Source organism: Streptomyces sp. NPDC051109, from assembly GCF_044455885.1.
Taxonomy (GTDB): domain Bacteria; phylum Actinomycetota; class Actinomycetes; order Streptomycetales; family Streptomycetaceae; genus Streptomyces.
The window spans coordinates 9,780-67,450 of sequence record NZ_JBITFF010000001.1 but is presented as its reverse complement, the minus strand read 5'-3'; the positions used below and the strand labels follow the sequence as shown (position 1 = coordinate 67,450).

45 protein-coding genes and 1 pseudogene (1 of these 46 only partly in view) are annotated in these 57,671 nt (G+C 72.9%); 22 read left to right on the top strand and 24 right to left on the bottom strand.

Translation table 11 applies throughout. From position 1 onward, the window contains the following. The 6 genes from kdpB to ACIBAD_RS00255 all read right to left on the bottom strand — a co-directional run. A protein-coding gene (gene kdpB, locus ACIBAD_RS00280) for a potassium-transporting ATPase subunit KdpB (protein WP_398903304.1) crosses the window boundary here: on the bottom strand, positions 1 to 406 show its 5' portion. 1,694 nt of this gene lie to the left of the window's left edge; 406 of the gene's 2,100 nt are visible here — the first part of the coding sequence; its start codon is at positions 404 to 406; the stop codon falls past the left edge of the window. Continuing rightward, complete coding sequence (gene kdpA / locus ACIBAD_RS00275) at positions 403 to 2,067, bottom strand: potassium-transporting ATPase subunit KdpA (RefSeq protein ID WP_134067948.1); 1,665 nt, start codon at positions 2,065 to 2,067, stop codon at positions 403 to 405. The genes kdpB and kdpA overlap by 4 nt, the downstream gene beginning before the upstream one ends. A gap of 8 nt (positions 2,068 to 2,075) precedes the next feature. Beyond that, positions 2,076 to 2,165, bottom strand: coding sequence for a K(+)-transporting ATPase subunit F (gene kdpF, locus ACIBAD_RS00270; RefSeq protein WP_134067947.1), 90 nt, complete (start codon positions 2,163 to 2,165; stop codon positions 2,076 to 2,078). Between the two features lie 244 nt (positions 2,166 to 2,409). Then, positions 2,410 to 3,171: a DUF4118 domain-containing protein gene (locus tag ACIBAD_RS00265; RefSeq protein WP_398903300.1), complete on the bottom strand. Its 762-nt coding sequence runs from the start codon at positions 3,169 to 3,171 to the stop codon at positions 2,410 to 2,412. 109 nt (positions 3,172 to 3,280) lie between these two features. Next, positions 3,281 to 3,370 carry a K(+)-transporting ATPase subunit F gene (kdpF, locus tag ACIBAD_RS00260; RefSeq protein WP_134067944.1) on the bottom strand — a complete coding sequence of 30 codons (90 nt, stop codon included), beginning with the start codon at positions 3,368 to 3,370 and terminating at the stop codon, positions 3,281 to 3,283. A gap of 163 nt (positions 3,371 to 3,533) precedes the next feature. Then, a complete protein-coding gene (locus ACIBAD_RS00255; protein ID WP_398903297.1) occupies positions 3,534 to 4,334 on the bottom strand; it encodes an aminotransferase class IV in 801 nt (266 codons plus the stop codon). A 215-nt stretch (positions 4,335 to 4,549) separates the two neighbouring features. Between ACIBAD_RS00255 and ACIBAD_RS00250 the strand changes: the two are divergent. Next, a pseudogene (locus ACIBAD_RS00250) lies at positions 4,550 to 5,513 on the top strand (DUF4118 domain-containing protein); the annotation flags it as partial. An 81-nt stretch (positions 5,514 to 5,594) separates the two neighbouring features. Here the strand turns inward: ACIBAD_RS00250 and ACIBAD_RS00245 are convergent. Next, positions 5,595 to 6,992, bottom strand: a complete 1,398-nt coding sequence (locus ACIBAD_RS00245) for a chloride channel protein (RefSeq protein WP_398903295.1) — start codon at positions 6,990 to 6,992, stop codon at positions 5,595 to 5,597. 192 nt (positions 6,993 to 7,184) lie between these two features. Between ACIBAD_RS00245 and ACIBAD_RS00240 the strand changes: the two genes are divergently transcribed. The 5 genes from ACIBAD_RS00240 (at position 7,185) to ACIBAD_RS00220 (ending at position 15,032) form a co-directional block, all read left to right on the top strand. Beyond that, complete coding sequence (locus tag ACIBAD_RS00240; RefSeq protein WP_398903293.1) at positions 7,185 to 8,156, top strand: YhjD/YihY/BrkB family envelope integrity protein; 972 nt, start codon at positions 7,185 to 7,187, stop codon at positions 8,154 to 8,156. Between the two features lie 134 nt (positions 8,157 to 8,290). Further along, entirely contained in the window at positions 8,291 to 9,712 is a 1,422-nt protein-coding gene (locus tag ACIBAD_RS00235; protein WP_398903291.1) for a DUF2252 domain-containing protein, read from the top strand. Positions 9,713 to 9,971: 259 nt separating this feature from the next. Next, positions 9,972 to 10,370, top strand: coding sequence for an SHOCT domain-containing protein (locus ACIBAD_RS00230; protein WP_134067941.1), 399 nt, complete (start codon positions 9,972 to 9,974; stop codon positions 10,368 to 10,370). A 256-nt stretch (positions 10,371 to 10,626) separates the two neighbouring features. After that, positions 10,627 to 10,956, top strand: a complete 330-nt coding sequence (locus tag ACIBAD_RS00225; RefSeq protein ID WP_398903289.1) for a trypco2 family protein — start codon at positions 10,627 to 10,629, stop codon at positions 10,954 to 10,956. Positions 10,957 to 11,000: 44 nt separating this feature from the next. After that, positions 11,001 to 15,032 (top strand): tetratricopeptide repeat protein, encoded by a 4,032-nt coding sequence (locus tag ACIBAD_RS00220; RefSeq protein ID WP_398903287.1) that lies wholly within the window; start codon positions 11,001 to 11,003, stop codon positions 15,030 to 15,032. Here ACIBAD_RS00220 and ACIBAD_RS00215 read toward each other — a convergent pair. Further along, positions 15,025 to 15,843, bottom strand: coding sequence for a hypothetical protein (locus ACIBAD_RS00215; RefSeq protein ID WP_398903285.1), 819 nt, complete (start codon positions 15,841 to 15,843; stop codon positions 15,025 to 15,027). The two genes, ACIBAD_RS00220 and ACIBAD_RS00215, sit on opposite strands and share 8 nt — an antisense overlap. 140 nt (positions 15,844 to 15,983) lie before the next feature. Between ACIBAD_RS00215 and ACIBAD_RS00210 the strand changes: the two genes are divergently transcribed. Beyond that, positions 15,984 to 16,157, top strand: a complete 174-nt coding sequence (locus ACIBAD_RS00210; RefSeq protein ID WP_398903283.1) for a hypothetical protein — start codon at positions 15,984 to 15,986, stop codon at positions 16,155 to 16,157. A 33-nt stretch (positions 16,158 to 16,190) separates the two neighbouring features. Here the strand turns inward: ACIBAD_RS00210 and ACIBAD_RS00205 are convergent, their stop codons facing one another. The 3 genes from ACIBAD_RS00205 to ACIBAD_RS00195 all read right to left on the bottom strand — a co-directional run bounded on the left by ACIBAD_RS00205 (position 16,191) and on the right by ACIBAD_RS00195 (position 19,527). Further along, a complete protein-coding gene (locus ACIBAD_RS00205; protein WP_398903281.1) occupies positions 16,191 to 17,204 on the bottom strand; it encodes a TolB-like translocation protein in 1,014 nt (337 codons plus the stop codon). Further along, positions 17,201 to 18,541: an MFS transporter gene (locus tag ACIBAD_RS00200; RefSeq protein ID WP_398903279.1), complete on the bottom strand. Its 1,341-nt coding sequence runs from the start codon at positions 18,539 to 18,541 to the stop codon at positions 17,201 to 17,203. The genes ACIBAD_RS00205 and ACIBAD_RS00200 overlap by 4 nt, the downstream gene beginning before the upstream one ends. A 110-nt stretch (positions 18,542 to 18,651) precedes the next feature. Then, a complete protein-coding gene (locus tag ACIBAD_RS00195) occupies positions 18,652 to 19,527 on the bottom strand; it encodes a glycosyltransferase (protein ID WP_134067935.1) in 876 nt (291 codons plus the stop codon). A gap of 406 nt (positions 19,528 to 19,933) precedes the next feature. Here ACIBAD_RS00195 and ACIBAD_RS00190 point away from each other — a divergent pair, with 406 nt between their 5' ends. The 7 genes from ACIBAD_RS00190 to ACIBAD_RS00160 all read left to right on the top strand — a co-directional run bounded on the left by ACIBAD_RS00190 (position 19,934) and on the right by ACIBAD_RS00160 (position 29,671). Beyond that, positions 19,934 to 21,058, top strand: a complete 1,125-nt coding sequence (locus ACIBAD_RS00190; protein ID WP_398903277.1) for a Gfo/Idh/MocA family protein — start codon at positions 19,934 to 19,936, stop codon at positions 21,056 to 21,058. 137 nt (positions 21,059 to 21,195) lie between these two features. Further along, positions 21,196 to 22,203, top strand: coding sequence for an SDR family NAD(P)-dependent oxidoreductase (locus ACIBAD_RS00185; protein ID WP_134067934.1), 1,008 nt, complete (start codon positions 21,196 to 21,198; stop codon positions 22,201 to 22,203). Beyond that, positions 22,200 to 23,378 (top strand): DegT/DnrJ/EryC1/StrS family aminotransferase, encoded by a 1,179-nt coding sequence (locus ACIBAD_RS00180; RefSeq protein WP_134067933.1) that lies wholly within the window; start codon positions 22,200 to 22,202, stop codon positions 23,376 to 23,378. Before ACIBAD_RS00185 ends, ACIBAD_RS00180 begins: the two co-directional genes overlap by 4 nt. Then, entirely contained in the window at positions 23,375 to 24,178 is an 804-nt protein-coding gene (locus ACIBAD_RS00175) for a NeuD/PglB/VioB family sugar acetyltransferase (RefSeq protein ID WP_134067932.1), read from the top strand. The genes ACIBAD_RS00180 and ACIBAD_RS00175 overlap by 4 nt, the downstream gene beginning before the upstream one ends. Next, positions 24,175 to 25,290, top strand: coding sequence for a DegT/DnrJ/EryC1/StrS family aminotransferase (locus ACIBAD_RS00170; protein WP_398903273.1), 1,116 nt, complete (start codon positions 24,175 to 24,177; stop codon positions 25,288 to 25,290). Before ACIBAD_RS00175 ends, ACIBAD_RS00170 begins: the two co-directional genes overlap by 4 nt. A 38-nt stretch (positions 25,291 to 25,328) precedes the next feature. Continuing rightward, a complete protein-coding gene (locus ACIBAD_RS00165; RefSeq protein ID WP_398903271.1) occupies positions 25,329 to 28,628 on the top strand; it encodes a DUF4082 domain-containing protein in 3,300 nt (1,099 codons plus the stop codon). Beyond that, positions 28,625 to 29,671, top strand: coding sequence for a glycosyltransferase (locus ACIBAD_RS00160; protein ID WP_398903269.1), 1,047 nt, complete (start codon positions 28,625 to 28,627; stop codon positions 29,669 to 29,671). Before ACIBAD_RS00165 ends, ACIBAD_RS00160 begins: the two co-directional genes overlap by 4 nt. A 113-nt stretch (positions 29,672 to 29,784) precedes the next feature. On the opposite strand, the gene ACIBAD_RS00155 is transcribed toward ACIBAD_RS00160, so the two are convergent. Then, the gene (locus ACIBAD_RS00155) at positions 29,785 to 30,474 is read right to left on the bottom strand and encodes a hypothetical protein (RefSeq protein WP_208328879.1); all 690 of its coding nucleotides are present in this window, start codon (positions 30,472 to 30,474) and stop codon (positions 29,785 to 29,787) included. Between the two features lie 95 nt (positions 30,475 to 30,569). On the opposite strand from ACIBAD_RS00155, the gene ACIBAD_RS00150 reads away from it, so the two are divergent. Next, positions 30,570 to 32,588, top strand: a complete 2,019-nt coding sequence (locus tag ACIBAD_RS00150; RefSeq protein ID WP_398903267.1) for an O-antigen ligase family protein — start codon at positions 30,570 to 30,572, stop codon at positions 32,586 to 32,588. Continuing rightward, positions 32,540 to 33,502: a glycosyltransferase gene (locus tag ACIBAD_RS00145; RefSeq protein ID WP_398903265.1), complete on the top strand. Its 963-nt coding sequence runs from the start codon at positions 32,540 to 32,542 to the stop codon at positions 33,500 to 33,502. Before ACIBAD_RS00150 ends, ACIBAD_RS00145 begins: the two co-directional genes overlap by 49 nt. A 13-nt stretch (positions 33,503 to 33,515) precedes the next feature. Here the strand turns inward: ACIBAD_RS00145 and ACIBAD_RS00140 are convergent, their stop codons facing one another. The 10 genes from ACIBAD_RS00140 to ACIBAD_RS00095 all read right to left on the bottom strand — a co-directional run bounded on the left by ACIBAD_RS00140 (position 33,516) and on the right by ACIBAD_RS00095 (position 44,910). Then, the gene (locus tag ACIBAD_RS00140; protein ID WP_134067926.1) at positions 33,516 to 34,322 is read right to left on the bottom strand and encodes a glycosyltransferase family A protein; all 807 of its coding nucleotides are present in this window, start codon (positions 34,320 to 34,322) and stop codon (positions 33,516 to 33,518) included. Positions 34,323 to 34,383: 61 nt separating this feature from the next. Beyond that, positions 34,384 to 35,502, bottom strand: coding sequence for a hypothetical protein (locus ACIBAD_RS00135; protein ID WP_134067925.1), 1,119 nt, complete (start codon positions 35,500 to 35,502; stop codon positions 34,384 to 34,386). Positions 35,503 to 35,507: 5 nt separating this feature from the next. Next, positions 35,508 to 37,019 (bottom strand): oligosaccharide flippase family protein, encoded by a 1,512-nt coding sequence (locus ACIBAD_RS00130; protein ID WP_134067924.1) that lies wholly within the window; start codon positions 37,017 to 37,019, stop codon positions 35,508 to 35,510. Further along, positions 37,016 to 37,786, bottom strand: coding sequence for a chain length determinant protein (locus ACIBAD_RS00125; RefSeq protein WP_398903262.1), 771 nt, complete (start codon positions 37,784 to 37,786; stop codon positions 37,016 to 37,018). Before ACIBAD_RS00125 ends, ACIBAD_RS00130 begins: the two co-directional genes overlap by 4 nt. Positions 37,787 to 37,934: 148 nt before the next feature. After that, positions 37,935 to 39,044: a non-hydrolyzing UDP-N-acetylglucosamine 2-epimerase gene (gene wecB / locus ACIBAD_RS00120; RefSeq protein WP_398903260.1), complete on the bottom strand. Its 1,110-nt coding sequence runs from the start codon at positions 39,042 to 39,044 to the stop codon at positions 37,935 to 37,937. A 4-nt stretch (positions 39,045 to 39,048) separates the two neighbouring features. Next, positions 39,049 to 40,305, bottom strand: a complete 1,257-nt coding sequence (locus ACIBAD_RS00115; protein WP_134067922.1) for a nucleotide sugar dehydrogenase — start codon at positions 40,303 to 40,305, stop codon at positions 39,049 to 39,051. Beyond that, entirely contained in the window at positions 40,305 to 41,126 is an 822-nt protein-coding gene (locus tag ACIBAD_RS00110) for a WecB/TagA/CpsF family glycosyltransferase (protein WP_134067921.1), read from the bottom strand. Before ACIBAD_RS00110 ends, ACIBAD_RS00115 begins: the two co-directional genes overlap by 1 nt. Further along, positions 41,123 to 42,301 (bottom strand): hypothetical protein, encoded by a 1,179-nt coding sequence (locus ACIBAD_RS00105; protein WP_398903257.1) that lies wholly within the window; start codon positions 42,299 to 42,301, stop codon positions 41,123 to 41,125. The genes ACIBAD_RS00110 and ACIBAD_RS00105 overlap by 4 nt, the downstream gene beginning before the upstream one ends. Before the next feature lie 431 nt (positions 42,302 to 42,732). Beyond that, the gene (locus tag ACIBAD_RS00100) at positions 42,733 to 43,332 is read right to left on the bottom strand and encodes a DapH/DapD/GlmU-related protein (RefSeq protein ID WP_134067919.1); all 600 of its coding nucleotides are present in this window, start codon (positions 43,330 to 43,332) and stop codon (positions 42,733 to 42,735) included. A gap of 117 nt (positions 43,333 to 43,449) precedes the next feature. Further along, positions 43,450 to 44,910: an alpha/beta hydrolase family protein gene (locus ACIBAD_RS00095; protein ID WP_398903254.1), complete on the bottom strand. Its 1,461-nt coding sequence runs from the start codon at positions 44,908 to 44,910 to the stop codon at positions 43,450 to 43,452. Positions 44,911 to 45,118: 208 nt separating this feature from the next. Between ACIBAD_RS00095 and ACIBAD_RS00090 the strand changes: the two genes are divergently transcribed. The 4 genes from ACIBAD_RS00090 to ACIBAD_RS00075 all read left to right on the top strand — a co-directional run bounded on the left by ACIBAD_RS00090 (position 45,119) and on the right by ACIBAD_RS00075 (position 50,336). Then, positions 45,119 to 46,495, top strand: coding sequence for a hypothetical protein (locus ACIBAD_RS00090; protein ID WP_398903252.1), 1,377 nt, complete (start codon positions 45,119 to 45,121; stop codon positions 46,493 to 46,495). Positions 46,496 to 46,534: 39 nt separating this feature from the next. Beyond that, entirely contained in the window at positions 46,535 to 47,797 is a 1,263-nt protein-coding gene (locus ACIBAD_RS00085; protein WP_134067917.1) for a MoxR family ATPase, read from the top strand. Then, complete coding sequence (locus ACIBAD_RS00080; RefSeq protein WP_134067916.1) at positions 47,794 to 49,023, top strand: VWA-like domain-containing protein; 1,230 nt, start codon at positions 47,794 to 47,796, stop codon at positions 49,021 to 49,023. Before ACIBAD_RS00085 ends, ACIBAD_RS00080 begins: the two co-directional genes overlap by 4 nt. A 68-nt stretch (positions 49,024 to 49,091) precedes the next feature. After that, complete coding sequence (locus ACIBAD_RS00075) at positions 49,092 to 50,336, top strand: GDSL-type esterase/lipase family protein (protein WP_134067915.1); 1,245 nt, start codon at positions 49,092 to 49,094, stop codon at positions 50,334 to 50,336. A 173-nt stretch (positions 50,337 to 50,509) separates the two neighbouring features. On the opposite strand, the gene ACIBAD_RS00070 is transcribed toward ACIBAD_RS00075, so the two are convergent. Together ACIBAD_RS00070 and ACIBAD_RS00065 are read right to left on the bottom strand one after the other, a co-directional pair. Next, entirely contained in the window at positions 50,510 to 52,801 is a 2,292-nt protein-coding gene (locus ACIBAD_RS00070) for an immune inhibitor A domain-containing protein (protein ID WP_398903248.1), read from the bottom strand. Positions 52,802 to 52,991: 190 nt separating this feature from the next. Further along, positions 52,992 to 54,854, bottom strand: coding sequence for a M1 family aminopeptidase (locus ACIBAD_RS00065; RefSeq protein ID WP_134067913.1), 1,863 nt, complete (start codon positions 54,852 to 54,854; stop codon positions 52,992 to 52,994). A gap of 315 nt (positions 54,855 to 55,169) precedes the next feature. On the opposite strand from ACIBAD_RS00065, the gene ACIBAD_RS00060 reads away from it, so the two are divergent. Both ACIBAD_RS00060 and ACIBAD_RS00055 read left to right on the top strand, forming a co-directional pair. Beyond that, complete coding sequence (locus tag ACIBAD_RS00060; RefSeq protein ID WP_398903247.1) at positions 55,170 to 55,736, top strand: PadR family transcriptional regulator; 567 nt, start codon at positions 55,170 to 55,172, stop codon at positions 55,734 to 55,736. A 63-nt stretch (positions 55,737 to 55,799) separates the two neighbouring features. Next, positions 55,800 to 57,521, top strand: a complete 1,722-nt coding sequence (locus ACIBAD_RS00055; protein WP_398903245.1) for an acyl-CoA dehydrogenase family protein — start codon at positions 55,800 to 55,802, stop codon at positions 57,519 to 57,521. Positions 57,522 to 57,671 lie beyond the last annotated feature (150 nt).

The following is a 57,671-nucleotide window of genomic DNA, read 5'->3' as shown; positions in this document are numbered from 1 at the left end:
CCGTGCCCGGGACCTGCTCCTCGCCGGAGTCCGTCAGACGGCGGGCCACGGTGTCCGTCTTCGCCTTGCGCAGGGTGTCGGCCTGGGCCTTGCCGCGGCCCTCGGCCACGGCCTCCGCGAGGTTGGCGAAGACAGTGGTCAGCCACAGCCAGGCGGTGATCGCCCAGCCGAACCAGTCCGTCGGGTCCTTGACGGCGAGGACGGTGGTGACCACCGACCCCACGAGGACCACGAACATCACCGGCGACTTGATCATGAGGCGCGGGTCGAGCCTCTTCACCGCGTCGGGGAAGGACTTGAGCAGCGCCTTGGGGTCGAACAGGCCGCCGCCGACGCGCCCCGCCGGAGTCTCGTGTCCGGTGGGCAGGTCTTCGTGCGGAGCACGGGTGGGGGTGATGGTGCTCATGAGGCGAGCCCTTCAGCGAGCGGACCCAGCGCGAGGGCGGGGAAATAGGTCAGACCGGTGATGATGACGATCGTGCCGACGAGCAGGCCCGCGTAGAGCGGCTTGTCGGTACGGAGCGTGCCCGCCGTCTCCGGTACGGGCCGCTGCTCGGCGAGCGAGCCGGCCAGCGCGAGGACGAAGACGATCGGCAGGAAGCGGCCGAGCAGCATGGCGATGCCGAGGGTGCTGTTGAACCACTGCGTGTCGGCGTTCAGGCCGGCGAACGCGGAGCCGTTGTTGTTGGCGCCGGAGGTGTAGGCGTAGAGGACCTCGGAGAATCCGTGCGCACCAGGGTTGGCCATCGAGTCGCCCGGCGTCGGGAGCGCCATCGCGGCGGCGGTGAAGCAGAGCACCAGCGCCGGGGTGATGAGGATGTAGCAGGCGGCCAGCTTGATCTGGCGGGTGCCGATCTTCTTGCCCAGGTACTCCGGGGTGCGGCCGACCATCAGGCCCGCGATGAACACCGCGATGATCGCCATGATGAGCATGCCGTACAGGCCGGAACCGACACCGCCGGGCGCGATCTCGCCGAGCTGCATGCCCAGCATCGCGATGCCGCCGCCGAAGCCGGTGTAGGAGGAGTGGAAGGAGTTGACCGCACCGGTCGAGGTCAGCGTGGTCGCCACGGCGAAGACGGACGAGCCGCCGATGCCGAAGCGGGTCTCCTTGCCCTCCATCGCCCCGCCGGCGATGTCGAAGGCCGGGCCGTGGTGGGCGAACTCGGTCCACATCATCAGTGCGGTGAACCCGAGCCAGATCGTGGCCGTCGTCGCGAGGATCGCGTAGCCCTGGCGCAGGTTTCCGACCATGCGGCCGAAGGTCCGGGTCAGCGCGAACGGGATGACCAGGATGAGGAAGATCTCGAAGAGGTTCGAGAACGGGGTGGGGTTCTCGAAGGGGTGGGCCGAGTTGGCGTTGAAGTAACCTCCGCCGTTCGTGCCCAGCTCCTTGATGACCTCCTGCGAGGCCACCGCCCCGCCGTTCCACTGCTGCGAGCCGCCCGTGAACTGACCGACCTCGTGGATGCCGGCGAAGTTCTGGATGACGCCGCAGGCGACCAGGACCAGCGCGCCGATCACGGAGATGGGCAGCAGAATCCGGACGGTGCCGCGCACCAGGTCGGACCAGAAGTTGCCGAGTTCGCCGGTGCGCGAGCGGGCGAAGCCCCGTACGAGGGCCACGGCGACGGCCATGCCGACCGCCGCCGAGACGAAGTTCTGCACCGCGAGGCCGCCGGTCTGCACGACGTGGCCCATGGCCTGCTCGCCGTAGTACGACTGCCAGTTGGTGTTCGCCACGAAGGACGCGGCGGTGTTGAAGGCCTGGTCGGGGTCGATCGACACGAAGCCGAGCGAGCCGGGCAGGCTGCCCTGCAGCCGCTGTAGGGCGTAGAGGAAGAGGACGCTCACGGCGGAGAAGGCCAGGACGCCGCGCAGGTACGCGGGCCAGCGCATCTCGGCCGAGGGGTTGGCACCGATGGCCTTGTAGATCCACTTCTCCGGGCGGTAGTGCTTCTCGGAGGAGTAGACGCGGGCCATGTGGTCGCCGAGCGGGCGGTAGGCGAGGGCGAGCGCGGCGACGAGCGCGAGCAGCTGCAGCACACCAGCGGTTACGGGGCTCATATCGGGGCTCAGAACCTCTCCGGGTACACGAGGGCGAGGACGAGGTATCCCAGCAGGGAGGCGGCCACGAGCAGGCCGACGATGTTCTCGGCGGTCACAGCTTGGCCACCCCTCGGGCGATGAGGGCCACCAGTGCGAAGACCGCGACCGTGGTGACGACGAAGGCCGGATCGGCCATCGTGAGCTCCTGGATGAAGTGATGAAATGGATTTCGGCCAGACGGCCGATGTAGAGCAAACCGCGAGCTCAGGCGTGTGTTGGGACCTCTTGACGGGCTCCATACGGGCACGCAGGATCTCTTGACGCCGCTCTGACGCGGAACCGTTTCGGTGGCGGTGCGGCTCAGCCGCCGTGGGCCAGCCCGGCCGTGTCCAGGGCGGCGCCGGCCTGTGCGGCGAGGGCGACGGCGACGAGCCTGGCCTGCTCCGAGGGCAGCGGGCCGGGGACCGGGGCGAGGACGAAGCGGCCGTAGTAGTGCCCGCCGCCGACGGCGCGCAGCTCGGTCTCGCCTTCGGGCCACCGGTCGGGCCAGTACGTGGCCTCGGTCTCCCCGGTGCCGTGGCCGAGCCACAGGGTGCCGTCGTGCTCCAGACGGGGCAGGTGCCCGATGAGCGATCCGTACTCGAAGCGGCAGCCGCGCAGGTTCAGCAGGCCGATGAGCTCGTGCCGCACGTGCTCGACGACGGCCTCGGGTGAGTCCCCGCCCTCGGCGAGCCGGGCGGTGCCCTCCAGCTGGGACAGGTGCGAGGCATCAGTGGTCACGGCGCCCCGGAGGCGGCGCGCGCGGACGGCCAGCTGGGAGACGATCAGGCCGACGACCAGGAGGAGGACCGCCGTCTGGACGTCGTCACCGTCGGTGATGGTGAAGCGACCGTAGGGCTGGGTCAGGAAGAAGTCGAACCAAGCCGCGGCCGACAGTGCGGCGAGGGCCCCGGCCGGCCGGGTGCCGAGCGCGGCTACCGTGACCACGGCGACGACCAGGACCAGGGCGGAGTTCGTCGCCGAGAGATCCGTACGGAAGGGCACGAGCGCGAGCGCCACGAGGAAGGGGGCCAGGAGGGCCGCGATCAGGGCGATGCCGTCGTGGAGCCGGTACCCGGACATGTGCTGCCTCCCGTCCGGACGCGCTGGTCTCGATTCGGGGGTCGATCGGGTCGGCTCGGTCTGGTCGATCGGGCCGATCGGGTCGGTTCGGTCGGAACCTCGTCCCGTGTCAGAACCTCTCGGGCTTGATCAGGGCCGCAATGAGAAAGCCGAGCAGAGCGAGGGCGACGATCAGCCCGAGCACGTTCTCAGCGTCCATGGACCACGTCTCCGATTCTCCTGGTGGGGGCGGTGCTCCGCCACCTCCACAGTGCCCGCGCAGTCGGCCGTGGAGGTCGATCCCCGGGTCTTCGCGGCGAACCCCGCCCTGTGGCACCCGTTCGACCAGAGCGTGCAGGTGACCCTGTCCCTCGGCACCCTCTCTACAGGCGGTCCAGCGGTACGGCCGCGTAGGACTCCCGCAGAGCGCCGATCACCGGATCGTCGGCGCGGAAGGCGATGTCGTCGACGGCCGCCAGCGCCCGCACGCCGAGGCCGGTGCTCGTGGCGAAAGCCGCCCGCATCGAGCGCAGCCGGGCATCCGTCACCGGAGCCGTGACATGCCCGGCCCCGGCGGCCCGGAGCAGCCGCATCGTCGTCCCCGCGAGGACCTCGGCCTCGGGCCAGACCACGGCCCCGGCCCCGTCGACGAAACCGATGTTCCACGTGCAGCCCTCGGAGACCAGACCGTCCGCCCCGGCGAACAGCACGTCGTCGAACCCGGCGAGCCGCGCCGCCCGCCGCAGCCGCAACTGCCCGAACAGTGCCACGTGCTTCACCGACGGGGTGTCGCGGTGGAAGGGGAGCCGCTGCACGCGCAGCGGCGGCAGCGCCGGCAGCGGGCGGTCGGCGCTGCCCGCGGCGGGTCGGGTCGTCACCAGAACGCCCGGCCGCCCCGCGCGGTCGGGGGCCGTCAGGTCCAGTTCGGGGTCGAAGACCGTGACCCGCACCATGAACGCCCCGGCCCGCCCGCCGGCCTCCCCGCGTACGCACTCCCGTACCCACTCGGGATCCAGCTCCGCGCCGAACACCGCACGGCAGTCCGCGACCAGCCGGGCGAGGTGCAGGGCCAGCCCCCGCACCCCGCCGTCCTCGACCTTCATGGTCGTGAAGTGCCCGTAGTTGGTCAGCGCGAGGGCCTGCAGGGCCGCGGGGGAGGCGGGGGAGCCGTTCAGGGATGCCATACCCGCAGTCTGCACGTCGCGGGCCCGCGCACCGGACGGCCGCGACAGAACCGCGTCAAGGTCCCCGGGCCGGACCGCGTCGGGCGCCGCACGCCCCCGACGGCGACCCGACGGTGTCGTGCCCTACGCGCGGGTCGGGCACGAGGAGGTGGGTCCGGTGGGAGCCGTTGGAGGTCCTTCTCGGCGCGGCACCAGGGGTGGGCAGGACCTGCCGGATGCTCGACGAGGGCCGGCGCCGGGCCGAGCGCGGCACCGACGTCGTGGTCGCGTACGCCGACTGCCGCGGGCGCCGCCGTACGGAGGACAAGCCCGCCGGGCTCGGACTCCTGCCGCGTGCCCCGGGGGAGACCTGGACCCGGACGCGGTCCTCGCCCGGCGGCCGCGGGTGGCGCTGGTCGACGGGCTGGCGCACGCCCGTGCCCCCGGCAGCCGCAACTCCGCACGCCGACAGGACATCGAGGAGCTCCTCGCCGCCGGACCCACGTGGTCACCACCGTGGACATCGAGGCCCTGCTCTTCCTGCTGACCGTCGTCGGCGTGGCCTGCGCGGGCGGGCTGGTCTCCGCCGTCGTCGCGTCCGTCACCGCCTCGCTGCTGCCGGACCACTGGTTCACAGCGCCCGTCGGCACGTTCACGTCGATCCCCGACAGCGTGCCGGCCACGGTGGTGTCCGCGGTGGTGGCCGCGACGGTGCCCGGCCTTGGTGGACCGGTCCCTGCGGCTTTCGCGCCGCTCGCCGCGGACGACGGCCGAAGCGGGGACACCGTCCTCGCTCGCCGGCTCGATCGTCCGCGGCGACCAGACGGTTCCCGCGCTCCCGGAACGGGCGAGGGAGACCTTCGGCACGGACTGCGCCGAGCTGCCGGACACACCGGCGGCCGAGGCGTCAACGCTCCCTCCTCATAAGCACGTTCGCGTGACCGAGGCGCCGATCGGGCAGGACACCGGGCTGGCCTGCGCGGCCGTACCCTGCCGTCCTCCGAGCGCCGCGTCCTCACCGCCTTCGCCGCTCACGTGACCGCCGCCGTGGAGCGGGCCCGGCTCGCCGAGGCGGCCGCCGAGGTGGAACCCCTCAAGGCCGCGGACCGGATGCGTACGCGCAGCTGTCGCCGCGGTCGGCCACGACTGCGCACCCCGCTCGCCGCGGGCCGGGCGGCCGCGATCAGCTGCCTGCGCAGCGGCCCGCCGTCGAGCCCCGGGGGCCGGAGAGGGTGCCTCCGCACACGACTTGCCCGCACGTGCCGACGCCCGCGACCGGGGTCAGTGAGCTGGCCGGCAGGAGCGGCCGACCGGGGGGATCGGGGGCCCCGGGGGGAGGAGTTCGGCCGTGACGAAGGCCACGACCGTGGACAGGATGGCCACCGGCATCATCGTGGTGCTTCCCAGCACCAGGACCACCAGCACCACGGTGCTGACCGGAAGCCTCATCGCACTCACGGTGGCGGCGGCCATGCCGGCCGCCAGCCCCGCGCCGACGCCCAGACCGGGCAGTGGCGAGCAGAGGACGCCCGCGGCCGCGCCGAGGAACAGCGACGGGAAGATGGGGCCGCCGCGCAGGCTGCCCAGGCACAGCGAGAACGCGGCGCCCTTGCAGAGCAGGACGGCGACCAGCGCACCCGCTCCCCAGGCGTGCGGATCGCCGACCAGCCGGCCGATCGTGTTCTGGCCCGAGGAGGCCACGTCCGCGGGATCGAGGCCGGTGCCCAGCGCGTAGGCGGCCGCGCAGACGCCGGCACCGAGGGCACAGAGGACCGTGACGAGCAGCGGCCGTCCGGCGACGCGGCGGGCGGCCGACCGGCCCCCGTGCTGGATCAGGTGCACGGCGCCGGAGATGACAACGGCCATGAGGACCGTCCAGACCACGTCGCCGACGTCCAGCCGGGGGAACTCCACGCCCGGCTTCAGCTTCAGGTCGCCGGTCGGCAGCCCGGTCCACCGGCCGAACCCGGTGAACACGAGCGAGCCGATTCCGCTCGACAGCAGCGCCGGCAGCATCACGGCGAACAGCTGCGGCCCGCCCACGCCCGCGACCTCCATCAGCAGCACGGCCGCGATCAGCGGATTGCCGAAGATGGCGGCGATCGCCGCGGCCGATCCGGCCGCGGTCAGCAACGCGGCGCTCATCGGTGTCTCCGGGGTTCCCGTCAGGTGCCGCAGGGCGACCGCGAGTCCGCCGCCCAGCGCGATGAGCGGGGCCTCGGGGCCGAGCGTGGCGCCGAGCGGGAGGCTGAAGACGGCCGCGAGGAGCACCCCCGGCAGGGCAGCGGGGCCGGTGCCGCCCGGGTGCAGACCGGAGGCGGGGACGTGCCCGCCGCCCCCGGGGAAGCGGGTGACGATCAGCCCGACGCAGATGCCCGAGACGAGCAGCAGCGGAAGCGGCCACCACCACGGCGGTGAGTCGAATCCGGCGGCGTGCGGGAGGGACACCCACATGAGGCGTTCCAGTGCCTGGAGCCCGGCGAGGAACCAGAAGGCGGCGAGCGAGACCGGGATGCCGACGACCCCGCAGAACATCAGCGTCTTGAGGTACCCCGGGGTCCGGAGCAGCTCGCCGAGCCTTGCGGCCTCCGCCGGCTGTGACGACGGTCGCGCCTGCGGTTCGGGCCGTGACCGGGGGTCCGGTTGCGGTGGCGGGTTCGGCTGAGCCGGCTGGGTCATGGAGCCGTTCCTCCCGTCCCCCGTCCTCACCCGTGCGTGCGGCCTGGAGTGGTGCCCGGGGGCACCACTCCGCCATTGCAGCACCGCGCCCCTGAGCCCGCACCTTCGTGGACCCCGGGACGCGCCCGCCCAACCGCCCGGCCGATCACCGCGACGCGCCAGGTCGGCCGGGCCAGAATGAAGGCGAGGCCCGTGCCCCGAGGAGACCCCGATGACGACGACCACACCGCCGGTGCTGTCGGTGCACTGATGCGCTCCGGCAAGAACGCGCGCCGCGCCCCGCACACCTCGTGGTGGCGGACCCGGTCGCGCGCGGTGACGGCGGCGGCCCGGAAGCTCAAGCAGCAGGCCGAGTCCCGCTTCCCGGTGGTCACCCACGCCGCGGAGCGCATGCTGTCGGTCGACATCTTCGACTCCGCGACACGGCTCGCCGCGCAGTGCTTCCTGACCGCCGTGCCCCTGCTCTTCGTCTTCGCCTCGTTCGCCCCGAAGGCCGTACAGGAGCAACTGGCGGCTTCGGTACGCGCGGTGTTCGGGCTCAACGGTGCGGCGAGCGAGCAGCTGAACGACCTCTTCGCCGGCTCCCACGGGGATTTCCAGGCTGCGGTCGGCCTGGTGGGCGCCCTGATGGTGCTGGTGTCCGCGACCGCCGTCAGCCGCGCCATGCAGCGGCTGTGCAAGCGGGCCTGGGAGATTCCGCGTACGGGGGCGCGGATCGCGGTCTGGCGCTGGCTCGTCTGGATCGCCGTCTGGATCTGCCTGCTGGCGGTGCAGGGCCCCGTGCGGGAGGGGTTCGGCCTCGGACTCTGGCTGGGCATTCCGCTCACCCTCGTCTTCCAGACGCTGGTGTGGTGGTGGAGCCAGCACCTGCTGCTGGGCGGGGTGGTCGGCTGGCTCGCCCTGCTGCCGGGGGCGGTGCTCACCGCCGTCGCCCTCACCGCCCTGTCGATCACCGCCCGCTTCTACATGCCGATCGCCCTCAACCGGGCACTGGTCGAATTCGGCTCGTCCGGTTCGGTCTTCGTCCTGCTGTCCTGGCTGATCGTGGTGTGCGTGGCCGTCGCCATCGGCGTCACCACGGGGGCGGTCCTGGCGCAGGAACCCTTCCTCGCCAGGCGGCTGGGCAGTCCGACCCCGAACCGGCTGCGAGCCGAGCAGGGCTGAGCGTGGCCGAGCAGGGCGGGCCGAGCAGGGCCGGGCGCATCCGAGGGCCGCTCCGGTACGGACGGCAGCGCAGTGCCGCGAGTGCCATGCTGGGCAGCAGGGGCCCGAGTGACGTGGCCTGGAGGTGCATGGCGATGGCAAAGCATGCCGTAAAGGCGGAGGGCGACCACCGGCGGCTGTCCGTCGAGGAACGGGCCGCGCGCGGCCGGTCCGCCCGCCGCAAGGCACCCCGCTCCGGACACGGGGAGTTCGAGCCGCCCGCGCACCGCCGGGATCCGGTGGACGTACTGGAACGGCAGTCGGCCGGCCGGGTGGCGGACCTGGTGCCGATCCGGTACGGGCGGATGATGGAGTCTCCGTTCCGCTTCTACCGGGGTGCTGCCGCCGTCATGGCGGCAGACCTGGCCGGCACGCCGGATTCGGGACTGCGGGTCCAACTGTGCGGCGACGCCCACATGCTGAACTACGGGCTCCTCGGCTCCCCGGAGCGCAATCTGCTGTTCGACATCAACGACTTCGACGAGACGCTGCCCGGGCCGTGGGAATGGGACGTCAAGCGACTGGTCGTGAGCCTGGCCATCGCGGGGCGGGAGAACGGCTTCACCGATCGCGAGCGCGCCGAGATCGTCCTTTCCGCGGCCAGGTCCTACCGCGAGCAGATGCGCCGCTACGCCGCCATGAACCACCTTGACGTCTGGTACTCGCGGATCGACGCGGAAGAGCTCCAGACGATGGCGGCGACCGAACTGCGCTCACGCGGCCGCAAGAAGGTGGCCGAGGCGCTGGCGAAGGCGCGCGGGCGCGACAGTCTCCAGGCCGCTGGGAAACTCACCGAAGTGGTCGCCGGGGAACGCCGGTTCAGGTCGCTCCCGCCGCTGGTCACACCCCTCTCGGAGTTGCTGCCGGACGAGGAGCGCAGCGTGTTGGAGGAGCAGATCCGCGACCTGGTCGACAGCTACGGGCAGACCATGCCGTCGGACCGGCAGCACCTGCTGAGGCAGTTCACCGTCGTCGACATGGCGCGCAAGGTGGTGGGCGTCGGCAGCGTGGGCACCCGGTGCTGGATCATCCTGCTCTTGGGGCGGGACGGCGGCGATCCGCTGATCCTGCAGGCCAAGGAGGCGGGGGAGTCGGTCCTCGCCCCGTACGCCGGCCCCGGAGAGCACTCCATGCAGGGCGAGCGGGTGGTGGCCGGGCAGCGCCTGATGCAGGCGGCCAGTGACATCTTCCTGGGCTGGCAGCGGGTGACGGGGATCGACGGTCGCGAACGGGACTTCTACGTACGGCAGTTGCGGGACTGGAAGGGAGCCGTCGAGCCGGCGCTCATGGTGCCGCGCGGTATGCGGGCGTACGGAGAGGTGTGCGGCACCACGCTGGCCCGGGCACACGCCCGGTCCGGGGACCGGATCGCCATCGCCGCCTACCTGGGCGGCTCAGACGTCTTCGACCGGGCGCTGGTGCGGTTCGCGGAGGCCTATGCCGACCGCAACGAGCGCGACCACCGGGCGCTGGTGGAGTCGGTGGCCTCCGGCCGGGTGGCGGCCGAGTCGGCGTGATTCCACGTCCGGCACACGGCCCGCCCGGGGCCGGCCGCGCCGGCGGCCGGGCGATCCCGGCCCCACTCCGTCCGACGCCGCGGAGTGACCCGATCGGGTGAGTCCCGCCGGACCGGTCGATGCACCCCGCCGAGGCGGGGGTGGCGCCGGTACGGCGGGGCGAGGGGCAGCCCGTCGACGGCCGGCTCGACATGCGGAAGGCGGTACGCGCACCAATACTGCTGATCGCGGGCATCGGGCCCGCCCGAAGGAGGCGTCCATGGACGACTACCCCGCGCTCAGTGTGTTCTGGTCCATGCTCTGGTTCTTCCTGTGGATCATGTGGCTGTTCCTGCTGTTCAAGATCATCACCGACATCTTCCGCGATCACGAGATGAGCGGCTGGGGCAAGGCGGGCTGGCTGATCTTCGTGATCATCCTGCCCTTCCTCGGTGTCCTGATCTACGTCATCGTCCGCGGCAAGGGCATGACTGAGCGGGACGTCAAGCAGGCCAAGGAGAACGAGGCCGCGTTGCAGAGCTACATCCGCAAGACGGCCGGCACGTCCTCCGCCGGCGGATCGCACGTGGACGAACTGGCCAGGCTCGTCGAGCTGAAGGACAAGGGCGCCCTCTCCGAGGCCGAGTTCCAGCAGGCCAAGACGAAGCTCCTGGCCTGACCCGCCACCCGCCCCCTGAGCCCGGAGAGAGACGCCCCGGGTGGCCTGCGACGGCAGGTCTGCAGGGGGCGGACCGGGCCGCTGTTCCGCTCGCGCTGCTCGCGGACGGCATCGCCGAAGACGTTTGTGCCCTCTTCCGGCCTCGCCCGCTGCCGACCTGCGGTACGTATTCCGTCACATCGGCTCGGGATCCCGGCTCTCTCGCTAACGTGGAACTCCGTTGTCAGCCAACGGCTTGGGTGCGGAGGGGAGAGCCATGAAGATCGGCTTGGCGGATGCGGTGGCGGCCGTACGCGAGGAGATCACGGAGGCGGTCGACCGCGGGGAGGGGCAGGACCTGGTGTTCGCGCTGGGCCCGGTGGAGCTGGAATTCGAGGTCGTCCTGCAGGCGGACGCCAAGGCGAAGGCCGGCTTCCGGGCGTGGGTGGTCTCGGCCGACGCCGAAGCCGGGGTCTCCCGGGGCCGTACCCACCGGGTCGCCTTCACCCTGACACCCAAGCGCGCCGACGCCGCTGACCTCCTCGTCAACGGCGCCCCCGACCGGGCCCCCGGCCCGGGCGACGTGTCCGACCGCATCCAGGACTGATACGGGACCAAGTCCGGCTCCGATGCGCGCAGGGGGTGGCGAGGGTGGAGGAAGAACGGCTGGTGGCGGTCACCGGACCGGGCGGGCCCGGCTCCGGGTACGTGATCGGGCCGCGGCTCGTCCTGACCTCCGCCCACGTCGTGGCCCCTGAGCACCCGGATCCCGCCCGGGCGATGCCACTACGGGTGTTCCGTCCCGGCCGGGCGCCCGTGTACGAGGGCAGGGTGGTGTGGTGCGGCCGCCCCGGCGGCAGGGACGACGCAGCCTTGGTCCGCGTCGACGACCGGACGTGGGTACCGGTGCACGGCCCGTCGGTGCGGTGGGGACGCTTCGTCACCGACCTGCCGGGCCAGCGGGCCGTGACCTCGGGCGTCCCGGACGTGGCCCAGCGGGACGGACAGCCGGTGGACACCCGCCAGCTGTCCGGGGACGTGAACCCCGGCAGCGGCCGTGTCACCAACCGCTACGTCCTCGACCTCGGACAGCATCCACCCGCCTGGCCGGGCAGCACCGGCAGGAGGACCTCGCCCTGGGGCGGGATGTCCGGTGCCCCGATGTTCTGCGGACGCCTCCTCACCGGCGTGATCGCCGAGGACCCCGCCCATTCCGGGCACGGCGCGCTCGTAGCGGTCCCCTCGTACGTGCTCCACGGCGATCCGGGCTTCCGCGCCGCCTGCGCGGAACACGGGGCGGGCGAGGCAGGGCTGGAGCCCGTGGAGTTCCAACACCTTGCGGAGATCGACGCCGTGCCCGTGGCCGAGGCGTCCGGCTCCCCGGCGTTCGTGCTGCGCGCCGAACGCCGGGCCGTGCCCTTCCACGGCCGCGCCACGTGCCTCGATCTGCTGACCGACTGGTGCGGGCAGGACGGATTCGGCGCGTTCCTGCTCCACGGCCCCGCCGGGCAGGGCAAGACCCGCCTGGGCCACCAGCTCACGGCTCGGATGGCCGGTGAGAAATGGGCGGTCCTGTGGCCCCGGGCACGCGGCGCGGCCGACGGGCTGGCGGTGGTACGGGACGCGGTGAAACCCCTGCTGATCGTCCTCGACTACGCCGAAGCCCGTGCCGACCAGTTGGCCGCGCTGCTGGAGGCCGCCGCCGAGCACGGCGGCAGGACACGGGTGAAGGTGCTGCTGCTGGCCCGGACCGCAGGGGACTGGTGGGCCGGGGTCCGGACCGAGCACCACCTCGCCGAGGCGCTGCTCGCGAACGCTCAGGTCCACGGGCTGGCGGCGCTCGAACCCGACCCGGCCGGGCGGCACGACGCCTACGTCGCAGCCCGTGCCGCCCTGGCCTCCGCCCTGACCGGGCTGCCCGGTTACGCGGGTCACGACTGGGCCGGCGTCCATGCCCGCCTCCCCGTTCCCGCCCTGGAACGAGAGGGCTTCGGCAACGCGCTGACCCTGCACATGACCGCCCTGGCCGACCTGCTCGACGCCGCCCTGCCACCCTGGCCGGCCGAAGCCTCCCCACCCGCCGCCCCGGCCGCCACGGCGGACCGGCCCCGGCCGGAGGAGGAGGTGGAGGACCGGCTCCTCACCCACGAACGCCGCTACTGGGAGCGCACGGCCGGCGCCGCGCCCCACTTCAAAGGGCACCTGAGCCCCGCCGCGCTCCGGGACGCCCTCACCGCGGCCCAGATGGCCGGGGCCGCGGACGAGGACCAGGCCGACGGGGTGCTGTGCCGGGTCCCGAGCCTCCAGGGGCAGCTGCGCGACCGGCGCAACAGCGTCCGCGTCTGGATCGGATCCCTCTACCCGCCCACAGATGACGGCCCGTGGGGCAGTCTCCAGCCCGACCGGCTCCGCGAGCGCCTCGCCGGCCGTCAGCTGGAAACCGATCCCCGGCTCGTCGGCCACATCGTCAGCGGCTCCACCGGGGCCCAGGCCGTGGAGCTGCTCACCCTGTGCACCCGCGCCGCCGCCCATCCCGTCTTCCGCGGCCGGCTCGACCGGCCCGTGAGCGACCTGTGCGTCCGGCACCCCGCCGAGCTGGCGCTCCCGGCCATCGACCTCGCCACTCAGGCCGACGCGCCGCAGCCCCTCCTCGACGCTCTCCAGAGGCTCATCGGCGATCCCGCCGTCCCGCTGGACGAACTCCACCGCCTGGCCGGACGGTTGCCGAAGACCACCCATCGCCTCGCCCCCTGGGCCGCGGATCTCGCGACAGTCCTCGTCGAGCGGTACCGCCACCAGACGACGCACGACTCCACCCGCCTGCCGAACCTCGCGCGCTGCCTCAGCAACCTCGCCGGACGGCTCGCAGACGTGGGAGAAAGGGAACGCGCCCTGGCCACAGCCAGGGAGGCGGTGCGCCTGTGGCTGACACTGGCGCAGGTACACCCTCTCGCCGCACTCCCCGACCTCTCCGCAAGCCTCAACAACCTCGCCAATCAGCTCGCGGGCACAGGACGGGACGAAGAAGCACTGGAGGCGATCACCGACACCGTCCGGATCCGCAGGCTCCTCGTCCAGCGGGACCCCGACGCGTACCAGGCCGACCTCGCCGGCGGCCTTCTCAACCTCGCCATCAGACTTGACGGAATCGGCCGTCTGGACGAGGCGTTCGACGCCGCCACCGAGGCGGTGGCGGCGTATCGGGAACTGCACCGTCGCCACGGCGACGCGCACCTGACCGGGCTCGCCCACGCCCTGCACACCCTCGCCATCGTCCTCAGGAGGACACGGCGGCACCGGGAGGCGTTCGACGCCAGCTCGGAGTCCGTGCGCATCAGACGCGAGCTGGCCGACCAGCGGCCCGACGCCCATCTCTCCGACCTCGCCATGAGCCTCACCACGCTCGCCAACCTCCTGCAGGTCCTGGACCGGCTGGAGGAGGCGCGCGAGGCGAACCAGGAGGCCGTGGACACCTACCGTGAGCTGGCCCGGCAGCGGCCCTCCGCGTACCTGGAGTACCTCGCCTCCACCCTCACCAGCCTGTCCACCCGGCTGGACGCCCTGGGACGCCATGCGGAGGCCCTGGCGTCGAGCATCGAGGCGGTCGACCTGTCCAGGGAGCTCAGTACACGGCACTCCGACGCGTTCCTGCCGCTCCTGGCCGCCGCGCTGAACAACCTGTGCGCCGACCTGCGCGCAGCCGACCGGCGCGAGGAGGCACTGGACGCGGCGACCGAGGCGGTGGACGTCCTCCGCCTGGCGGCCGGCACCCGTCCGGAGAGCGTCCGTCCGCAGCTGGCCCGCAGCCTCGTGAACCAGGCCGGCTGCCTCGGAGAGCTCGGACGGCACGGGGAGGCACTCCCACCCGCCGCCGAAGGGGTGGAGTTGTTCCGGGACCTGGCCGAGCAGCTTCCCGACGCCTACCTGCCCGAATGGGCCGGCAGTCTGGCCGGCCAGTTCCTCCAACTCGGCGGAGCGGGCCGGCCCGGGGCGGCGCTGGCCGCGCTCGACCGGGCCACGGAGCTCTATCGAGGGCTCGCGGACGCACGACCCGATGACTTCCTTCCCAAGCTCGCCGAGTGCCTCAACACCCGTGCGGTGAGCCTGGCGGCGCTGGACCGCCACGAGCCGGCAGCCGAGGCGGCGGGCGAAGCCGCCGACGTCTACCGGAAACTGGCCCGGGCGCGCCCCGATCCGTACCTGGCCCATCTCCTTTCCGCCGAGGCCTACCGGGCCGTGCTGCTCGGCGGGCTGAACCGGCAGGCCGAGGCGCTGGAGGCCCTCGCCGCGGCGGTCGACACCGGCCGGCAGCTGACGGGTGCGGGCGCGGCGGCCCTGGCGCCCCGCCACGCCACGAACCTGATGACGTACGCCTTCGCGCTGAGCGCCGCGCTCGGACGCCATCGCGAGGCACTCGACGTCAGTGCGGAGGGCGTGGACGCCGCCCGAGAGCTCGCGCGCGCGGATCCCGGCCCGTTCCTCCCCCTGCTCGCCCGATCCCTCTACCACCACACCCTCCACCTGGAGGCCGTCGACCGGCGGGAGGAGGCGCTGGTCGTCCTCGCGGAAGCCTCCGACCTCCTGACCGGCCTGGCCCGGGAAGACCCCGGCGTGTACGAAGACGCCGTTCGGTCCTGCCAGGAGCTGCGGGGCCGGATTCTCGGCGGCGGGCCGGTCAGCTGATCGGCTGCCTGGCCTCGGCGCGTACCTTGAGGGTCGTCCTGGCCAGGCCGTCGAGGTCGACGGAGGCGGGGTCCTGCCGGGCGGTCTCGGGCGTGACCACGGCGACCGCGGCACTCGTGTTCTCGTCGGCCCAGGAACACATCGGCAGGGTGGTCGTCTCACCCGCCTGCACCGAAGTCAGCACCTGGCACGTGACGGTGACGTCCGTGCCGGCCGGCGTGATGTCCTTCGGGGAGACCGCCGTCTTCGCGCCGTCGGCCTTCGCGGCCCCGTCCATCATCTTCCTGCGGGCGTCGGCCGGTTCCTTGAACTGGCCGTACATTCCGGAGAGGACGAGGACCCCGTCCGGTTCCGCGGGCGATCCGGAGGTGTACCGGGCGGTGGCGGGCTGGGGGTTGCGGATGTTCGGGTCGTGCCCTTTGATCGCTTCCTTGCCCTGGGTCTGCGACAGGTCCTCGGAGAGCGCGTAAGAGCCGCCCAGCAGGGTCTTCGGTACTGTGAGCCGGTACTTGGCCTCGGGGAAACCGACGCCGCTGGCGTGCTGGTTCACCTCTTTCATCCGGTTCAACACGAACCCCGCGACCACGAGGCCCAGCACCGTGGCCACGATGACGGCGGCGTTCCTACCGGTCCGGCGGCCGCCCGGCGGCCCCACCGGCGGCTGCCCCCAGCCGACTTGACCGGGGTACGGCTGCTGCTGGAAGGGCGGCGGCGGGGGCGGGTACGCGTACTGCTGGCCGCCGTACGGACTCGGTTGCTGCGGGGGTCCGTACGGACCGGGGGAGTACGGGGACGGCGGGGGCATGCTCATGCCCAAACGCTACTTCACGCCCGGAGCGCATCTCCGCCCGGGATGCAGGAATTCCGGGCCTACCGGCAGGTATCGGGCCGGGTTGCGCCCGCGTTTGATAGGAGTTGGCGTACCGGTGCGTCTGAGCGGAAGGGCCGACCATGCTGGAGTTCCCCAAGCCGAGACCCCTGGTGTGCACGTACTGCCAGGCGGGCCCCAAGGACGGCGCCGCGCGCACCCTCTCGGCGGAAGCCGGAGCCCTGACGGTCACTTGGCACACGGCCTCCTGCCCCCACTACGCCGCGGACCGCATCCTCGCCGACGAAAGGACCTGACCTGGCCAGCGCCGCCTTGTCCGGGTGGCCCCGTCAGCCCAGGCGGGTCGGGGAGGAGGCCGCCGGGGCGAGGAGGCGGGGGGCGCCCGAGCCGTCGGCCGGGACCGTCCAGAGGTCGGTGGTGTCCGGCGCGCCCTCGGCGGGCAGCGCGTAGGCCACCGTGCGGTCGTCGAGCCACAGCGCCTGGTCGTCCACGCTGCGCTTCTCCGCGAGCGGCTGCTCCCGCAGCGTCCGCAGGTCCAGTACGTGCTCGCGCCACAGCGAAGCACCGCGCATGACGCGCTTCTTGTACACGACCCGGGTCTCGTCAGGGGACAGCGAAGGGCACTCGACGTTCTGGGCGAGGGTGGTCACGGTACGCCGCGACACCGAGCCCTTCACCAGGTACGTCTGGCCGGCGGTGCCGAGGGTGGCGTAGAAGGTGTCGTCGTCCTTGGAGAAGGTGACGCCCCAGAAGTTGACGTCCCCGGAGGAGTAGGGGCGGCCGTCCAGCACGATGGAGAACTTCTCCAGGTCCGGCTCGGCCACCCACGTACGGGTGTCCACGATCGTCGTACGGGTGGAGAAGAACGCGGCGCCGTAGGACTCGCCGGAGACGAACACCGTCCAGGCGGCGAAGTGGCCGCTCGGCGCGACCCGGGCCCGCGACGGGGTGCCCGCCAGGGGGAAGGTGTGCAGCGTGCGCAGATCGGAATCGACGATCAGGGCCTTGTTGTCCTGGGCGAGCGCGCCCGGTGAGGAGTTCAGGCACACACCGGTGCCGGCGGCGGCGTGGAACCGCTGACAGGTGAGGCCCGAGGCGGTCCGCTCGGCCCGTGGTGCCTGCCCCGGCACCGATATCACGGCCCCGCGGTGCGGCCCCCGTGCGCCGTTGAGGAAGGCCAGCCGGTTCTGCTGCCCGAGCGTGACCGGACCCTGGGCGACCGTCGGGTCCCCCTCGTGCGTCTGCTCGGCGCGGGCGGCGGAGCGCAGTACCAGCGCGGTGCCGAGCCCCCCGAGGAGCAGCACGGCCACCGCGAGCACGAGCAGCCGGCGTGAGCGGGTCATCGGGTTCCTCGGGGGAGTCGGGCCGGGTCGGGAGCGGGGTCCGGAGCGGGGTCGGGACCGGACTCCGGGGCCGACGGGCGGAGTACGAAGCCGGCGACGGCCGCGCAGCAGCACAGACCGGCCGACGCGGCGGCGAGCGCCGGACCCGCGCCCCACACCGTCCAGGCGGCGCCGAAGGCGAGCGAGCACGCGAAGCGGGCCAGCGCCCGGCCGGTACCGACGACGGCGAGGCCGGTGGCCCGCAGCCTCGCCGGGACGGTCGCGCCGACGGCGGCGGGCAGGACCCCGTCGGTCGCCGCGTAGAACAGCCCGTGCAGGGCGAGGACCAGGTACGGGAGGGCACGCCAGTGCGGGGCCCACAGCAGCAGCCCGTACCCCGCCAGCAGGAGGGCGTGCCCGGCGAGGAAGACGGTACGGCGGCCGATCCGGTCGGCCAGGGCCCCGGCCGGCACGGCCAGCAGCAGGAACACGGCGGCGGTGCCGAGGGGGAGCAGCGGGAACCACTGCTCGCGGATGCCGGTGCGGTCCTGGAGCAGCAGGTAGAGGAAGGCGTCGCTGACGGTGGTGAGACCCAGGAGGGCGGCACAGAGAGCGAGCGCGCGCAGCCGCGGCAGGCGCAGCAGCGCCGCCGCCTCGCGGAGGTTCACCCCGGTGGCCTTCGCGCCGTCCGGTTTCACCGTCCCGACGGGATCCGGGCCCAGGCCCGCCCCCGACGGGACGAACAGCATCAGCACCACCACACCGAGGACGGCGATGCACGCGCTGACCCCGAAGACGGCGTCGTACCCGCCCACCGCCGCGTTCAGGATGAAGAAGGCGGCGAGGGGGCCGAGCAGCGCCCCGGTGGTGTCCATGGCGCGGTGCACGCCGAAAGCGCGGCCCTGTGACTCGGCAGGTGTGGAAAGGGAGATGAGCGCGTCGCGCGGGGCGGTGCGCAGGCCTTTCCCGGTGCGCTCCAGAGCGAGGACCACGCCCACCGGGCCCAGGCTGTGCGCGAGGAGCAGCAGCGGCTTGCACAGGGCCGACAGCCCGTAGCCGACGCCCGCGATCAGCTTGTGGTTGCGGACCCGGTCGGCGAGGTGGCCTCCGGTCAGCTGCACCAGCGCGCTGACCCCGTTGTAGACCCCGTCGAGCGCGCCGAACCCGAGCGGACTCAGCCCGAGCCCGGCGACCAGGTACAGCGGCAGCACCGCCGTGACCATCTCCGAGGAGACGTCCGTGATCAGACTGACCGTGCCCAGCGCGAGGACGGTCGAGGCGACCGCGGGGGCCCGGGTGGACCCACCGCCCGGTGCGGTCTTCGCGCCGGCGGGCGCGGAGCGGTCCGCGAGGTACATGCTCTGGAGCTCCCGGTGCCGACGGTCTGGTCACTCGTGCGTGCGAGTGAAACCCTAGTGGTTGTACGGGCCAACAGGGCGGCGTACGGCCTGATTCGGCGGCGCCGCGCTCAGCTCTGCTGCCGGCTGCTCTCGTCGCGCAGCCAGGTGGAGAAGTCCCCGGACCGGATGGCCTTGCGGGCACCCCGCCGGGCGGCGAGGGCCGCCACCACGAACACCGCCACCCCGGGGAGCAGGCTCGGCTGGGCCCGCAGCAGGGCGCGCAGATCGCCCGTGCCGGTGCGCGCGGACGGCGCCTGCGCCCGCTCCGGGTTCCCGTGCCCCTGCGAGGCCTGGAAGCGCTCCAGCTCGGCGGAGGAGGTGGCCGCCCTGACGCGCCGCCTGATCAAGTCCCCCCAGGTGCGCGGCGGATGCACCACGACCCGGGCCGCCTCGACCACCCGCCGCTCTTCCGGTGTGAACGCGAGGGACGCCGCCAGATCGTCGGCCATCAGCGGAGGCAGGGCCGCGATCCGGGCGTGCCCCGGTTCGGTCACCGCGATGACGCCCCGCCCGAACAGCCCCTCGCGGACGGCCGGCAGCCGCTGCCAGACCCGGTAGTAGGCGCGGACCGGCCAGGCGCACCCGGAGAGCGGGATGTCCCGGCCGGGGGCGGCGGCGAGCAGGTCCGGCCGGGCCGCGAGGGCGCCCGTCAGTGCCCGTACGTCGGCTGCCCCGACCTCCACGTCGGCGTCCACGTACAGGCGCGGAAAGCCCCGCGCGTGCTCGTCGCCCACCCGAAGTGCCGTGTGTTTGGAGGGAGTCGGTATCTCCACCACCCGTACGCGCGGCCCCCGCGCGCCCGCCACCACGGCGGTGTCGTCCGTACAGCCGTTGCACACCACGACGATGTCGGGCCCCGACGCCGGGGCGTCGGCCAGGAGTGCGTCGAGGAGCCGGCCGATGACCCGGCCCTCGTTGTGGGCCGGGATCACGATGCTGGTCACCCCGGAAGTATGCACGCTCGAACACCCGAGCCGACCGTTTCCTCCAACTCTCCCCGGGGGTACGCCCGGTGGTCTAGATTGAACGCAGCCGACCGGATTCGGCGTGCTTCGGCGACGCGGAAATCCAGTCGGAGCAGGGCAGTTGGGGTACATGCGGGTACGGCGGCTTGGGGGAACAGGCCACCTGCCCGTGGCCGGACCGGTGCGAGGGGTGCCGGGCGGCCGGGGGGCGGAAGTACGTCGCAACACGTAGGGCATCGGTCGTGGGGGGCCATCACCGTTGGGCAGGTCGTCACGCACGGGTCGCGCACGCGCCCCGGCGCCGGCCGTCGGCGGCACCCCCTTCCTTCGCACGCGTCCCGGCCATGGGTTGTCGATACGCCCGCGGGCGTGCGCGGAAGGAAAGGTGAACGCTGTGAAGGACACCGCGAAGGACACCGCGAAGGATGCGGTGCGCGATGCCGCCGGGGCCGCGACTGCGGGGCCGGCGGAGCCGTTAGGCGTCGCCGTCGTCGGCGCGGGCTACTGGGGCCCCAATCTCGTCCGCAACTTCCAGTCCAGTCCGCAGTTCCGGCTCCGCTGGCTCTGCGACCTGAACGTCGACCGGGCGCGGCAGGTGCTCGGCCGCTACTCCACCGTCGAGGCGACCGCCGACTACGCGGCCGTACTGGCAGACCCGGCCGTCGACGCGGTCGCCGTGGCCACCCCGGCCGGTACCCACCTCGACGTGGCGCTGGCCGCCCTGCGCGCCGGGAAGCACGTCCTCGTGGAGAAGCCGCTGGCCGCCACCTACGAGGACGGGCTCCGCCTGGTGACCGAGGCCGAGGAGCGCGGCCTCACCCTCATGTGCGACCACACCTACTGCTACACCCCCGCGGTGGCCCGCATCCGGGACATGGTCCGCTCCGGCGAACTCGGCGACATCCAGTTCGTCGACTCGGTCCGGATCAACCTGGGGCTCGTCCAGAAGGACATCGACGTCCTGTGGGACCTGGCCCCCCACGACCTCTCGGTCCTCGACTTCATCCTCCCGGACAACGTCCACCCCGTCGCCGTGGCCGCGCACGGGGCCGACCCGATCGGAGCCGGGCAGTCCTGCGTGGCCTATCTGACGCTCACGCTCAACACCGGTGCCATCGCCCACGTCCACGTCAACTGGCTCTCCCCGGTGAAGGTCCGCACGACGATGGTCGGCGGCTCCAAGCGCACCCTGGTCTGGGACGACCTCAACCCCACGCAGCGCGTCGCCGTCTTCGACCGCGGAGTGGACATGACGGCCCCGCAGGAGATCGGCGCCGACGAGCGCCGGGACGTGCTCGTCTCCTACCGGACCGGCGACATGGTGGCGCCCGCGCTCGGCGAGAAGGAGGCCCTGCGCAGCATGGTCGAGGAGTTCGCCGCCGCCGTGCGGACGCGACGGCCGGCACTGACCGACGGCCGGGCGGGCCTCCAGGTGCTCGACATCCTCGAAGCCGCCTCCCGCAGCCTGGAGTTCCGCGGCGCCGTCGTCGGCCTGCGCACCGGCCGCTGACCGTTCGCGCAGCCGCAGCCGCAGCCGCAGCCGCAGCCGCAGCCGCAGCCGCAACCCGCACCACCTCGCCCCGCGTGCACACCGCGCACGGGTGCACCAGCACGAAACACCATGACCGACTCAGTAGGGGCAGGGCGTTGAGCAGCGTACGAGGCAAGAGGATTCTGGTCACCGGCGGGGCGGGCACGATCGGCTCGCACGTGGTGGACCTGCTGGTGGACAACGGGGCGCGCGAGGTCGTCGTGCTCGACAACTTCGTACGGGGGCGTGCCGCCAACCTGGCCCGCGCCCTCAAGAGCGGCGCGGTGGACGTCGTCGAGGGCGACATCCGCGACCGGGAGACCGTGCGCAAGGCGACCGAGGGTGCCGAGCTGGTCTTCCACCTCGCCGCCATCCGCATCACCCAGTGCGCGGAGGAGCCGCGGCTGGCGAACGAGGTGCTGGTCGACGGCACGTTCAACGTGCTGGAGGCCGCGGTGGCCGCCGGCGTGGGCAAGGTGGTCGCCTCGTCCTCCGCCTCGGTCTACGGTCTCGCGGAGACCTTCCCGACCACCGAGCGCCACCACCCGTACAACAACGACACCTTCTACGGGGCGGCGAAGGCCTTCAACGAGGGAATGCTGCGCAGCTTCCACGCCATGTACGGGCTGGACTACGTCGTGCTGCGCTACTTCAACGTCTACGGGCCCCGGATGGACATCCACGGGCTGTACACCGAGGTGCTGATCCGCTGGATGGAGCGGATCACCGCGGGCGAGCCGCCGCTGATCCTCGGCGACGGCACCCAGACCATGGACTTCGCCGACGTCAGGGACATCGCACGGGCCAACCTGCTCGCCGCCGAATCGGACCTGACCGACGAGGTGTTCAACGTCGCGAGCGGGTCCGAGACCAGCCTGCGCGACCTGGCCGTCGGACTGCTGGAGGCCATGGGAGCCGAGGGGATGGTGCCGGAGCACGGACCGGCCCGCGCCGTGAACGGGGTCACGCGGCGCCTCGCGGACACCTCGCAGGCCTCGGGGCGGCTCGGCTTCACCGCCGAGATCGACATGCGCCGCGGGCTGCGGGACCTGGTGGAGTGGTGGCGGGCCGAGCGTGCGGCGGACGCGGCGGCGCGGTCGGCGGCCGGGGAGGCGGGCCGATGAGCGCCCAGAGCCCCGGCCCGGTGGCCGCCCGGAGCCCCGCCCCCGCCCGCATCCCCGTCATGGTCCCGTGGCTCGGCGAGGAGGAGGCGCAGGCCGCCGCCGAGGCCGTGCTCTCCGGCTGGGTCGCCCAGGGTCCGCGGGTCGCCGCGTTCGAGCGGGCCTTCGCCGAACGGGTGGGCGCCGAGCACGGCATCGCCGTCAGCTCCTGCACCACCGCCCTGCACCTGGCGCTGATCGCCCTGGACCTCGGCCCCGGCGACGAGGTGATCGTCCCCTCGCTGTCCTTCATCGCCACCGCCAACGCGGTGCGCTACGTCGGCGCGCACCCGGTGTTCGCGGACGTCGAGGAGGCCACCGGGAACCTGACCCCCGACACCGTGGACGCCGTACGCACCCCCCGCACCAAGGCCGTCCTCGCGGTCCACCAGGGCGGGGTGCCCGCGGACGTGCACGCCCTGCGCGCGGCCTGCGCCGACTGGGGCGTCCCGCTGGTGGAGGACGCGGCCTGCGGGATCGGCGCGACCGTGGGGGGCAAGTCGGTCGGCCACGGAGCCCTGCTCGCCGCCTGGTCCTTCCACCCGCGCAAGGTGATCACCACCGGCGAGGGCGGCATGGTGACCACGGACGACGCCGAGTGGGCCGAGCGCCTGCGCCGGCTGCGCGAGCACGGCATGAACGTGTCCGCGGCGCAGCGGCACGCCAGCAGCAAGCCGATCGCCGAGGCCTATCTGGAGGTCGGCTACAACTACCGGATGACCGACATCCAGGCCGCGGTCGGCCTGGTGCAGCTCGGCAAGCTGGACGAGATCGTGGCCCGGCGCCGCGAACTGGCCGCCCGGTACGAACAGTTGCTGGCCGGTATCCCGGGCCTGCGGCCGGTCCGCGACCCCGGACACGGCGAGGGGAACTTCCAGTCGTACTGGGTGCTGCTGACCGGGGACTACCCCGTCGGCCGGGACGAGCTGCTCGCGGTGCTGGCCGAGGCCGGGATCTCGGCCCGGCGCGGCATCATGGCCTCGCACCTGGAACCGGCCTACGCCGGGCACGGGGCGGCGCCACTGCCGGTGACCGAGCGGATCAGCCGCGACTCGCTGATCCTGCCGCTGTTCCACACCATGACCCGGGACCAGCAGGACCGGGTGGTCGCGGTGCTGCGCGAAAGGGCGGGCGGATGACCGCCCCCACCGAAAGCCTGCTGATCTTCGGCGCGGGCGGATTCGCCCGCGAGACCGCCCAGGCCGTACGGGACGCGGCCGCCGCCGACCGGGAGCGCGGCCGCGCCCCGCGGTGGCGGCTCGCCGGCCACCTGGACGACGACCCGGCCCTGCACGGCCGGGAGGTCGACGGGGTGCCGGTGCTGGGGGCCGGCGAGCTGGTGCACGCGCACCGGCACCGGGACGCCCGCGTCGTGGTCTGCGTGGGCAGCCCGCGCGACTACGCGGTACGGGCCCGCCTGGTGCGGCGCCTGGACCTGCCCGAGAGCCGGTACGCGACCGTGGTCCACCCCACGGCCGCGGTCTCGGCCTCCTCGGTGCTCGGCCCGGGCTCGGTGCTGCTCGCGCACTGCGTCCTGACCGCGGCCGTACGGGTCGGGGCCCACGTGGCGGTGATGCCGCACGCGGTCCTCACCCACGACGACGCGGTCGGGGACTTCGCCACGCTCGCCTCGGGGGTCCGCCTCGGCGGCGGGGTCCGGCTGGGGCGCGGCGCGTACGTCGGCGCGGGCGCCCTCGTACGGGAGGACACGACGGTCGGCGCCTGGTCGCTGACCGGTATGGGAAGCACGGTCCTGGCCGATGTGCCGCCCGGCGAGGTGTGGGCCGGAAGCCCCGCCCGTCGGCTGCGCGAGGCGGGGGGCCCGGCACTCGACGAGCTGCGGGCCGACGGCGGGGACACCGGCCGGGGACCGGCGGCACGGACGGGGGCCGAGACACGCATGAGGCCGGAAACACGGATGGGGAGCACAGTCGGATGAACCAGATACCGCTCGTGGACCTGAAGGCGGCGCACGCCGAGGTCGCGCAGGAATTACGCGCAGGATTCGACCGGGTGCTGGCCGACACCGCCTTCATCGGCGGTGAGGAGGTCCGCGCCTTCGAGCGCGAGTACGCCGCCTTCGCCGGGGTCGGCCACTGCGTCGGCGTGGCCAACGGCACCGACGCGCTCGAACTCGCCCTGCGCGCGAGCGGGGTGGGCGTCGGCGACGAGGTGGTGCTGCCCGCCAACACGTTCATCGCCACCGCAGGGGCCGTCGCCCGGATCGGGGCCCGCCCGGTCCTGGTCGACTGCCTCCCCGACACCCTGCTCATGGATCCGCAGGCCGCCCTGGACGCGGTCGGCAAGGCCACGCGCGCCCTGGTCCCGGTCCACCTGTACGGGCAGTGCGCCCCCGCCGCGGAGCTGGCCGCGCAGCTGCCCCCGTACGCCAAGGTCGTCGAGGACGCCGCGCAGAGCCAGGGGGCCGCCCGCGAAGGCCGTACCCCCGGCAGCGGCGGGATCGCCGCCACCAGCTTCTACCCGGGCAAGAACCTGGGCGCGTACGGCGACGCGGGCGCGGTGGTGACCGACGACGAGGAGAAGGCCGACCTCGTAAGGGCCCTGGCCAACCACGGCGGCACCGCCAAGTACCGGCACGACGTGGCCGGGTTCAACAGCCGGCTGGACGGCCTGCAGGCCGTGGTGCTGCGGGCCAAGCTGGCCCGGCTCGCCGACGGCAACGCGGCCCGCCGCACCGCCGCCGCCCGCTACGACGGGCTGCTCGCCGATCTGGCCGCCGCCGGACGCGTCACCCTGCCGGTCACGGCCGAGGGCAACGTCCACGTATGGCACCTGTACGTCGTCCGGGTCGGCGGTGCCGACCGCGACGCGGTCGTCGGCAAGCTCAACGCGGAGGGCATCGGCGCGGGCGTGCACTACCCCGCACCCGTCCACCTCACTCCGGCCTTCGCCCATCTCGGCCACGGCCGCGGGGACTTCCCGCACGCCGAGCTGGCCGCGGACCGGATGCTCTCCCTCCCGCTCTTCCCGCAGATCACCGCCGCCCAACAGCAGCGGGTCGTGGACGCGCTCACCGACGCGCTGCGCTGACGCCCTGCGCCGCGCCGACGCACAAAAAAGAGGTACAGATGAACAGACGGACAAGGTTGCTCCGGTACGGCCTCTTCACTGTGGTCGCCGCCCTGATGGCCACGGTCTTACCTCCGTCCTCGGTGGCGGGTGCGGCGGACCCCTGCGGTCCCGGCACCAACGCCATCGTGTGCGAGAACTCCAAGCCGGGCACGCCGATGTCCGACTGGTTCTCGCCCAGCGCCTACGGGGACATCAAGGGATTCAGCGCCCAGACGAGCGTCCAGGCCGGCGAGACCGTGCAGTTCAAGGTGCAGTCGCCGACCCCGTACCGGGTGTCGGTCTACCGGCTGGGCCACTACGGGGGTGACGGGGCCCGCCTGATGTCGACCGCGGCGCAGGCGTCCCAGACCTATCCGGCGAACTTCCTGCCGGGCGGGAACCCGCGCGGCTGCACCACCAAGGCGGCCACCGGCCTGGTCGACTGCGGCAACTGGCCCGTGACCGCGACGTGGACCGTACCGGCCGACGCCGTGTCCGGCCTGTACATCGCCAACCTCGACCAGGCGGACGGCAACGGGGTGATGCCGTACCCGTTCGTCGTCCGCAACGACTCCAGCCACTCCGACGTCGTCGTGCAGACCAGCGACCAGACCTGGCAGGCGTACAACAACTACGGCGGCCAGGACCTGTACGACGGCGGCGGACCGGCGCCCGACGGCCGCGCGTACGAGGTGAGCTACAACCGGCCGATGGACATCGGCGGGGAGAACGGGATCTACGGGTCCGAGTACCAGATGATCTCGTGGCTGGAGCGCAACGGGTACGACGTGAGCTACATGTCCGGCATCGACATGTCGACACGCGGCGCGACGCAGCTCAAGAACCACAAGGTCTTCATGTCCTCGGGACACGACGAGTACTGGACCCAGGACCAGTTCACCAACGCCCTGAACGCGCGCCGCGCCGGGGTCCACCAGACGTACTTCAGCGGCAACGAGGTCTTCTGGAAGACCCGGCTCGCGCCCAGCATCGACGGCGCGGCCACGGCCAACCGCACGCTGGTCTGCTACAAGGAGACCAAGCTCTCCTTCCCCCAGCCCAACGGCGTCCCGGACCCGAGCGGGATCTGGACGGGCACCTTCATGGACCCGGCCAGCTCCACGAACGGACGGCCGTACCAGCCGCAGAACCAGCTGACCGGCTCGCTGTTCAGCGTGAACGGCTACCGCAGCGACGCGATCACCGTGCCCGGGGCGTTCGCCAAGATGAGGCTGTGGCGGGGCACCACCGTCGCGAACCTGAGCCCCTCGCAGACCGCCACCTTCCCGGCCGGCACGCTCGGCTACGAGTGGGACAGCGACGTGGAGGACGCGGCCCGCCCGCCCGGGCAGATCGCGATGTCCTCCACCACGGTGGACATCAACGACGGCAAGCTCCGGCTCGACTACGGCAACACGTACGGGAACGGCACCGCGACGCACAGCCTGGTCGCCTTCCGCGACCCGGTCTCGCGCGCCCTGGTCTTCGGCGCGGGCACCGTGCAGTGGTCCTGGGGCCTGACGAACATGCCGACGGGCAACCCCGACGACACGGTGGTCACCGCGGACAAGCGGATGCAGCAGGCCACGGTGAACGTCTTCGCCGACATGGGCGTCCAGCCCAAGTCCCTGCAGAGCGACCTCGTCCCGGCGACCGCGTCCACGGACACCACGGGACCGGCCATCACCGTCACCAGCCCGGCGGCAGGCGCCACCGTGCCCGCGCTGCGCCCGGTGACCATCACCGGCACCGCCACCGACAGCGGCGGCGGCGTGGTGGCCCGCGTGGAGGTCTCCACCGACGGCGGCACCACCTGGAAGGCGGCCACCGGAGTCGGGTCCTGGAACTACAAGTGGACCCCGACCACCCCGGGTCCCGTCCAGATCAAGGTCCGCGCGGTGGACGACAGCGTCAACATCGGCGCCACCACCACCGTGCCGCTGACCGTGGGACCCCAGCAGTGCCCCTGCACCGTCTGGCCGGCCGCGGCCGTACCGGGCACCGTCAACGCCGGTGACGGCAGCGCCGTCGAACTCGGCGTGAAGATCCGCTCCTCGGCGCCCGGCTCGATCACGGGCGTCCGCTTCTACAAGTCCCCGGCCAACACCGGCACCCACACCGGCAGCCTGTGGAGCAGCTCGGGCCAGCGCCTGGCCACCGGCACCTTCACCAACGAGACGGCGTCCGGCTGGCAGCAGCTGAACTTCGCCTCGCCGGTCCCGATCAAGGCCAACACCACGTACATCGCCTCCTACTTCGCCCCGCACGGCGGGTACTCCTTCGACAACACCTTCGCCTCCGCCGACGCGGGGCTCGCCCCGCTGACCGCGCTGCGCAGCGGTACCGACGGGGGCAACGGCGTCTACCGCTACAGCGCGACGGGCGGGTTCCCGTCCACCGCCGCGTCCGGCAGCAACTACTGGGTCGACGCGGTCCTGGACACCTCCACCGCGAGCACGACGCCGCCCACCGTCACCTCGATCACCCCGCAGTCCGCGGCGACCGGCACCGCGATCACCTCAGCGGTCAAGGCCACCTTCAGCGAGGGCATCGACTCCGACACCCTCTCCTTCACCCTGAAGGACCCGGGCGGCGCCGCAGTCCCGGGCAGCAAGGTCCTCACCGCCTCCAACAGCGCCACCTTCACCCCGTCCACCGAGCTGGTGCTGAACTCCACCTACACGGCCTCGGTGCAGGCCGCGGACCTGTGGGGCAACACCATGGCCGCACCGGTCACCTGGACCTTCACCACCAGCGCGAGCCCGCCCACGGTGAACTGCCCCTGCACCCTGTGGGGAGCCGCCGTCGAGCCGAGCACCGCCAACGTCGGCGACGACACCAACTCCGTCGAGCTGGGCACCCGCTTCCAGTCCGCGGTCCCCGGATACGTCACCGGCATCACCTTCTACAAGGGCCCCGGGAACACCGGCACGCACACCGGCAGCCTGTGGTCGGCCGACGGCACCCTCCTCGCCACCGGCACCTTCGGCAGCGAGACCCTGTCCGGCTGGCAGCAGCTCCACTTCGCCACCCCGGTGCCCATCACCGCGGGCACCGGCTACGTGGCCTCCTACCATGCGCCGAACGGCAAGTACTCCGTGGACGGCGGCTACTTCACGGCCGCCCACCGCTCCTACCCGCTGGTCGCCCCCGCCGACGGCAGCGGCGGCGCCAACGGCCTCTACAAGTACGGGGCTTCAGCGGCCTTCCCCACCAACACCTTCGGCTCCGTGAACTACTGGGTCGGTCCGGTCTTCACCACCACGGCGCCGAACGGCCTCGCGGCGGAGGGCTCGACGGAGGTGAGCGGCCAGTGAGCACCGTCAGCGTCGTGATCCCCTGCTACAAGTACGGCCACTTCCTGGCCGACTGCGTCAAGAGCGTCCTGGACGAGCAGCCGGGCGTCGACGTACGGGTACTGATCATCGACGACGCCTCGCCCGACGACTCCGCGGACGTCGCACGGGCCCTCGCCGCCGCCGACCCGCGGATCGAGGTCCGGGTCCACGAGCGCAACCAGGGCCACATCGCCACCTACAACGAGGGCCTGCTGGAGTGGGCCGACGGGGACTACGTCGCCCTGCTCTCGGCCGACGACCGACTGGTCCCCGGAGCCCTGGTGCGCGCCGCGGCCCTGCTCGACGCCCACCCCGAGGCCGGCTTCGCCTACGGCCGCCCGCTCCGCTTCCGGCACGGGGGACCGCTTCCCGCGGCCCGCACCCGGAGCACCGGCTCGGTGGTCTACCCCGGACGGTGGTGGCTGGAGCGGCGGTTCCGGGAGGGCACCGGGTGCATCACCTCGCCCGAGGTGGTCGTCCGTACCAGCCTCCAGCGCAAGGTCGGCGGCTACGACCCGGAGCTCCCGCACGCCGGCGACATCGAGATGTGGATGCGGCTCGCCGCGCACGCCGACGTGGGCTACGTGCGCGGGGCCGACCAGGCCTTCTACCGCGTCCACGGCAACAACATGTCCACCACCGACTTCGGCGGGCAGCTCGACGACCTGCGCCAGCGCCTCGTCGCCTTCGACTCGGTCCTGGACAAGTGCGCCGGGCTGCTCCCGGAGGCCGGCCGACTGTCGGACCTGGCGCGGACCCGGCTCGCCCGGTACGCGCTGCGGCGCGCCTACCGCGCGTACGACCGCGGGCGCACCGGGGTGGTGCCGGTCGAGGAGCTGGAGGCGTTCGCCGCCGAGTGCCTGCCCCGGTACACCGGACTCGCCGAGTACCGGGCGCTGCGCAGGCGGCGGCGGATCGGGGCCCGCGCGATGCCGTACCTCCAGCCGCTGGTGCTCTCGGCCGTCGCCGACCGGGGGCGCGAGTGGCTCTGGTGGCAGTCCTGGAAACGCCGAGGGATTTGATGAACCAGCAGCACCACATGAACGGCCAGCACCACATGAACCACCAGCACCGCACGCACCGACCGCACCACCGCCCCGTCCCCGGGGCACCGCGGTCCCGGCGGCCCGCTCCCTCAGCGGGCCGCCGCGGCAGCCGCGGCCACGAGGACCCGGCCCCCGGCTTCGCCCTCGTTCCCCGGACCGGTGTCGGCGCTCTCGCGCCGGCGCCGGTTCCGGCGCGTCACGAGCCGATCGGTCCACAGCGCGGCGGCCACCCCGCAGACCCCGGCCAGCAGGGCCGTGCCGGCCAGTGCGCGGCTCTTGGTCCCCGTCTGCGCCACCGCGGTCGGAGGCACGAGGAGGGTCACGCTCATCCGCGCCGCTTCGGGGATCTGCTGCTCTGCCTGCATGGCCGTGATGCGCTTCGTGTAGGCCTCGACGACCTTCAGTACGGCCAGGTTGGCGGCGGCGGGGTCCGCGTGCTCCGCCTGCACCTGGAGCGAGGGGATCAGATAGCGGGGGGTGACGCTGGTGCCGCTGTTGCGCGGCATCAGCCGGTAGGTGCCGTCGACCCCCGCGGCGCGCAACTCGGCCGCTCCGTCCGGCGATTCCAGGTGCTGCACCGCCGCGTACGACACGGCGGCCAGCGGCGGCTGGAGATTGGCGAGCTGATTGGGCTGGCTGCCGGTGACCGGCGGCTTGAGCACGACGATCGCCGAACTCACGTAGGTCTGGGTGGGGCGGAGCACCTGCAGGGCCCCGGCGGCCGCGAGCGCCGCCACCAGGAACAGGACGTACCAGCGGCGGCGAAGCGTGCGGAACAACTCACCAGGCGACACAGGATTCCTTCCGTCGCGTTCGATCTTCCCAGGACGCCGGTCCGCCCGCCATCGGTTCCGGCGGGCGCAAGGGGGCATTCGTGAGCATCGGTGAGATAGCCGCCGTGCTGCGGCGCCGCTGGTACGTGATGGTGCCCCTGACGGTGATCGGACTCCTCGCGGGCCTGCACCTGTACCGCTCGGTGCCCGTGGCGTACCAGTCCCAGAGCTCGGTGGCGCTGCTCGACTCCACGGCGGTGGCCGAACTGGCCCCCGCCTTCGGCAACCCCATCTCGAACGCGGGCGGTTCGCTGGTCGTCACCGCCGACGTGCTGATCAGGACCCTGTCCGGGGCCGACGCCGCGCGCGACCTGCACGGCCTCGGCGTGAGCGACCCGTACACGGTCGGCTTCGCCGCGAACACCTCCGGCCCGATGCTCACACTGACCGTCACGGGCACGGACCGGGCGAAGGTGCTCAAGGAGACCAGTACGCTCACCACCTTCGCCGGCGAGCAGCTCAACGCGCTCCAGGCGGCGGCCAAGGTACAGCCCGCGTACTTCGTCCAGACGGCGCCGGTGGTGCTGCCGCAGACCCCGGTGCCCCAGCTCAAGAGCCGCTACCAGCAGGTGCTGGGGGTCGTCATCGCGAGCGTGACCGCCGGCTTCACGCTCTCCTTCGTGACGGAGACCCTGCTGGTGGCCCGCCGCCGCAGGCGCGAGGCGGCCGCCGCGGCCGGCGCACCCAAGGCGCGCGTCCGCAGGAGGCTGCCGGGCCGCCAGCCGGACGCCACCGCGCTGCTCAGCGGCTATCTGGGGCTGGCCTTCTTCATCCCTTCGAACCTGACCCTCCCGGGCATGGGCGGGGTGGGCACCCCGGCCAACGTGTTCGCCCTCCTCGGCCTGTTCTGGTACCTGGCGACGTGGCTGACCGGCCGGATCCGGCCGGCCGCGGGAACCCGGCTGCCCCGGGTCGTGATGTGGCTGCTGGCCGTCTCCGTCCTGGCCTCGTACCTCGCGAACGCCACCCGTGGCAGCACCCACAAGGAGGTGCTCGGCGCGGACCGCGGCCTGATCGGACTGCTCGTCTGGGTGTCGATCGTGGTGCTGGTCTCCGCCGGCGTCCAGGACCGGGCCCGCCTCGACGTGCTGCTGCGCCGGGCCGTGGTGATGGGATCGGTGGTCGCCGCCATCGGCTACTACGACTTCTTCACCGCGACGAACATAGCCGAACACATCAGCGTCCCCGGGCTCCACTCCAGCGTCGCGCAGATCACCACGCTCGACCGCGGGGCGTTCACCCGTCCGCGCTCCACCACCGCCCAACCGCTGGAGTTCGGCGGCATGCTCGCCCTGTTGCTGCCCTTCGCCGTGCAGCAGGCCTTCGACCCGGTCCGCGGCCACCTCAGCCGCTGGCGGCGCTGGGGGCCGGTGGCCCTGATGGGCGGAGCCCTGCCGCTCACCGTGTCGCGGACCTCCATCATCGGGGCGCTCATCGTGGTCCTGGTGATGGTGCCGCGCTGGAAGCCGCAGCGGCGCTGGACCGCGATCGGCCTGCTGCTCGGCTCCGTGGCCTGCTTCAAGGTCGCCGTACCCGGGCTGATCGGCACCATCACCACGCTCTTCGGGTCCTTCCTGTCGAACTCCGACAGCAGCACCCAGGCCCGTACCGTCAAGTACAGCGCGATCGTCCCCTACGTGGAGGAGCGCCCGCTGTTCGGGCGGGGTCTCGGGACGTTCACGCCGGACCTCTACTTCTTCACCGACAACCAGTACATGCTCACCCTGGCGGAGATGGGCCTGCTCGGCCTGCTCGCCCTCCTGGCGCTGTTCCTCACCGGGATCCACCAGGGCGGTGCCATCCGCCGCCTCGCCGCCGACGAGTCCGACCGGGAGCTCGGCCAGGCGTTCTTCGCCTCCGCCCTCGTCGCCCTCGTCAGCAGCGCCACCTTCGACGCCCTCAGCTTCCCGATGTTCGCCGGGATGTTCTTCCTGACGATCGCCGCCGGAGGCAGTCACCTCGGCTTCATCCGGCGCGGCGCGCCGCCGAAGCCCCCGACCGTGGAGTCCGCATGCCCTCCCGCCGCCACCCGGACCGATCTCGTACGGCCGGTCCCGTAGCCGTCCTCGTCGTCACCTGGAACAGCGCCCGGGTGCTGCCCGCGTTCCTCGCCTCGCTGCCCGACGGCATGGCGGGGCTCGACTGGCGCCTGGTCGTCGCCGACAACGACTCCGCCGACGACACCGTGGCCGTCGTCCGCTCGCTGGCCCCGGAGGCCACGGTCGTCCAGACCGGCCGCAACGCCGGCTACGCGGCCGGGGTGAACGCCGCCCTGGAGGCCGCCGCCGCGTGGGAGGGCGGCTTCCGCGCAGCCCTCGTGTGCAATCCGGACATCCGGATGCGGCGGGGCTGCGCCGGACTCCTCGTCGACGCGCTCGACGCACCCCTGTCCGGCGGCCGCCGCGTCGGGATCAGCGTCCCGCTGCTCCACGAGGAGGACGGCACCCTCCAGCACTCGCTGCGCCGCGAATCGCGCGTGACGCGGGCCCTGGGCGAAGCGGTGATCGGCAACCGCCGGGCCGGGCGCTTCCCGCGCTGGAGCGAACTGGTCACCGACCCGGCCGCGTACGAGCGGGCGACCGTCGCGGACTGGGCCACCGGCGCGCTCATGGCCCTCTCCCGGGACTGCCTGGACGCTTGCGGCGCCTGGGACGAATCCTTCTTCCTCTACTCGGAGGAGACCGAGTACTGCCTGCGGGCCGGGGACCGCGGCTTCGCCACCCGGCTCGAACCCGGCGCCCACGCCGTCCACCTCGGCGGGGACTCGCAGGTCTCGCCCCGCCTGTGGACCCTGCTGACCCTCAACCGGGTACGGCTGTACGGGCGTCGGCACGGTGCGGCGGCGACCGCCGCCTTCCGCGGGGCCGTACTGCTGCGCGAGACCACGCGGGCCGCGCTCGGCCGGCCGGCGAGCCTGGCCGCGGCGCGGGCCCTTGCCAGTCCGTCCGCACTGCGCGCCACGCCCGGCCCCTGAACCGGAAACCGGGTCACCCGGTGGGCGTCTGCCCGTCCCAGGCGGTGTAGAAGCTCTCCGGGTTGACCAGGTAACGGACCGTGGGCCGGGGCACGTGCCGCACCTCGTGGCGGCGCGCGTAGCGGCGTACGAGCTCCCAGTCCTCGCGCGGCAGCACCTCGGGCGTACGCCGCAGCCGGCTGAAGTACAGGGACCGGGTGCGGCGCGCCACGAAGGCATTGGTGTCCAGGAAGGCCTCGTGCGCGGCCCGGCGGCGGTCGAACGGCACCGACAGCACGTCGCGTTCGGAGCCGTCGGGCAGCACCCGGCGCAGCGCGGTGTACACCGCCTCGGGGCCGCCGGGCGGCTCCAGCACCGCGAGTGCCTGCTCCAGGTGGTCGGGCTCCCACAGGTTGTCGTCGTCCAGGAAGGCCACGTACCGCGAGCGGGTCAGCCGTATCCCCACGTTGCGCACGACTCCGGCCGTGGCCGTGTTGCGGGCCAGCGACACCGCGAACAGCCGTGGGTCGTGGGGTAGTTCGGGCAGTCCGGCGCCGTCGTCGACCACGATGACGACCTGGTCGGCGACGGTCTGACCGAGAGCCGAGCGGACCGCCGCGCGCAGCGCCTCGGGACGCCGGTGGGTGGCGATCACGGTGGCCACCAGGGCGGCCGGCGGGCTGCCCAGGACGGCGGCGAGCCGGGCGGTCTCGGCGTCCTCGAAGAACCGCAACCGCACGGCGGAGGGGGCGAGCAGGACCTTGTTCCTGGCCTCGAAGAGCACCAGCCAGCCGAAGGCCCGCTTGAGGAGCTCCCAGGGGGCCCGGGCGATGCGGCGCATGATGTCCTCTCGATTCGGTCGTCGGGTCGTCGGCTCGTCGGCTGGTCGGGTCGGCGGATGGTCACGGGGGCGGTTCGGGGACGACGGGCCGGCCGTCGGCCGTGCGGTTGCCGCGCCACAGGTTCCCGGAGCCGCCCGCGTTCCAGGCGGCGACCAGCCCGTAGGCGCCGGCGTTCGCGTGGTACTGGGCGGAGAAGACGTTGTCCGTCACCTGGATGCCGGTCGCGCCGGGTCCGCCGCCGTACAGCGCGTACGCCCCGCCGGCCAGCCAGTTGCCGTCCACGACCACGGAGGAGACGCTGCCGGTGTCCGCGAAGAGGCCGATCGCGGCGCTGGCGCCCTGGTGCACGGGGACGGGGTTCAGGAGGGTGTTGTGGCGGACGGTGAGGCGGCCCTTGTTGCCGCCGCCGCTGATGACGGCGTCGGTGTGCTGCCACTCGCCGCCCTGGTTGCGGAAGGGGACGATGTCGTGCACGTAGTTGTCGTGGATCTCGCCCTGGCCCATCGACAGGGCGTTGCCGAACACGGAGACGTCGCACCAGCCGACCTCGATCGAGCTGCCGCCCATGTTGGAGACCGCGTAGTCGACGCCGCCGTTGTCCGGGCCCTTGCCCGGTACGGCGGTGATGGTGGTGTGCAGGACGCGCAGACCGCTGAAGCCGGGGCGGAGGTTGATCCCCCACCAGTTCGTGGAGGTGATCCGGCTGTCGATGACGGTGACGTCGTTGGCGTAGACGTCCAGGGAACCGCGGATGTCCCAGCCCTTGATGACCATCCCGTCGGTCTTCACGGACATGTCGCCCGTGTCGTGCCGCTCCAGCGCGATCCGCGGGCCCGTGGTGCGGGCGTCGGGGAATCCGCAGGCACCGGGCGAGGAGCAGGGGCCCCCGGGCGCCGGGCCCGTACCCGGCGAGGGCGTCGCCGAGACCGGAGGCGTACTGGCGGACGGACCCGGGCCGCCCGATGCCGACGGATCCGCGGAGGGGTCCGCCGAGGGCGAGGCGGACGGCGTGGGTCCGGGCGGCGGAGGGCCGCCGGGGCACTGGAGGGCATTGTCCGGGCAGGGGCCGGCCGAGGGCTCGCCGACCCCGGTCCGGTCGGCGTCGTACAGCGCCAGGACGACGGCCAGTACGAGCCCGGCCAGCAGCCAGGCCGTCAGGCGCCTCCGGTCGCGTGCCACCGCGGCTACGCCCTTGCCGCCGCAGTCGTACCGGCCGGCGCGGAGCCGCGCAGGAAACCGCGGCTCGGCAGGACGCACACGACGTAGCAGAGGGTGCCCGCGGTTCCGGTCGCGAGGAGCGCGAGGACCCCGTCGCCCAGGATCCGCTCCAGGCCGAGGACCACGGCGGCCATCACGGCACCCCCGAGGAACGGCCAGGCGCAGGCCCGTGCCACGGTCCCCAGGCCGACGCCGCCGCGGTGCAGCGCGTAGAGGAACACCGGCACCACGACGGCGCAGGCGACCAGGACGTGCCCTTGGGCCACCCCCACGATCCCGCCCGCGTCGGCGCCGATCACCAGGGCCGGGACGAGGACGGCGAGCCACAGCCCCTGCACTCCGATGAGGGAGCGGCGCCGGCCGATGGCCACCAGGCAGTCGTACGCCAGCTCGCAGCAGATCCGGACCAGGCCGAGCGCCATCAGCCAGGGCAGCGCGGCGGCCGCGGGCAGCCAGCGGTCTCCGTAGACGAGGCCCACGATCGGCGCGGCCAGGGCGGCCAGCAGCACGCACAGCGGGACGGTGCCCGTCATCACCACGCCCAGGGCACGGCCGAAACCGCCGGCCAGCGCCCCCGGCGAATCGGCCAGCCGGGAGAACCCGGCGAAGGAGACGCGGCGGGCCGCCTCGGAGATGATCCGCACGGGCCAGCCGGAGATGTTGAAGGCGAGTACGTAGAAGCCGAGTGCCAGCTGGTCCAACGTGGAACCCACGACCATGGTGTCCACGTTGACGACGCCGAGGGCGAGCATGCTGGCCCCGGCGAGCGGGAGCCCGAAGCGGAGCAGCGCCTTCGCCTGCTCCCGGTCCCAGCCGAATCTCAGGGTGCCGGGCGCGGCGAGGCAGCATCCGAGGAGGGCGGCCGCATTGCCGGCCACGGAGCCCCAGGCGAAGCTCATCGCGCCCCACCCCTGGACGGCCAGCAGCAGGGTCACACCGGTGCTGAGGACGAAGTTGACGCCGTCGACGGCCATCCGCTTCCCCTGCGCGAACTCCCGGGTGAGGAACCCGGCGGGAACCTGCGACAGACCGTCCAGGACCACGCACACGCACATCACGCGCAGGATGCCGGAGGCCTCGGGCGAGCCGAGCACCCGGGCCACCGCGGGAGCCGCCGCGAACAGGACGGCGTACAGCAGGCAGCTGGAGGTGGCGCTCAGCGTCAGCACGGTCGGGGCGAAGCGGCGCGGGTCGCCCTCCCAGCGCACGATGGCGAGGGAGACGCCGAGCTCGTTCGCGGAGAGCAGCACCAGCAGCACCGTCTGGGCGATCCCGTACACGCCCCAGGCCTCGGGGCCCAGGAAGAAGCGGGCGAGGACGATACCGGTGACGAAGTTGCCGAGGCGCATGACCACGGTGTTGACCAGGCTCCACCGGGCGGCGGAGCCGACCTTGCGCCCCAGCGAGGGGGCCTCGGGCGGCGTGGCCCGGACTCCGGCGTCAGTCCCGGTCCCGGCCTCGGTCCCGGTCCCGGTCACGGCGAGGCTCCGGCGGAAGTCCGGGCGGTACGGGGGTCACCGGCTCCGGAGCCGGCGGCGCCGGGCTCCGCCGCGGGCCCGGAGTTCCCGGTGGGGGCGATCCCGGCGGCCGAGTTCCCCGCGGGGGCGTTCTCGGCCGGAGCGGGCCGGTGCCGGCCCGGCTTGTCCGACCGGCGGCGCCGCGCCTCCACGAAGAAGGTGGCCACGAGGCTCAGTACGAATCCCAGCGCCCCCGCCATGATCAGGTACTGGAGCCGGGTCTTGGTCTGCGCCTCCGGTTTCTGGGGCGGGACGATCGTGGCCATGCGGATCATGGCCTCGGGTGCCACCGACTGCTGGGACTGGAACTCCTGGAGCCGCTTCTCGGCGTAGGCGGTGAAGACCTGGTCCGACTTGAGGACGGCGGCCGGATCGGTTCCGGTGACGCTCAGCCACATGAAGGGCCCCTGCGCGTTGTCGGCGATCTTCGCCTCGTACGCCCCGGTGACGCCCCGGGCCTTGAGGTCGGCCCGCGAGTCGTCGGAGTTGAGGTTGCGGGCCAGGCCGTCGGCCATGCCGGTGAGCGAGGCCTGGGTGCTCAGGAAGGGGTTGCCGTCGAAGGCCACCGTGGCCTTCTTCGAGTTCAGCAGCGTCACCGTGCTCTGCGACCGGTACTCCACCGGGACCAGCAGGTACACGCCTGCGATGAGCGCGGCCGTGAGCAGCAGTCCGGGCAGCAGCACGTACCAGCGCCGGCGCATGACCCGCCAGATCTCCGCGAGATCCATGGTCTTCCCCCTCGCGGCGGCGACGTGTCGTCCACGCGCCGCCGCTCTCTTCATGTGCGGATTACGGTTCTTGCCCTGATCGGGTTCTTGCTCTGATCAGTTCTTGCGGTGGTGCGGTGTTCTTCGCCGTGGTGTTGTACCGCCGGTCCTACGGGGCGAGATCGGTGGGCCGGGGCCGCGTCCGCGCCGTCCCGCCCTCCAGCAGGACCTGCGCGATGCGCTCGCTCGCGCGGCCGTCCCAGAGCCCGGGGCAGCGCCCCGCGGGCGGATCGTCGAGCACCCGGTTCACGGTGGCCGTGATGCGCTCCGGGTCGGTGCCCGCCAGTACGTTGGTGCCCTCCTCGACGGTGATCGGCCGCTCGGTGTTCTCCCGCAGCGTCACGCAGGGCACACCGAGGGCGGTGGTCTCCTCCTGGACGCCGCCCGAGTCGGTCAGCACCACCCGGGCGGAGTCCTGCAGCGCGATGAAGTCCAGGTATCCGGCGGCCGGGACCATCCGGATCCCGCCCGGGACTCCGATCTCGGCCAGCCGCTCGGCCGCCCGCGGGTGCACGGGCAGCAGGAGCGGGCAGCGGTCGGCGATCTCGCCCAGTGCCTTCAGCAGACCGCGCAGGGCCGCGGGATCGTCCACGTTGGCCGGACGGTGCAGGGTGACCAGTCCGTACCCGCCCCGGCCGAGCCCGTAGCGGTCCAGGACGTCCGAGGCCCTGGCCCGCTCCAGATTGGCGAGCAGGGTGTCGATCATGACGTTGCCGACGACGTGGATCTGGTCCTCCCGGTACCCCTCCGCCCGCAGGTTCGCGGCCGCGTCGGGGGAGGGAGCCAGCAGGTAGTCGCTGACGCGGTCGGTGGCGACCCGGTTGACCTCCTCGGGCATGCTCCAGTCCCGGCTGCGCAGGCCCGCCTCCACATGGGCGAGCAGCGGGCCCGCCTTCGCGGTGACCAGGGCGCAGGCCAGCGTGGAATTGATGTCGCCGACCACCACCACGGCGTCCGGGGCCAGTTCGTCCAGCAGCGGCTCGAAGGCCGCCATCACCCGGCCGGTCTGCTGGGCGTGCGTACCGGACCCGGCGCCCAGGTACCGGTCGGGCGGACGGATGCCCAGGTCGCGGAAGAAGACGTCGTTCATGGACGCGTCGTAGTGCTGGCCGGTGTGGACGAGGACCACCTCGGCGCCGCGGCGCTCCAGTGCGTCCATCACCGGTTTGATCTTCATGTAGTTGGGCCGTGCTCCGGCCACGCAGATGATCCTGGGCATGATGTCAGAGCACCTCCACGGTGGGTCCCGACAGCCGGTTGCGGCAGTCGAGTACGAACGAGGCGTGCTCGGTCACCATCGCGTAGTCGAAGGAGTCGTGGTCGGTGAGCAGGACGACCACGTCGGCCGCGGCCAGCTCCTTGCGGGTCGGCTCCACCCGTACGAGGCGGGAGTCGACCTTGAGCCCCTCCACCACGTGGGGGTCGGCCGCACGCACCCTGGCGCCCATGTCCAGGAGCAGCTGGGAGACGCGCACCGCGGGCGATTCGCGGGCGTCACCGGTGTTCTTCTTGTACGCCAGCCCCAGCAGCAGGATCTTCGAGCCGTTGACGGACCGGCGCTTGGTGTTGAGGGCGTCCATGACGCGGCGCGCCACGTACTCGGGCATGTGGCTGTTGATGTCGTTGGCCAGCTCGACGAAGCGGAAGCTCTGGCCGAGCTCGCGCTGGACCCGCCAGGACAGGTACGAGGGGTCGATCGGCAGGCAGTGGCCGCCGACCCCGGGGCCCGGGGTGAACTTCATGAAACCGAACGGCTTGCTGGACGCCGCCTCGATGGCCTGCCACACGTCGATGTCGAGGTGGCGGGCGAACATGGCTATCTCGTTGACGAGGGCGATGTTCACGTGCCTGAAGGTGTTCTCCAGCAGCTTCGCCAGCTCGGCCTCCTTGGGCGAGCTCACCGGCACCGTCTTGTCGACGAGGTCGGCGTAGAAGGTCTCGACGGCCTTGAGCGAGCGGGCGTCCACGCCCGAGACGACCTTGGGCGTCTGCTGGAAGCCCCAGACGGTGTTTCCGGGGTCGATGCGCTCGGGGCTGTAGCCGAGGTGGAAGTCGGCGCCGGCGGTGAGTCCCGAGCCGTCCTCCAGGATCGGGCCGAACAGCTCCTCGGTGGTGCCCGGGTAGGTGGTGGATTCGAGGATCACGGTCGCGCCGGGCCGCAGGAAGCGGGCCAGCGTGTGCGCCGACTCCTCGATGTACCGCAGGTCGGGGGCACCGTCCTGTAACGGGGTCGGGACGGTGACGACCGCGACGTCGAAGCCGCCGCAGTCGCGGGCGAGTTCACTGGGCTGGTACGCGCCGCGCTCCAGCGCCCGGGTCAGCCGTTCGCAGGAGACGTCCTCCACGTACGACTCGCCGGCGGCGAGGCTCTTGACCCGCCGCGCGTCCACGTCGTACCCGATCACCTGGTGTCCGACCTCGGCGGCCCTGATGGCCAGCGGGAGGCCGACGTATCCCTGTCCCACGACGACGACGCGCATCAGTGACTCCTGTTCGCGGAACCGGCAGACGATGTGGCGGGCGGTAGTGCGGACGGTGTGCGGCGGATGAGCTCCCGGACCGTCATGAGGAGGAAGGCGGTGTTGGTGGTGAGGTACCGCTTCCCGAGGCGGCGCGGCTCCTGGAGGGCGCGGTAGAACCATTCGAGGCCCATGCGCTGCCAGACCGCGGGGGCCCGCTTGGTGACGCCGGCGAGGATGTCGAAGGAGCCGCCGACGCCGTGCACGACGTGGGCGCCGGTGCGTTCGCCGTAGCCCGCGGTGAAGATCTCCTTCTTGGGCGAGGTCATGCCGAGGAAGAGCAGCCGGGCCCCGCTCTCCGCCACGGCGTCGGCGATCGCCGGCTGGTCCGCGTCGTCGAAGTAGCCGTTGCGGCTGCCGGCCACGCGCAGTGCGGGGAAGCGCTCGGCGATCCGGCCGAGCATCAGCTCCAGTACGTCCTGCCGGGCGCCGAGCAGGTAGACGGGCACGCCGGCGGTCTCGGCGGCGGCCAGCAGCCGCATGAACAGGTCGATTCCCGCAACCCGTTCGGGCAGCCGGACGCCGAGGACGCGGCCGGCCCACACCACGGCCTGGCCGTCGGCCAGGACCAGGTCGCAGCCGGAGACCGCCGCCGCGAGACGGGGGTCGCGCCGCATGTTGACCAGCTTGGCGGCGTTGACCATGCCGATCTCGATCTGCTCGCCGCGCTGCACCGCGTCGAGGCAGCGCTGCACGGTCTCGTCCATGGTCAGGGCGTCGAGCGTGACCCCGAAGAGGGTGTGGCGGGACGGTCGGCCCCGGGGGTTCTGCCGTCGGGTCATCTCTCCAGCCCCCCGAGCCAGGCGTGGAGCAGCCAGCCGAACTCGTACGGCCTGCACTCGCGGTCGATCACGTCGGGGCGGAAGGCCCGGTCGAGCGGGGCCAGCCGGGCCCGCGGAGCCACCTTGGTGGTGAGCCCGCGGGCGGCGCGGACGGCCTTGGCGGGGTCCCCGCGGTAGACCTTGCGCCAGGTGACCCCGTACCTCTCGACGATCATCGGCTCGCGCGGGGTGCCGTCGGGCCCGCTGATCTCGGGCACGTCCGTCATCCAGCGCAGCCCCCGGCGGACGGCGGCGCCGAAGTCGGTGCCGCCCGCCTCGGCGAGGTCGAACAGCGCGGTCGGCGCCATGGCGTGCTGGTGCACGCTGTAGACCGGGTAGCCCTCCACCACGCCGCCCGTGCGGGCGTCGTAGTGCCACCACCACTGACCGCCGTCCCCCTGGAGCTCGCAGATCCGGGCGGCGCAGGCGTCGGCGGCCGCGAGGGCCTCCGGGTCCGGGCCGCTCGCGTGCAGCCGGGCCAGCGCCTGGAGCGGATAGGTCTGGTCGGCGAAGCAGGCCACGTGCGAGCGGTATCCGGGGACCAGCCCCGGACCGGTGGCGTGCGGGAACAGCGGACCGCCGGCCGCCCTGGCCGCCAGCAGCCGGTCGCGGGCGACCGCCAGCCGGTCCTCCACGTCCGCCGCGCTGCGGGCCGCGGCGAGGGCGGAGAGCACCCAGGCCGCCTCGACCGTGTACTGCGGACGTCCGGGGACGTCCAGTGCGGCCACCCGCGCGAGGGCGTCCGCCAGCTTGGGGTGGCCGGTCTCGGCGGCCGCCCAGGCGATGAGCGCCGCGTCGCCGAGGTTCGTCACCGCCGGCAGCCGCTCCACCAGCAGACCCGCGTACTCCTCGGCGCTGTGTCCGCCGAACAGGGCGCGCTGCCGGTCCTCGGGCAGGAACCGCGCCCCCAGTGCGGTGATGGCCGCGTACCGGGTGCTGGTGCCGCGGGCCTCCATGCGGCGGACCCCGTCGGAGGTGACCCTGCCCACCCGGGTGAACACGAAGGTGTCGGCGCCCGGCAGGTACATCTCGGGCAGTCCCGCCTCGGCCAGCGCGAGCAGCCGCTCGGCGAGCGCGTGCAGCGACGGGTCCTCGTGGGCCAGTGCTCCTAATCGTGCTGATCGTGTCTCGGTCACCGGGTCCCCACCCCGGCTTCCCGTGTGCTGCGCGCACGTCGTATGTCCGAGCTGAACGGCTCCAACACACCTACCCCCTCTGATCGCTCCTCGGACAGACCCGGCGGTCGTCGTTCGGCGGAGGGAACTGCGCATGACGGCGCACGTGCCGGCGGTGTGGTTCCCCCCGATGGCACGAACCGTCCGGGGCCGCCCACTGGATCCCCCCAGCGATGCCCCGGACCGGAGCACGCGCGAACGGCAGCGCCGGGCGGGCGCGTTGCGCGCCGTCCGTCGTCACTTGGTCCGCGATGCCCTCGTCGTGTACAACCCCCCACTGAACAAAGCCTGTTGCCTGCTCAGATCCCGTGTACAGGGACAAGGTATGCCCAAGGATGTTCGTTGATTGCGGTTTTGCGGAAATGCCGCTGACCTAAATTGCCGACGTACCGTCAGGTGCGTTCGGCCAGGGTTCCGTCCTTCTCCTCGTGCAGCGCGCCGGTGCGCGGGCACTCCCACACGCCCGGCTCGCCCTCGCGCTCCACCAGGCGGACCCCGGCCCGGCCCACCCAGCCGATACGGCGGGCCGGTACCCCCGCGACCAGTGCGAAGTCCGGTACGTCCCGGGACACGACCGCACCGGCCGCGACCAGTGCCCACCGCCCGATCCGCACCCCGGCCACGCACACCGACCGGGCCCCCAGGGAGGCCCCCTCGGCCACGACGACGCCGGCCGCCTCCCAGTCGCCGCCGCGCTTCTGCTTGCCGTCCGGGTCGACGGCCCGTGGGTAGAAATCGTTGGTGAGCACGGCGGCCGGGCCGATGAACACCCCGTCGCCGAGTTCGGCCGGCTCGTAGACGAGCGCGTAGTTCTGGAGTTTCACGCTGTCGCCGATCCGTACGCCGGGCCCCACGTACGCGCCCCGCCCGACGATGCAGTCGCGCCCGAGCCGCGCGTCCTCCCGTACCTGTGCCAGATCCCAGATCGTGGTCCCGTCCCCGAGTTCGGCACTCTCGTCGACCTGGGAGGAGGGTTGGATGCGGACGCTCACGAAGCGGTCCCCTTACGTTTCGAGGTACGGGCGTACGACGTACGGACGGAGCATATGCACGGCGCGACCGGCCCACCCCGCAGTTCAACCGACTTTCCACGCAGCGGACTTGGAGCCTCAGGAGCCCCCGGGCCGGTGGACGGCGAGGGTGCCGTACGCCGACAGGGCCGCGGCCGGATCGCCCCGGCCGTCGCGCAGGGCGGCATCGAGGAAGGCGAGGCTCGCGCCGGCCGTGATGCGCGGGCCCTCGGTCCGGCCCAGGGAGCCGACGAGCGAGGGGAGCGGCGGCAGGTACAGCGGGGCGTCGGTGAAGGTGAGGTGGGCGGCCCCGGGGACGGTGAGCCGGTAGGTCGTCGCGCTGCTGAGGCCGAGGACGCGGGTGAGCTTCGGGAGGTAGTCCGGGTCGGTGTCCGGGCCGATGGCCTGGGTGAGCGCGAGCACGGGCTGGCGGAAGGGTTGCGGGGACGGGTCGTGGGGGAAGCCGTCCAGGTCGATGACGGCGGCGAAGGCGGGGTCCTGCCGGGCGGCTTGGAGGGCGGCGCCGCCGCCGAGGGAGTGGCCGGCCGCCGCGACGCGGGCGGTGTCGAGGTGCCCGGCGAGCGGGCCGGCGATCTCTCCGCCGTCGATGCGGCCCAACTGGGCCCGCACGAAGCTCAGGTCGGCGGCGCGGACCGCGGTCCACGCCGCCGCCCGCTTCTCGTCCTCGGCGTCGTCGCCCGTCGCCGAGACCTCCGTACGGACCGTGCGGCCGTCGGCGAGCACGACCGCGGCGGAGTCGTAGGGGTGGTCGAGGCCGACGACCACGTATCCGTGGGCGGCCAACTCCTCGGCCCAGGCGGTGTTCTGGGTGCGGACCCCGCCCAGGCCGGGGGAGAACAGCACGACGGGGAACCGTTCCGCGCTTCCGCCGCCCGCATCCTCGCCCGGGGCGCCGTCCGCCGCGGGAACGCCGAAGGCGGCGTGCGTACGGGCGCGCGGGAGGCCGTCCAACAGGAATCCGGGAAGACCGGCGTAGTCGGCGAGCGCGCCGGACACCAGGCGGGCCTCGTGCTCCGTGCGCCCCAGGTACGGCGCCGGGCGGCTGCCCGCAGGGTGCTTGCGTGCGGGGTACCAGAACTGGACGACGACCGTACGCCGGTCGTCGGGCGCGGCGGTCGCACTCTCGGCGCGCTCCGGGTCGGTCAGCTCCAGCACGCCGGTGCCGACCGCGAACCGGCCCGTCGGTTCGGGGAACACCGGTGCGGGCACGGCCCAGACCGCCGCCGGACCCGCGGCGACCAGCGCGAGGCACACCGCCGACCCCGGCAGCGCCAGCCACCACGGAGCCCTGCGCGTCGCGCGCCGCAGAAGGGGCGAGAGGGCGAACGGCAGGGCGACGGCCGCGGCGGCCAGCACCGGCACCATCTGCCAGCGCAGCCCGAGTAGGCCGAGCACGGCCCCGGACAGCACGAACCCGGCCGCCGCGCCGAAGGTGACCGGCCGCCGGAGCCCGGGAGGAAGCCACCGCACCAGCACGAGCGCGAAGGCGCCCAGCACGAGAAGGGCTTCCCAGGGAGACATCTGCACGTGCACGTTCATCGCATCCACCTCGCCATGGTCCGAGGCCCGCCCGGGCCTCGGCGTCCCCCTCAGGGCTGGTGCGCCCTGCGACCCGAGTCGCACCCGGTGCGTACGGCAGCCCGCGAAAAACACCTGGCAGATCGGGTCGGTGGCGGGATATGATCACCGCGATGACCACTCAAACCGCTCACGGAATGGAGGTCCCGTCCGCGCAAGGTGAGTGCTGATGCTCACCCACACCGCCGACGGCACCTCCCGCCTCTCCCTCTGGCTGCGCGTGCGCGAGTTCGCCGTGCCGCCCACCATGATCGCGACCGCCACCGCCCGCCGCCTTGCCGGGGACTGGGCCGGGGCGTGCGCCGCCGCAGGCATCGACCTCGACTTCGACCTGCGTTCCGCGGCGCGCACCCACGGACGCGAACTCGCCGCCCGACTCCGGGCCGACCTGCGCCACTTGGCTCCCGACCTGCTGCGCTGGCACATGCCCAGGATCGCTCCCGACGGACTGCTGCGGCCGGGCCTGACCCTGACCCTGGCCCGGTACGGCCGGGCCGACGGCGGCGATCCCGTGCACATCGTGGCCCGGACCCCGCCGGCCTGGGCCGATGCCGGTCAGCGGTTCAGTCTCGCGCTGTGGGACGGAACCCGCGCCGGGCCCGGCACCCGCCGACATCCGCACCCCCACCCGGACCCGCGCTTCCGCCTCGACCTGCACCGCCACCTCTGGGACGCGCGGCAGGCCGGTGAACTCGGCGTCCGATCCGGCGCCGCCCTCCCCTCAAGGGACGCGGAGCTGCAGGACCTCGTGCCGCAGGGGCACCGCTGTGCCGTGGACCGCTGGGCCGCAGAGGCGGCGATTCTGCTCGACGCCGAGGGGCATGCCGCCCGCAGCGTCAGCGTACGGCTCGGTTCCCGGCGCCGGCTGCACCTGGAGCTCGTGGGGGAGGGCGACGGACACCCGCCCGCCGTGCGGATCTCGGCAGCCGCCACGGGTTCCGGCGCCCCCGCGCCGCCGGTCCTGCCCGACGCGGCGACCTGGGTCATGCCCGACCTGCAGCTGCTCCGTACCGGTTCGATCGAGCCGGGCCGACTGCACCCGCTCGTCGCCGCGGCCCTCGTACCGGACCACGTGCCGCCCGGTCCGTCCCGGACTCCGGACGGCGCGGGACCGCCCCACCTCGTCGAGTGCAGGGGCGCTCGGCACCGGATCGGCCTGGTCGACGGGGTACTGGCCCCGCTCGACCACGATCCGGCCGAGATCCGGCGGGAGGAACTGCTGGTCGCCCTGACCGGCACCCCGCTGCCCTGCCTCCAGGCGATCGACCGGGCACACCGCCGGCCGGACTGCCTGGCCGGCGTACGCGAACGCCTCGACCACGGAGACACCGCCGGCGCGCTGGCCGTCGTCGAACGCCTCCTGGGCCCCGACGCCCTGCTGCGCGACGGAGCCCTCCGCGACGAACTGGAGGCGGCCGCGCGGCGCCGGATCACGTACGGGCTGTTCAGGGCGGACCTGACCGGCCCCCGGCCGCGGCCCAAGCCCGGCGATCTGCTCCCGGGCATCCGCCCTCCGCGAGAGCGCCGCTCGCACCCCCGCCGCTGACCCGGCGCACACCACGACGAACCCCAAAGGTGATCAGACATGCCCGCACACACCCCGTACGCCGTCCCGGACGCCCCGCGCGGCCCGGCGCCCGCCACCCAGCTCGACGTCGCGGGCGAGCTCCTCTCGCTGCTGCGCGACACCACCACCGAACCGCGCCCCGACACCCAACTGGAGGCCCTGACCCTCACCGTGGCAGCCGACCTCCCCGTACTCCTGTGGGGCGAGCCGGGCATAGGGAAGACCGCGTCGCTGACCCAGCTCGCGGCCTCCCTGGACCTGCCGCTGACCACGGTGATCGCCAGCGTGCACGAGCCGTCCGACTTCTCGGGCCTGCCGATCATCGGAGACGACCCCGCGCGACACGGTGTCCCGATGGCCCCGCCGGACTGGGCCGTACGCCTGGTACGCGCAGGCCGGGGTCTGCTGTTCCTGGATGAGCTGTCCACCGCACCACCCGCCGTACAGGCCGCCCTGCTCCGCCTCGTGCTCGAACGGCGCATCGGCGCGCTCCAACTACCGCCCGGGGTGCGGATCGTGGCCGCGGCGAACCCGCGCTCCTCGGCCGCCGACGGCTGGGAGCTGAGCCCGCCGCTGGCCAACCGGTTCGTCCACCTCCAGTGGACCCACGACCACGACGTCGTCGTACGGGGTCTCGGCGGCACGTGGCCCCGGGCCACGCTGCCGCGGCTCGACCCCTCCGTGCTGCCGCAGGCCGTGGACCACGCCCGCCGCGCCGTGTGCGGACTGCTCGCCGCACGCCCGGGGCTCGTACACCGGCTGCCCAGCGGTGAAACCCGCCGCGGCGGCCCCTGGCCGTCGCCGCGGAGCTGGGAGATGACTCTCCGCCTGATCGCCTTCGCGACCGCGGCCGGCTCCTCCCGGGACGTGATCTCCCTGCTGGTCAGGGGCACCGTGGGGGACGGTCCCGGACTGGAGCTGCTGGCGGCTCTGGACCGGATGGAGCTCCCGGACCCCGAGGAGCTGCTCGCCGATCCGGCCGCCGCCGCACTGCCCGAGCGGGGTGATCTGCGGCAGGCGGTGCTCGACGGCGTGGTGGAGGCCGTCCGCAACCGCCCGGACGAGGCCCGCTGGGACGCGGCGTGGGCGCTCCTGGCCCGGGCGCTGGAGACGGGAGCCCCGGACCTGGTCGTCGTACCGGCGACCGCGCTCGCCGCGCTGCGCCGCGAGGAGTGGGACGTACCGGCGGCCATCGAGCGGCTCGCCGGTGTGGTGGACCTGTCCCGGCGGGCGGACCGTGCGGCGGCCCGGGCCGCGGCGGCCACGAACGGCACGCGATGAGCGGGGCCGCGGGGGCATTGGACCGCGAGAAGCTGTTCGCCGCCCGGCTGCACGCGGCCCGGGTCCGGCCCTACCTGGCGACCGCGCTGTTCGCGCTGCACACGGTGGAGTCGCGCCGGGTACCGACGATGGCCGTAGACCGGCACTGGCGGTGCTACGTATCACCGTCGTTCGTGGACCGTACGCCGGAGGAGGAACTGGCCGCCGTCTGGGTGCACGAGGTGTCGCACCTGCTGCGCGACCACCACGGGCGCGGGGACCGGGTCGCGCGGGAGCGCGGGCTGCACGGCCCGGGGGAGCGGCTGAGGATGAACATCGCCGCGGACTTCGAGATCAACGACGACGTGTACGGCGACGGCCTGGTCAGACCGGAGGGCGCCGTCCAGCCGGCCGCCGTCGGGCTGCCCGAGGGGCAGCTCATGGAGGACTACCTGCGCCAGTTCGGGCTCGGACCGGCGACGCAGCACATGGCGTGGCTGGACTGCGGCAGCGGCGCCGACGGGCTGGAACGCGAGTGGGACCTCGGGGAGGACGGCGCGCACGGGCTCACCGAGCAGGAGCGGGACGCGGTGCGGTTCCGGGTGGCGCAGGGCATCACGGGCCGGCCGGGCAGCGCCCCGAGCGGGTGGAAGCGGTGGGCGGAGGAGGCCTTCCACCCACCGCAGCCGTGGCGGGAGTTGCTGGGAGCGGCGGTCCGCTCGGCGGCTTCCGGCTCCGGCGCCGGCGAGGACTACACGTACGGCCGCCCGGCACGGCGCTCGGCCGGGGTGCCGGGCGCGGTGCTGCCGAGCCTGCGGCGCAGGCCGCCCCGGGTCTGCGTGGTCATCGACACCTCGGCGTCGGTCAGCGACGCGGAACTGGGCAGCGCGCTGCTGGAGGTCGCCGCGATCTCCCGCGCGGTGGGCGGCCGCCGGGACCTGGTCACGGTGGTGCCGTGCGACGCGGCGGCCCGGATCGCCCACCCGCTGTGCCGCGCCGAGGGCATCCCGCTGGTGGGCGGAGGCGGCACGGACCTCCGTACGGGCTTCGCGAAGGCCCTCCGGTCGGGGGCGCGGCCGGACGTCATCGTGGTCCTGACCGACGGGCAGACGGCCTGGCCCGCCACCCGCCCCCCGTGCCGCACGGTGGTAGGCCTGTTCCCCCGGCAGCGCACGTGGAACGAGGACGACCCCGACTACGTCCCGGACACCCCACCCGCCTGGGCCCGCGTGGTCGACATCGGCTGACCCCGACCGAGACCGCCCTGGAATAAAGCGATGTGCGGATCCGGCATTCGGTTGACAGGCTGGGGGACATGAACCACCAGCACGCATCCGTACCGGGCTCCGCCGACGGGGCCGCCGCACCCCTCACCACGCCCCTCACGGCGGACCTCGTGCGCGGCGCGCTCGACCTGGAGCGCACCGGGCACGGACTGCTCCCGCACCGGCTCCCCGCGTGGGCCCGCGCTCAGTACGCCGACGGGCAACTGGCGATGGCGGAGGCGCAGCCCTCGGGCGTGCGGCTGGTGTTCCGCACCCGGGCCACCGTCATCGAGCTGGACACGCTCCGCACCAAGATGGCGTACGTGGGCGCCCCGCCCCGTCCCGACGGCGCGTACGACCTGCTCCTCGACGGCCGCCTCGCCGCGCAGGCCGGCGTGACCGGCGGCAACGTCCGTACGGTCGACATGACGACCGGGTCCGTGCAGATGCGGCCCGGGCCGGTCGGCACCGTCCGGTTCGGCGCTCTGCCCGACCGCCCGAAGGACGTCGAGATCTGGCTTCCGTACAACGAGATCACCGAGCTCGTCGCGCTGCGCACCGACGCCCCCGTCGAGCCCGTACCGCAGGGCGGCCGCCGGGTATGGCTGCACCACGGCAGCTCGGTCAGCCACGGCTCGGACGCCGCGGGCCCCTCGACGACCTGGCCGGCGCTGGCCGCCTCACTCGGCGGCGTGGACCTGGTCAACCTGGGATTCGGCGGCAGCGCACTGCTCGACCCGTTCGTCGCCCGGGCGATGCGGGACACCCCGGCGGACCTGGTGAGCGTCAAGATCGGCATCAATCTGGTCAACCTCGACCTGATGCGGCTGCGCGCCTTCACCCCGGCCGTGCACGGCTTCCTCGACACGCTCCGCGAGGGGCATCCCACCGCGCCGCTGCTGGTCGTCTCGTCCGTCCTGTGCCCCATCCACGAGGACACCCCCGGCCCCACGGTCCCGGACTTCAGCACCCTCGGCGAGGGCAGGCTCCAGTTCCGCGCAGCGGGCGATCCGGCGGAGCGCGCCGCCGGAAAGCTGACGCTGGGCGTCATCCGGGAGGAACTGGCCCGCATCGTCAAGCAGCGGGCCGCCGAGGACCCGGACCTCCACTACCTGGACGGCCGCGAGCTGTACGGCGAGGCGGACTTCGCCGAACTGCCGCTCCCCGACCAGCTCCACCCGGACGCCGCCTCCCACCACCGCATCGGCACCCGCTTCGCCGAACTGGCCTTCGGCCCGAGCGGCCCCTTCGCCTCCGGGCACAGGGTCAGGCCGTCTCTTTCGGACCTTGCCTGACCCGCACGGCATTCGCACGGGGTGAGCTGGACGGAGAAGTCCTCGTCGGCGGCCGGAAGGTCCACCCCGTCTGCGGGGTGGCGCACCCGCATGGCGATGTTCCGGCTCCGCATGGTGCGCCTCTCGCGCGGGCAGCCGCCGGAGCCCGACGGACGGCTGCCCGCGGCCCTGCGTCAGGGGGAGGGGCTGACCTGTACGGTGGTCAGGGCGCCTCCGGAGGCCTCCTTCACCACCGTGATGCGCGTCCCGGTGTCCGGTACCTTCACACCCACCTGCGGCAGGTCGGCGTTCCAGTAGACGCCCCGCCGGTCGTCGAAGACCGGGACGCCGGGACGGGACGGGATCAGCACCGGCACACCGGCCTTGTGCAGCACGATCTCGTCGCTGGGGCGCGTCGAGAACGTCGCGTCGAAGGTCTGCGCCCGCGCGTTGAGCAGCGTGCCGTCGGCGTTCCGCAGCGGCTCCGGACGCGCGTCGACGGGCAGGAGCAGGCCCGCGCCCGGGTGCGCCTTCGTGGTGTTGTCGCTGTACGCCGTGTCCCAGAGCCAGATGAGCACGCCCTGCTGGTACGGGTAGAACTCCACCGTGTCGTTCCCGGCACCGAAGTTGTACGGCCCGCTCTTCAGGTAGGCCCCGGAGCCGGTGTAGCGCCGGTTCTCGACCAGGTAGGCGCGCGGGTGCTCGGCGGATCCCGTACGGCCCTGCGTACGCGACCACTTCAGCGCGGTCCAGCCGTTCGCGCCCGCCTCGGCGCCGTCGCGCAGCAGCTCCCGCTCACCCGCCGTGATCCGTATGTCGTCGAAGGTGACGCCCTTGCCGTGGGTGTTGCCGTCCGAGGTCACCCGCAGCCGCAGTTGGACGGAACGGCCGGCGAACTGATCGAGCGGTACGGTGAGTTCGGCCCAGCCGCCCGATGTGCCGGAGATCCCCTTCGGCGGGAGCGCCGCGCCGCCGACCGTGCCCGGCAGGGGGGACCACGCGGTGCCGCCGTCCGTCGACGCCTCCACGGTCAGGAAGTCGAAGTCCTGCTCGATGTCGTACCAGACGCGGGCGTCGAGCCGGGCGGCCTGCCCCGCGCCGGGTGCCTGGCCGGAGAGGTCTACCGTCCGGGTCAGGGTGTTGTCCATGAGGTCGCCGGTGCCGCTCCACCACTGGCTCCCGCCCTCGTACGGGTCGGTCAGATCGGTGCGGGTCACCGACGGCGGGAGGTGCACCAACAGGGCCTGTGGATCCTCGGTGTTGTAGCCGGAGACCCCGAGCACGGCGCGCGTCTTGCGGCCCGCGTCGGCCTCGGTGTACTCCAGCCAGCCCAGCTGCAGCTTGCTCCAGGGATCGAGGTCGCCGGGGTGGTCACCGGTGGTGTTGCGCCCCTTGCCTAGGTAGGAGGCCGTGGACATCAGCGACCAGAAGTTGACGCTGTTGTCGCCGTCGGAGCTGTACAGGTCGGGCAGCCCCAGGTCGTGCCCGAACTCGTGGGCGAACAGTCCGACTCCGCTGTTCTCGCCACCGGTCAGGTAGTCCCCGGCCCAGATGCCGGAGTCCCCGACCGGGACGCCGCCCGCCTTGTTGCCCGCGGGCCCCGCGCTGCCGGCCTGGTCCCAGTACGCGAACCAGCGGTGCGCCCACACGGCGTCCTTGCCCTGGTCGCCGCCGCCCCAGGTCTGGTCCTTGCCCGCGTGGACGACGACGAGGTGGTCGAGGTACCCGTCCGGCTCGTCGAAGTTGCCGTCGTGGTCGGCGTCGTAGCGGTCCCACACGTCGTACTCGGCGAGCTGGGCCTTGATCTCCTCCGGCGTACGGCCCTTGGCGCGCTCGGTGTGGTACCAGGCGTTCGTGGCATCGCGTACGAGGTCCCAGTTGGTGCGGCACTGGCCGGGCTCGGAGCAGTTGTCCGTCCCGTACCGGGCCTCGTTCCACGGCAGCCGCACCCAGTCGCTGACCTGGCCGTCCATGTCGTAGCGGCCGGAGGACTGCAGGCGGTAGTAGTTGCGGAGCGATTCGGCTCCGGGGTCGGCGCCGAAGAACTGCTGCCGGTAGTAGGCCTGGTCGAAGTCCTTGCGCCACAGGGTGTGGTTGTCGGTCTTCGCCGGTTTGCCGATCGTGTTGTGCCGGGGGCCGGGCGTGCCGCCGAAGCGCGGCTTGCCCTCGAACTCGGTGGTGTTGTCCACCTGGTCGCCGAACTCGGCCAGGATCACGAAGACCTTGTCCTTGCGCTCCTGCGCGAGTTCGACGTACCGCTTGCCTACCGCGGCCTTGCGGGGGAGCGTGCCATCGGCCTCCGCCGCGGTGGTGCCGGCGGCGACGCCTTCGAGGGCCTGGCGGCGCAGGCTCTGGCGCTGGACCTCCAGCGGCGCGGACGGCGGGGCGGGGGAGAGTTCGGGGGCCTGCTGCGCCGCGGGGGGCGGCGCGGAGGGCGCGGCGAGCGCGGGGGTGGCGAGGAGGGCGAGGGATATCGCCGCTACCACCGCTGGGAGTCTGCGCAACGTGACGGACCTTTCGGGGAGTTCGGTCGGAGTCGAAGCGCAGGTAATATTTCACATGTCACAGGTGACGGCTAGGGTGTCGGCGGCACAGATGAGTTCGCCGCGGCAGGCGCCGGAAAGGCGCCCACCGCGGCGAATCGTTGCCAGGCCGGCTCTCCCGGCCTTCGTCAGGTCAGCCGTCGATGCGGTGCTGGGTCCAGAACGAGGTCAGGTCCGTGGTCGTGGCGGCCTGCGCGGCCGCCTTGAACTCGGCGGTCGTGGAGACGCCGTACCAGTGCGAAGTGGCGTAGTCCTTCAGCAGCTTGGCCATGGCGGTATCGCCGAGGGTGCGCCGCAGGTCGTGCAGGGCGCACTTGCCGTAGCCGTAGACGACGGTGGAGTAGCGGGAGGAGTGGGCGTCCCAGTAGCCCATGGAGTTGGTGATCTTCTCGGCGGACGAGGCCCACGAGACGCTGCTCCAGCAGTTGGTGCCCGTCTTGTTCAGTGCCAGGTCGGTGGCGTAGTCGGTGAACGCCTCGTCGAGCCACGGGCTGGTGTACTCGTCGTCGCCGACGATGCCGTACCACCACTGGTGGCCGATCTCGTGGGTGAGCGCCGTGGTGCTGACCAGGTCGAGGACGAATCCCGGGTACTCCATCCCGCCGAACCAGTAGTTGTTGTCGATGACGGCGTCCAGTTCGCCGTACGGGTAGGCGCCGAACCGCGCCGAGTGCGCGTCCACGGCGGACTTGGCAGTGGTCAGCATCGACTGCGAGTCGGCCGAACTGATGCCGGACACGGAGTAGATGTTGATCGGGGTGCCGGCGGCGGAGGTGCCGGAGATCTTGCTGAACGGTCCGGCCGCCCAGGCGAAGTCACGGACCTTGGTCGCGGTGGCCGTGGTGACCGTGCGTCCGCTGCTGCCGGGTGTGTCCACCGAGGCGCCGGTGGCCGGGACGAGCAGGGTGCTCGGGTGGTCGAGGGCCACGCGGAAGTCGGAGGCCAGCGAGTAGAAGGACTCTCCGTTGTTGGTGTACGGGTCCAGGTGCCAGCCCGCTCCGTCCCGGACCGCGAGGACGGGCAGGGCGTTGCCGAGCATGCTGAAGGCCCCGTCGTAGCCGAAGCGGTCGGCTCCGCTGGGCACGGTGATGCCCAGGTCGAAACCGATCGTGGCGGTCTGGCCCTGGGGCAGCGGCGCCGGCAGGTCGATCTTGAGGGCGGTGCAGGCGACCGAGAGGGCGCCCGCAGTGCCACCGGTGACGTTGCTGACCGTGATCGGCATGGCGGAGCAGGTGCCGTGGTAGTTGTCCCACAGCCTCAGGTACACCTCGCTGAGCGGGGTGGGGGAGGCGTTGGTGAAGCTCGCGCTCTCGTGGCCGGTCCACACGGTGCCGCTGGTGTTGCTGCTGAGGTTGACGGTGTACGAGGGGGCGGCCGGGGTGCGCGTGGAGTCCCCGGGCGGGGTGGTGCCCCCGGAAGTGTCGAGTGCGACGTCGTCGACGACGAAGCTCGTCTGGAGGCTGGAGTCCTCGGTGCCGTTGAAGGCGATCGTGACGGTCTGCCCCGCGAAGGCGGACACGTCGAACGACTTCTGGGCGTAGCCGGTGTTCTTGTCGAGGTTCGAGTACGTCGCCAGCGTCGTGCTGCCGATCTTCGCCGTCAGCTTGTCGTACTTCGTCGACGTGGTGGTCTCGGCGGTGTCGATGTGCAGCCAGAAGGTGAGGGTGGCCGTGCTGCATCCCGACGGGATCGTGACGCTCTGGGACAGCGTGTCGGTGTGCGTACCGCCCACGCCGTTCAGCCAGGCGAAGGCGGTGCCGCCGTGCGCGGCCTGGCCGGTGCGGCTGGTGATGATGCTGGTCTGCGACTGGGTCCACGGCGAAGTGCCGCTCTCGAAGCCGCCGTTGGCGACCACTTGGCCCGGGGTGCAGGCCGCGGCCGCCGCGGGCGCCCGGTGCGGCGCGGCCGTGGCCGGGGTGATGGACAGTGCTGCGGTGGCCAACGCGGCGAAGGCGGATATGCACGCTGCGAGGGCCTTGTGGGGGGTCGGTCTCACGCGGAACTCCTTTGAGGCGGCCGGATTCCGGCCTGCTCGGTGGCCGCCCGGTCGGCTCGGGTGCGCCGGAGGGCAGCCGCGGGCTGTGCGTGCCGTGTGCACGAACGCTGGGTGAGATCTGCTGTGCCGTGCGTGTCTGAGCCGTGTCCCCCTGGGGTCAGGGCGACGACTGCCGGAAGAGCCTGGCAGATTTGACCTGGGCATGCCATCAGGGGCGGGTAAAGGTTCGTACTCCGCCGGCCCCCCGGGTGAGCCGCGTCTCACCCGGTCGCTGCGACTTGTCTATGCAACGAGTTGCATAGAAGGATCGGCGGCATGGCGCTCGAACACGCGATCCTCGTCTCGCTGCTGGAGAAGCCGGGGTCGGGCTATGAGCTCGCCCGGCGCTTCGACCGGTCCATCGGCCATTTCTGGACGGCCACCCACCAGCAGATCTACCGCGTCCTCAAGCGCATGGAGACCGACGGCCTGCTCGCCGTCCGCGAGGTGGTCCAGCAGGGCCGGCCGGACAAGAAGGAGTACTCCGTCGCCGGCCCGGGACGCGCCGCGCTCTCACGGTGGCTGCACGAGCCGATCGAACCCGAGAGCCTGCGCCACGACCTCGCCGTCAAGATCCGCGGGGCGGCCTTCGACGACCCCGTCGCACTGGTCCTTGAGGTCGAGAGGCACCGCCGGGCCCACGAGGACCGGCTCGCCCGCTACCTCGCCGGGGAACTGCGCGACTTCACCGGGCCCCAGGCCCCCGCACCGCTCGACGCCGGCCAGGAACTGCAGCACGTCGTCCTCCGCGGCGGCATCGCGTACGAACGCATGACGATCGCCTGGCTCGACGACGTGCTCGCCACCGTCCACCGGCTCGCCGCGCCCCGCCCGCGCGCCTGAGCCACCCCCCCCCCGCACGGAACCGGCACCCTCACCCCTCAACCTCTCCGAAAGGCGACCTCCATGGCCGACTCCCTCCTCTTCAACCCGCGCACCTACGACCCGCAGCACTTCGACCCCGAGACGCGCAGGCTGCTGCGCGCCACCGTCGACTGGTTCGAGGAGCGCGGCAAGCGCAAGCTGATCGAGGACTACCGCACCCGCGCCTGGCTCGGCGACTTCATCGCCTTCTCCGCCAAGGAAGGCCTGTTCGCCACCTTCCTCACCCCGTCCGCCGACGCCGACGGCGTACCGGACAAGCGCTGGGACACCGCCCGCATCGCCGCCCTCAACGAGATCTTCGGGTTCTACGGCCTGGACTACTGGTACGCCTGGCAGGTGACGATCCTCGGCCTCGGCCCCGTCTGGCAGAGCGACAACGCCGCCGCCCGCGCCCGCGCCGCCGAACTCCTCTCCCAGGGCGAGGTGTTCGCGTTCGGCCTCTCGGAGAAGACCCACGGCGCCGACATCTACTCCACCGACATGCTGCTGGAGCCCGACGCTGACGGCGGCTTCCGCGCGACCGGCTCCAAGTACTACATCGGCAACGGCAACGCCGCCGGCCTCGTGTCCGTCTTCGGCCGCCGCACCGACGTCGAGGGCCCGGACGGATACGTCTTCTTCGCCGCCGACAGCCGCCACCCGGCCTACCGCCTGGTGAAGAACGTCGTCGACTCCTCCAAGTACGTCAGCGAGTTCCGCCTGGAGGAGTACCCGGTCGGCGCGGACGACGTCCTGCACACCGGCCGCGCCGCCTTCGACGCCGCCCTGAACACCGTCAACGTCGGCAAGTTCAACCTCTGCACCGCCTCGATCGGCATCTGCGAGCACGCGATGTACGAGGCCGTCACCCACGCGCAGAACCGCATCCTCTACGGCCGCCCCGTCACCGCCTTCCCGCACGTGCGCCGCGAGCTGGCGGACGCGTACGTACGCCTCGTCGGCATGAAGCTGTTCAGCGACCGCGCCGTCGACTACTTCCGCACCGCGGGCCCCGACGACCGCCGCTACCTGCTCTTCAACCCGATGACGAAGATGAAGGTGACCACGGAGGGCGAGAAGGTCATCGACCTGATGTGGGACGTCATCGCAGCCAAGGGCTTCGAGAAGGACAACTACTTCGCCCAGGCCGCCGTCGAGATCCGCGGACTGCCCAAGCTGGAGGGCACGGTCCACGTCAACCTCGCGCTGATCCTCAAGTTCATGCGCAACCACCTGCTGGACCCGGTGGACTACCCGGCCGTGCCGACCCGCCTCGACGCGGCCGACGACGACTTCCTCTTCCGGCAGGGCCCGGCCCGCGGCCTCGGCTCCGTCCGCTTCCACGACTGGCGCCCCGCCTTCGACGCGTACGCCGCGCTGCCGAACGTCGCCCGGTTCCGCGAACAGGCCGACGCACTCTGCGAGTTCGTCACCACCGCCGCCCCGGACGAGGAGCAGAGCCGTGACCTCGACCTCCTGCTCGCCGTCGGCCAGCTCTTCGCGCTCGTCGTCCACGGGCAGCTGATCCTGGAGCAGGCGCGGCTGACCGGTCTCGACGAGGACGTGCTGGACGAGCTGTTCGCCGTCCTCGTACGGGACTTCTCGGCGCACGCCGTCGAACTGCACGGCAAGGACTCCGCCACTGAGCAGCAGCAGGGCTGGGCGCTCGGCGCGGTCCGGCGCCCGGTCGTCGACGCAGCCCGCTCGGGCCGGGTCTGGGACCGCGTCGAGGCGCTGTCCGGGGCGTACGAGATGGCCCCGTAACGAGGACGCCGCAGGAGCCGCTCGAGCCGTCGGGGGCCCCCCCCCCCCCGGGGGGGGGCGGCGCGGGCCCCCCCCCCCCCCCCCCCCCCCCCCCCCCCCCCCCCCCCCCCCCCCCCCCCCCCCCCCCGGGGGGGGGGCCCGGGGGCGCCG

Coding starts and splice junctions, on each gene's coding strand:
- kdpA (WP_134067948.1), bottom strand. CDS start 2,067: ATGAGCCCCGTAACCGCTGGTGTGCTGCAGCTGCTCGCGCTCGTCGCC.
- ACIBAD_RS00265 (WP_398903300.1), bottom strand. CDS start 3,171: ATGTCCGGGTACCGGCTCCACGACGGCATCGCCCTGATCGCGGCCCTC.
- kdpF (WP_134067944.1), bottom strand. CDS start 3,370: ATGGACGCTGAGAACGTGCTCGGGCTGATCGTCGCCCTCGCTCTGCTC.
- ACIBAD_RS00255 (WP_398903297.1), bottom strand. CDS start 4,334: ATGGCATCCCTGAACGGCTCCCCCGCCTCCCCCGCGGCCCTGCAGGCC.
- ACIBAD_RS00245 (WP_398903295.1), bottom strand. CDS start 6,992: ATGACCCAGCCGGCTCAGCCGAACCCGCCACCGCAACCGGACCCCCGG.
- ACIBAD_RS00235 (WP_398903291.1), top strand. CDS start 8,291: ATGGCAAAGCATGCCGTAAAGGCGGAGGGCGACCACCGGCGGCTGTCC.
- ACIBAD_RS00230 (WP_134067941.1), top strand. CDS start 9,972: ATGGACGACTACCCCGCGCTCAGTGTGTTCTGGTCCATGCTCTGGTTC.
- ACIBAD_RS00225 (WP_398903289.1), top strand. CDS start 10,627: ATGAAGATCGGCTTGGCGGATGCGGTGGCGGCCGTACGCGAGGAGATC.
- ACIBAD_RS00215 (WP_398903285.1), bottom strand. CDS start 15,843: ATGAGCATGCCCCCGCCGTCCCCGTACTCCCCCGGTCCGTACGGACCC.
- ACIBAD_RS00210 (WP_398903283.1), top strand. CDS start 15,984: ATGCTGGAGTTCCCCAAGCCGAGACCCCTGGTGTGCACGTACTGCCAG.
- ACIBAD_RS00205 (WP_398903281.1), bottom strand. CDS start 17,204: ATGACCCGCTCACGCCGGCTGCTCGTGCTCGCGGTGGCCGTGCTGCTC.
- ACIBAD_RS00200 (WP_398903279.1), bottom strand. CDS start 18,541: ATGTACCTCGCGGACCGCTCCGCGCCCGCCGGCGCGAAGACCGCACCG.
- ACIBAD_RS00180 (WP_134067933.1), top strand. CDS start 22,200: ATGAGCGCCCAGAGCCCCGGCCCGGTGGCCGCCCGGAGCCCCGCCCCC.
- ACIBAD_RS00175 (WP_134067932.1), top strand. CDS start 23,375: ATGACCGCCCCCACCGAAAGCCTGCTGATCTTCGGCGCGGGCGGATTC.
- ACIBAD_RS00170 (WP_398903273.1), top strand. CDS start 24,175: ATGAACCAGATACCGCTCGTGGACCTGAAGGCGGCGCACGCCGAGGTC.
- ACIBAD_RS00165 (WP_398903271.1), top strand. CDS start 25,329: ATGAACAGACGGACAAGGTTGCTCCGGTACGGCCTCTTCACTGTGGTC.
- ACIBAD_RS00145 (WP_398903265.1), top strand. CDS start 32,540: ATGCCCTCCCGCCGCCACCCGGACCGATCTCGTACGGCCGGTCCCGTA.
- ACIBAD_RS00140 (WP_134067926.1), bottom strand. CDS start 34,322: ATGCGCCGCATCGCCCGGGCCCCCTGGGAGCTCCTCAAGCGGGCCTTC.
- ACIBAD_RS00125 (WP_398903262.1), bottom strand. CDS start 37,786: ATGGATCTCGCGGAGATCTGGCGGGTCATGCGCCGGCGCTGGTACGTG.
- wecB (WP_398903260.1), bottom strand. CDS start 39,044: ATGCCCAGGATCATCTGCGTGGCCGGAGCACGGCCCAACTACATGAAG.
- ACIBAD_RS00115 (WP_134067922.1), bottom strand. CDS start 40,305: ATGCGCGTCGTCGTCGTGGGACAGGGATACGTCGGCCTCCCGCTGGCC.
- ACIBAD_RS00110 (WP_134067921.1), bottom strand. CDS start 41,126: ATGACCCGACGGCAGAACCCCCGGGGCCGACCGTCCCGCCACACCCTC.
- ACIBAD_RS00095 (WP_398903254.1), bottom strand. CDS start 44,910: ATGAACGTGCACGTGCAGATGTCTCCCTGGGAAGCCCTTCTCGTGCTG.
- ACIBAD_RS00090 (WP_398903252.1), top strand. CDS start 45,119: ATGCTCACCCACACCGCCGACGGCACCTCCCGCCTCTCCCTCTGGCTG.
- ACIBAD_RS00085 (WP_134067917.1), top strand. CDS start 46,535: ATGCCCGCACACACCCCGTACGCCGTCCCGGACGCCCCGCGCGGCCCG.
- ACIBAD_RS00080 (WP_134067916.1), top strand. CDS start 47,794: ATGAGCGGGGCCGCGGGGGCATTGGACCGCGAGAAGCTGTTCGCCGCC.
- ACIBAD_RS00075 (WP_134067915.1), top strand. CDS start 49,092: ATGAACCACCAGCACGCATCCGTACCGGGCTCCGCCGACGGGGCCGCC.
- ACIBAD_RS00060 (WP_398903247.1), top strand. CDS start 55,170: ATGGCGCTCGAACACGCGATCCTCGTCTCGCTGCTGGAGAAGCCGGGG.
- ACIBAD_RS00055 (WP_398903245.1), top strand. CDS start 55,800: ATGGCCGACTCCCTCCTCTTCAACCCGCGCACCTACGACCCGCAGCAC.